Here is a 53,590-nt window from a genome sequence, read left to right as displayed (position 1 = left end):
TCATCGAGAAGCTGCGGAAGACGGTCTTCGACACGCTCGAGGAGCTGGGCCCCGAGGACGGCTACCGCACGAAGATCGACTACGCGCAGCGCCTCACCTGGGGCGGCGAGTTCATCCACGCCGCCCCCTGGTCGGAGGGGCAGCAGGGCACCGTCAACGTCTCCCACGGCTGCGTGAACGTCTCGATGGCCAACGGCGCGTGGCTCTTCGCCAACACGCGGATCGGCGACCCGATCACGGTCAAGGGCACCGAGCGCCGGCTCCAGAACGGCAACGGCTGGACCGACTGGAACATGAGCTGGGAGGAGTACGTCAAGGGCAGTGCCCTGCCGTACGAGCCGCCGGCGGCCGAGGGCGCCGACCCGGACGTCACCCCGACTCCCTGAGCCAACGGCGAAGGCCCCCTCCGTGTGGAGGGGGCCTTCGTCATACCGGGTGACTGATGGGAATTGAACCCGAATAGCCCTCAAGGTCACAGGCCCGGCAGGCCGCTGACCAGCAGGTGACGGGGGTCGTCGGGTATCAACGGGTACGGCAGGGCACGCCAATTCCCCTAGATTTTCCCTAGAAATGATCTCGGGCTCGCCGCCGGGCGGGAAGGCGCTGCACAGTGCCTGAGTCGAATGGGCCACAATGACGGAATGGGGAGCGACTGGCCGTCAATCAAGGCTCGGGCAATGCTGAGCCTTCTACAGAGCCAGCTCGGTTACCGCGTTGTCAGGCAGTCCGGTTCTCACCGGCGCCTCGTGTGCGACGGGCGGCCACCGTTGACGTTCGCCTTCCATGACGGCGACACCGTCTCGCCGCGACTGGTGCGGGTCATACTGGTACAGCAGGTCGGGTTGTCCATGGACGAGGCGAGGGAGGTGCTGAGGAATGCCTAGCGATGAGGATCAGGTAATCGATCTGATCGTCCTGAGCTCCGGCGAGGAGGATCAGGGCGTGGGCCTGTACAGCCCGCAGGTGCCCGACCTGTCGGCCGGCAGAGCCACCCTCGCCCAGCTTCAGCGGGACCTGCCGGACATCCTGCGCTTCGCCGAGGTGCCGGCGTCTACCCGGGTGCGTCTGCATGTCGAGTACGCCCGCGAGCTGGCCGGCGTCCCGGTCGCGGTTCGCGTGCGAATGGACCAGCACGTCATCGCCCGCAACGAGGTCGCCAACCGCGTCGCGAACATGGTTTTGACGAGGCCGGATGAGCGCCAGCGGCTGGAGTCCGCCCACCGCACCCGCACTGGCGACCTCCTCCTGATCTGCACTGTCGCGAGCGACCGAATCAACGATCTCGGCGCGCAGCTGCACCCGTCCGGGGAGGCCGCCGTCGTGGTCTGCGCCGTCGACGAGACGCTGATCTGGACCACGGAGATCGCCAACAGCGGCGACCTCAACGAGGCGGCCCGGCCCCTGGACGAGTGGGGCGACTCCGAGAGCATCACCATCGGTGAGCTCATGGAGCGGGACGTGTCCCGACAGGTGGCAAGACCGGCCCTCCTACTGGCGGCCTGACCCCAGAGGCGGACTGCCGCGACGGCGGGTCACCAAGCGAGGCGTAGCTACCGTCCGGCCTCGCCGAAAGCCAGTAGGCCCCTGGGGGCTCACTCGGTTGCCGGTGGTTGCTTCTTGCCCTTGCGCCAGCCGTGCCCTGGGCCGGCTCTTCTCCCAGGCCTCGATGACCGCGAGCTGGCTTCAGGGCCGCTCGGGAGCGCGCGCACCTCTCGCGGCCGTTGGCTATGTGCCGCCAGATCAAAAGGTGGCTAGGCGCCGAATCAGGCCTTCCGCGAGGGCCATGTCGGCCTCGTCGAGTTCGTCGAGCGCTTGGGCGAGTTGCAGCGCCCGCGGTGAGACGTTGACGTCGGGCTGCACGCCGTACCAGTCGGCGGCGATCATCTCCCGCACCTGGTCCTCGGTGACGCGGAAGAGCTTGGCGATGCCCGGGATGGCCTCTGGGCTCGGTGGCGCCGTGCGGCCCGAGTGCCCAGCCCATGGCCCGTGCTCGACCAGGTTGCGCCACCACCCGTGCGAACGTGCGGAGTCGCTGGCGACCTGCATCCTGATGTAGTCGTTGTTGAGCCGCCTGTAGGCCCGCTGGGCGGCTTCCCTGAAGGGCTGATCAGCCATGTTTCCATGATAACAGAAATGTCGTACGCCATAGAATGTGTACGACATCGGCGCGTGCTCACTCCAACAGCTCAGTGAGTAGGCCCCGGAAGTTAGGGCGGTTCGACCGTTGTCACCGGTCGGAGTGGATGCCGAGCGCGGCCAGGGTGTTGATGAACGCTTGGTCGGCTCGGCGGCGTGCCTCGGCCTGGACGGCCCGGGTGACGGCGTCGGGTTCCTGCATCGGCATCGCCCGGCGGTTGCGCATCCGGTCTCGGGCTCGGCTGGCGTGCTCGGTGGCCACCGTGATGACCCGCGCCGCGATGTCGTCGCTGTCGACAGTGACGGCGGCGTCAACGTTCACCCTCAGGTCCTCGGCGAGCTTCACCCAGGGCAGCCTCTCGTAGAGTCGGACGCCCCGGGCGGTGTGCGTCTCGGCCAGGTGTGACAGGTGGTCAGGGCCGGCGGCCGCGGTGTCGTCGGCGTCGGCGGTGAGGGCGAGCGCCTCGACGAGTGCCTGGTGAGCCTTGTCGATGACGGCTTGCGCGGTTTCCCGCGGGGTGGTTGCGGCCACGGTGCTCCTTCCACTGTCCAGCGCTGACCTGTTCGACGACCCGGCGGATCGCCTGAGCGGTGTGTGGGTCGGAGAGGTCCCCACGGCAGAGGCGGACGGACACGCCGTGTTTCTCCATCAGCCGGCGAAGGGCTGCGAGATCGTCGGTCACCGGATCACTCGTCATCGGTGAGCTCGGCTTCGATGGCGGCCTCCAGTTCGTCCGCCGTCAGGTACACCTCGTCGCCGGCGTCCGCGGTGTCGTCGCCGGCGGCGGCGTCGGTGAGGGCCAGGTCGACGCTGTCGTCGATGTCGAGCAGGGCCGGGTCGATGTGGGTGAGGGCGGCCTCGAGCACGGCGAGGATGCCCTCTTCGACCTCGGGCAGCAGGTGGCCGTAGAGGCCGTCGGTGACGGCGATGGAGGCGTGGCCGAGGCGACGGGAGATCGCGGACAGCGGCTTGTTGGCGGAGATCAGCCAGGCGGCCTGGGTGTGGCGCAGGTCGTGGATGCGCAGGCCGGGCAGGCCGGCCTTCTCGGTCCACTTGACCCAGCCGCGGCGGAAGTTGCGGGTGCGGACCGGCCCGCCGTTGGGGGCGGTGAAGACGACGTCGTCGCGGTGCTTGTCGACGACCAGGCCGGCGAGGGCGGCGCCGACGGTCTTGGCGGGGAAGGTGACGGTGCGGCGGCCGCGGTGGGTCTTCGGGGTGCCGAACACCAGTTCGCCGGTGGCGAGTTCGGACATGGAGCGGACGACGGTGAGCCGGCCGGTGAGCACGTCGAGGTTCTTCACCGCCAGGCCGATCGCCTCGCCCCACCGCAAACCGGTCATGATCAGCAGCAGCACCAGGGGCCGCCAGTGCTTCGGGACGGCGGCGACCAGGCGGCCGGCCTCGGGTTCGGTGAGGAACCGCATCTCGCGCGGGACCAGCTTGGGTAGCTGCACCCCGTCGCAGGGGTTCGCGCGGAGTCGGCGCTGCTGCACCGCCGCGGCGAGGATCTTGTGGAGCAGGCCGTGGCAGTTGCGGACGGTCTTGACGGCGATCGGCCGATGCTTCCACTTGTCCGGCCGGTCCGGGTCCTTCTCCCCGGTGAGCATCGCGGCGACCCAGGTCTGCAGGACCAGCGTGTCCAGCTCGTCGAGGGCGAGGTGCCCGAGCCGCGGCAGGATGTGCGTGCGGATCCGCGAGCCCTCCGACTGCACCGTGTTCGGCTTGAGGCTGGCCTTGTAGACCGGCCACCAGGTGGCGATCCAGTCCCCCAGCAGCAGCTTCCCCGCCCGCGGGTCCACCCAGTCACCGCGCAGCTGCTCGGCCTTGAGGACGATCAGCCGTTCCTTCGCGGCGGTCTTGTTCGGCCAGCCGGTCTCGATGGTGACCTTCTTGCCGTGGACCAGGTCCCGGATCCGGTAGACGGGCCCGTTCTTCTCGACCCACATGATCAGGCCGACAACCGACGTCGGAACATGTCGATCATGCGGCGGGTCTCCTCCATGGACGCCGCCCGGTCCCGTTGACGCCGCTCGTAGATCAACTCGATGATCTCCATCTTCATCTCGTTGTCCAAGCTGTCGTCGGCCAGCACGATCTCGACCTCCTCGTCCCGAGGAGCAGGCGGCGCGGCGGTCACAGCCTCGCGCTGCCCCAGATCCGCCTCGGCGTCAGCGTCCGCGTCGGTCGGCTCGCCGCCAGCAAGAATCGCCACGATGCTGCCCGGTGCCCAGGCCATCGCTCGCTCGATACCAGCGAATCGGTGATCAGCCGTACGCCTGGTTCCGTCCTCGACACCAGCCCATGTGTTGCGCGATACCCCTGCCCGCTGTGCTGCCTGGCGCTCGCTCAAGCCCAGTGCGAGCCTTCGGCGCCGAATCAGTTCGGCCAAGCGTTCTCGCGCATCACTCGACATGGTTGAGCATCATTCCAGCTCAACGCAGCTCAATCCACTACGCCAAGCTGATCACTCACGTAACGGACCCAGACGGACCAACTTTGCGTCGCGTGGACGTTGCTTCGTCTGGCTCAAACTAGTACCGTCCTAGCTCATGAGGCAGACAACCCGGTCGGCCCACCCGTCCCCGAACATCGAGGTGGACGGAGCGGCCATCCGCGAACTTCGCAAGGACCTCGGCGAAACGATCTCGTCATTCGCCCCGAAGGTGCCCATGTCGGTCGGCTACCTCGCCCAAATCGAGCGCGGCGACCGCCCGCGCGTCTCACCGCCGAACTTCCGTCGGCTGGCTCTGGCGTTGGGCGTTAGGCCCGAGAAGATCAAGAAGCGCGCGGCGGCCTGACATGGCTCAATCCGGCGTCGGCGAGTTCGAGGACGTCCTAGACATGCACGGCCTCGCCGCGCTGCTCAAGGTGTCCCACGAGTGGGTGCGGGTCCGGGTGAAGCGCCGGGAGATCCCGTTCACCCGACTGCCCGGCACTCGCCTCGTGCGGTTCACCACCGAGCACGTGCGGGCGATCCTCGCCGCCGGCGACCAGCCGGCCCTCAACGGGCCCCTCGCCACGCCGCCGCCCCGGCCGCAGACCGTCCCCGACGCTGCGCCAATGCCGCCGGTCGACATCCGTCGCCGCCGCGGCGGCACCTCCCCTACTCGTTCCGGCGGTCCGGTCGACGTCCGTCGCCGGTCCCCCGCCGCCTGATCCGGCCCGGGCCGCCGGCGGAGGTGTCCCGGCGGCCCGGCGCCACCCCCATTTCGTCCCCCGCTCTTCTCCTGGAGGCAGGTCGTGACGTTCGACGTTCACACCGACAGCGCCGGCGACGCCGGCACTCCTGATGACGTCCCGGCGGGCCGGGACCACGAGCCGTGTAGCGATCGAGCTGCGACGGTTTCTGCCCCGGTCGCTACGACCGGCCCGCCGGGCACCGCCCCCACCGACCCCGCCACCGAGGTGACGCACCCGGTGTGGTGTGACCGGCAGGCGTGCACCGCACAGTCCACTCCGACGATGGAGCAGTACGCGGGTGCCGTCCACGGCCAGCACAAGTCGGCCAAGGTGGGCGCCGGTGCCGAGAAGCTGCGTCTGGTCCAGGCCGTGGCGCCCTGGTCCACGTCGGTGGTCCTGAAGGTGGTCGACGACCACGTGCTGCCGTTGGCCAGCTTCGACCTGTCGACGCTGGGCCACTACCTCGCCGAACTGCGGGCGGTGCCGTCCGGGCCGCTGACCGAGCAGGAGATGGCCGACGCCCGCGAGCGTGCGGTGCGGGTGCTGTTCCCGCCGGTGTACGGGGCGGAGGACCCGCCCCGCTACCTGGTCAACATGGTGCGGGAGCTGCTCCTCGCGGACCAGGTGGATCCGCTGCGGGCGGTCGCGCGGCTGCGGGAGGCCTTCGCCGTCTACACCGTCCTGGAGTCGCGGCGATGACCGACTCCGACTGGTACCGGCGGTACGAGGCGAACCAGAAGGTGCCGTACCTGCCGGGTGACGACTACGACTTCGACCGAGCGATGTCGGAGCTGCGCACCCTGGTCGCCGAGATCCACCCGGACGCGGCCGGCGCGATCTCCTCCGTCCTGCGGATCCTGCGCCACCGCCGGGGCCTGGCCGCGCAGGTCCTCGACAAGGCCGAGCCGACCTGCCTGAGCTGCGGCGCCGACAAGAAGTGCCTGGGCTGCGACGACGTCCGCCCCGAGGCGGAGAAGCTGGACCAGGGCTGGCGGATCATATCGCCGCTGGACCGGTGGGAGACCGTCGAGCGCGTCGAGCAGGCCAACGAGTACGCGCCGGTGCGGGTGTGGACCGACAAGACCGGCCCGGACTACTCCTGGTTGATCCCGCGCTGGCGCAAGCTGCACGCGGTCGCCCCGCCGGTGCGCTGGCAGGGCACCCCGGAGATCCGGGTCGTCGAGTACGAGTACGCGCGTGACGCGCCGATGTTCGCGGTCACCACCCTCGACACCGTCTACCGTCCCGAGCTCGAGGACCAGCTGGTGGAGGCCCGCTACAGCCGCGAGAGCGGATGGCGCGTGGTCCACCGGCCCGACGGCGGCGGCGCCCCGGTGGTCATCGACTGCGGCCGCAGCAAGGCGAAGGCGCGCACCGCGCTGCGCGCCGCCGCCCGGCAGCACGCGAAGGCCCTCGGGGTGCAGGTCACGGTCCAGCCCAAGGAACGGGGGCGGCCGTGACGGTGGTGATCCCGCGGCAGCGGCGCGCCGCGGCGGGCCTGGCGGCGGTGCTCGCCGGCGGGCGTCCCGCCCGGCTGCCGGTCGATGACGACCCGTTGGGGTTGCTGCACTCGCGCACCGACGGCGACGAGGACGGCCCGCCGATGGTGGAGGCGCCGCCGGCCGGGGTCCACATGTATCCGGTGGGGTCGCGGCCCCGGGTCGCCGTCGCCGTGGCGGCCGCGGCCGCACAGGAGTCGCCGGCTGCACCGACGGGGAGGGCTGCGGTGAAGCGGTGGGATCGGTTGTCCGGGCTGGCCCGGCGGCTGCGCGCGGTGCTCGTCGCGCTCGGCGCCGCCGCGGTGGCCGGCTCGGTGACGGTGCTGGTGGTCGTGGCGTACGTGGATGCCGAGTCGGCGTACCTGGATGTCAGGTGGGATCCGGGTGAGGCCCTCGTGATGGCCCTCGCGGCGGTGTGGCTGACCCAGGGCCTGCTGGCGCTGCGCCGGCGCACCCGCCGCCCGCCGGCCCGGCCGGGCCGGCACTCCCACGCCCCGCGTCATGCCCGCCCACGGAAGAGGTGGTTCCGGTGACCGACTTCCCGCCGCCGTCTGGTCCGCCGCGTGATGTGGACCTGTGGTTCGCCGCCGGGTTCCGGACCGCGTCGGCGGCGCAGCGCCGCCGGGGCTGGCTGTACGGGCGCACCGCCCTCGACGCCGCGGCGGCGGGCCTGGTGGGCCTGTACAAGGTGGGCCGCCGCTACGGGTGGACCCTGGAGCAGCTGGGCCGGGTCGACCACGCCGACTCGTGCCTGGACGCGGTGGCGCTGCGCATGCGCGACATGCTGCCCACCGACGTGCTGTACCCCGGCTGGCGGGACGGGCTGCTCGACGCGCTGGACATGCGGCTGCAGCGACTCGCCGTGCCCACCCAGCGCCGCCCGGGCGCTCTGGTGGTGCCGCCGGCTGGCCGGCACGGGCAGCGGCTCATCGAGGGCAGCAGCGCCCCCCTGGAGGTGGCGTTCGGCGCGGTGCACAGCTGGGAGTTCCACGCCGGCGGGCACCGGCTGGCGTTCGTGGTGGCCGACGTCGACCAGGTCGGCGTGGACGAGGTCGCCGGCCTGGCCCTGGACGTGTGGCGCGGCCGCCGCCGACTGGACCCGCGGCCGCCACAGCAACGCACCCCGTACGAGACGAGAGGAGCCCGCGGCTGATGGGCAGCAAGCGTCGCAGCGTCGTCGACCGGTTCGCCGCCGGCGCGCCGGTCGACCTGGAAGACCGGCAGGCGTTCGAGGCGCCGATCCGGTTCGACATCATCGAGGCGAACCTGCACCTGCGTACCCGGGACGGCCGGTGGTCGCTGCACCGCCGCCGCACCGGCAACGGCCCGATCGGGCAGGCGTCCTGCTGGGACCTGGTCGACAACGCCGACGCCCGGCCGACCCCGCACGCGCTCGGCACCAGCGAGGTCGCCCTCGCGATCGCCCGGGCCCGCGCCCACATCCGGCGGCGGTCGTGATGCGCCCACCGCCGGGGCGGCGGGCGCTGCGCGCGCTGCCGTCCGGGCCGGCCGCTCGCGACGACGTCGTCGACGCGCAGATCGTCGAGCCGACCGACCTCGCGGCGTCCCGGGTGCCCGACCGGCTGGCTGCCTGGGCGGCCGGCGCCCGCAGCCCGGCCGCGTGGGGGCGGGGGACACGCGAGCCGACCCTCGCCGCGGCCGTGGAAGCGATGCTCGCCTCCCTCGGCGCCGACCGGCACCACGTCGCGCAGACCCTGTCCGCGGCGGGGGTGCGCGGCTGGCCGGGGAACCCGGACATGGACCCGCTGTGCCGGTGGCTGCACCGCGAGATCCCCGACGCCGGCGTGTGGCTCGCCGACGGCTGGCTGCGGGTGTGGCGACACCACCCGGACGGCCGCCGCGACCAGACTGACGTGTCGCTGCCCCGGCCCGTGGCCGACTACGCCAACGCCGCCCGGGCGGGCGCCTACCCGCACCTGCGGCTGCCCTACGCCCCGCCGATGGTGCCCGTGCCGCACGTCGACCTCGGCGCCGGCACACCCGAACCGCCCTGGTGGGACCACACAGACGTTGCCCCGGGCCCGACGGCCGACCCGACACCCCCTGCCGGGGGCGCGGCCGCCGGCCCCACCCCCGCCCCGCCCACCGTCGGAGGGGTGCGGTCGGCGGGGCGGGAGCCGCCTCCGGTCGCCGGCGATCCGGCCGCCGGCGACCGGAGGCTGGCCCACGAGGCCTACGGCGACGCCGTCGCCGTCGCCCTGGACCTGCGCGGCGTGCCCGTGCTCGAGCACAGCGCCTGGCCGGCCGCGTTCGCCGGCAGCCCGGCGCTGCGCGAGGAAGGCCGCCGGATCACCATCACCCTCGACCCCGAACCGTGGGCGCAGGTCCTGCCCGACGCTGCCGCCGTGTACCTGCACTGGTCGGAGCGGCACGGCTGGTCCCTCGTCTCCGTCAAGCCCGACGGGCACGCCGACCCGGACGCGACGCTGTCCTGGTGGGACTGGTCCGCGCCGCACGCGGTGCTGCCGGCACCTCCGAGGCTGGCGAGCTGGGTCATCGCCGCCGCCGACGTCGGAGACGTCAGCGGCCGCCTGCCCGGCGCAGGCCTCGCCGTCGGCGAGCGGCCATTCTGGCGCGACGCCAGCGACACCGACCCCGCCTTCGAGGGCCTCCTCGACCGGTACCGCACCTCCACCGGGCACCGCATGGCCGCCCGGGACCGCCACGACGACGCCCGCGCCGACACGGTCGTCCTGACCGCCGTCCGCGCCGGCGACCAGGAGCCGCCGGTGGCCTGACCCGCCGCCGCGCATCGCGGCCCGCCGCCGACCGGCCCGACCCCGCAGGTCGCGCTGCCGGTCGAGCACGCCCTCACACCAGTCCGCGACCCACCCGCCGGTGGCGCCGCCAGTCCCGCACACCCCGAGGAGAGGAGGCACCGTGGCCCGACGTCGTCCGTACCCGCCGTCGCTGGTCGCCGCGGTGACCGCGGCGATGAGCCCGCACGCGCAGACCTGCACCATCGCGGGCTGCCCGCACTGCCAACGGTGGCGCACCCGCGCCGAGCGGGCCCTGGACGCCATCGTCGCCGCCGGCTGCCTGACCGACGCCGGCGTGATCCGGGCCGCCGAGCGACGCCGCATCAGCACCGCGGAACGACGACGGATCGCCGCGGTGCTGCGCGGGCCGGCCGCCGCGGCCGACGCCACCGAGGTCGCCGCCCGCCTCACCACGGGCCTCGGCCCGGGCGCGCGGCGGCTGCTGGGCGAGGCCCTGCTGGAGCTGACCCGCCACCTGGCCGACGCGATCGACCCGGCGGTCGGCCGATGACACCCGGACGGCGCGCGGTGAGAGCCACGACCGCCCGCGGCCCGCCCCGCGCGGCCCGGCCCCCACCGCCACACCGGAGCTGCCCGGTGCCAACTCGCAGCAGTAGCGGCCTGCCGGAGGACCACCCAGGCCCGGTACCTCCGGCCAGGCCACCACCGCACCGCGCTGGCGATGTCGGCCGACCTTAACGCCGGCTGATCATCGACGGCCACCAGAGAGGGGCTCGCCATGCCAGAAACACCACGAGGGGAGGGCACATGAGCGACACCGCCATGCGGTGGGCCCGCCATCAACGCGCCGGTGGCGCCACACCGAACGCCCTGCTGCACTGGCTGGCCCGCCGGGTCGATCCCGGCCACCACTCCCGCTACTGCTCGGTGCGGGAGATCGCCGAGGACCTGGAGGTATCCGAACGGACCGTCTACAACGCGGTCGCCCGGCTGGTCAACCGCCAGCTGCTGCGGGTGCTGCGCCGCGGCCACCCGAGCGGCGGCCGCGGCTCCAACCGGCTGCAACTGCTCGTCGACGGCCCCGACACCCCGCTGCCCCCGCATCAGGACTGGACCGGCGTGTACGACCCGGCCGAGGAGGCGAGCAAGGCCCAGGCCCGCAAGGCCGCCCGCGACCAGCAACAGCCGACCGAGGAGCAGAGCAAACCTGCAAATGTTGCAGGTTTGGTCGAGACCGCGCCGGAGGTCCACCCAGGGGGCCAAACCTGCAGGATCTGCAGGCACGAACCTGCAACGGTTGCAGGTTCAAACCTGCACGATTTGCAGGTTTCATCTAATAAGGAAAAGAACCCCCACAGAAACCCCCTCCCTCCTCCTCCAGCACCTCCCGGACCACCGGGGCGCCCCGCCGCGGTCACGGCCGACGAGGACGAGGAGGAGCGACATTCCGATGCAACCCCGGTCGCGAACCTCGACGAGGCCCGCCAGGTCCTGGAGCGGCTGCAGGCCGACCTGACCGCCCGGCTCGCCGGCTGGCAGCAGCGCCGCCTGCTGCCGCTGCTCGCCGCCGCCCTGACCGCCGGGTGGCCACCCGGCGGCCTGTACCGGGAGATCCACCGCGGCGGCGACCCCGGCCTCGCCGACAACCCGTACGGCGCGCTGCGCTGGCGCATCCGCCAACTCGGCCCGCCCCCGGTCGTCGTCGTCCCCGACCCCCCGCCGGCCGTCACGGCCGGCTGCCCGGACGGGCGGTGCGACGGCTCCGGCTGGATCACCACCGACATCGACCATCCCGCCGTCTGCAGCGCCTGCCGCCCCCAGTGGCGACAACCCGCAGCCGCCGGCTGACACCCCTCGATCTCGCGCGGCGCCCGCCGCCCGGGCCACCCACATCGGAAGGACATCACCGTGCACCCGACTACCGCGCTCGCCCTGCCGGCGAACGCCCTGCAGGCCCGGCCGGTCCCGGCTGGCCTGGAGCTGACCGTGATGGTCGCCTGCTTCAAGGGCGGCACCGGCAAGACCACCACCTGCTGGTTCCTCCTCAACGAGCTCGCCAACCGCGGCTACCGGCCGCTCGGCGTCGACGCCGACAAGACCTCCCAGTCGCTGCACCAGCACTACCGCAAGGCCCTCGACCGCGGCGAGCAGGTGCCGTTCCAGGTGATCTCCTGGCCCGAGCCCACCGGCATGATCCCGGGCATCACCCAGGCCGTCACCGACTACCGGGCCAACGCCCTGGTCGTCGACATCGGCGGCGCCTCCGTGACCAACTTCCACCGCGCCGGGCAGCTCTGCGACGAGCTGCTCATCCCGCTCGCACCCACCGAGCTGGACATGGACCGCCTGCCCGCCACCATGGCCGAGGCCGCCGCCGTCGACGAGCTGTACCCGCTCAACGTGTCCGTGCTGCTGGTCAAGACCAAGGCCGCCGCCAACGACGCCCGCATCGCCCGCCGCGACCTCGCCGCCCTCGAGCTGCCAGTGCTCGACACCGAGATCCCCGACGGCGTTTTCTACGGGCGCGGCCCCGGCTACGTCTGGGACGACACCGGCCGCTACGCCGACGTCGTCGGCGAGGTCTACCCCGCCGCCCGGAAGGCCGCGGCATGAGCACCGACAGCAAACCCCGACGCCCCCAGGCCCGCCGCGCCGGCGGCTTCGCCGCCTCCTTCGCCCAGCCCACCCCCACCGAGGCACCGCCGCCCACCGCGGCGGACCCGGCCGAGCCGGCGGCCACCATGAGCGGCGCGGACCAGTCCCCGCCGCCCGCTATGTCCGATTCACCTAGGGACCTAGCTAGGTTCCTAGGTGAACAGGGCGAATCGGACAGCGGCGGTGCCGGGTTCTTCCGGCGCATGCTCGCCGGGCCACCGCCGGACCCGATGCTCGACCTGGTCCAGCTCGGCGCGAGCGTGCCCCGCCACTACAAGGAGGCGCTGCGCTTGTTGGCCTTCGCGCAGCGCCGCCACCAGCAGGCCCTCGTCATCGACGCGCTGGCCGCCTACATCGGCCCCCAGCTGCTCGACGAGGCCCTCGCCGCGGTGCAGGAGCACCAGCGCCGCTAACGCCCCCTGCCGGGCCGGCGGCGTTCGCACCTCGCCGCCGGCCCGCCCCCTCCGGCTCGCCACCTTATCCACAGAGAGACGCCCACCCTGTGTACAAGCTGATCACGATCCTCGGACCGGTCGTGTACGCCGTCCTGCTCATCGGCAGCGCCATCGTCGTGGGCAGCGGGCGGCGCGGCACGGTCGAGCGCCGTCACCGCCAGTTCCTGGCCCTGCAGGCCGGCTGCGCCGCTCTCGCCTGGCTACTCGCGCTCACCCTGGCTGTCGGCGGCGAGGGGTATGCCGCCGCCCTCTACGCCACGGTCTTCGTCGTGGTGGTTGTCGGCGCGGCCTATGCGCACCGCCGATACCTCACGGCCCAGCACCGTTGGGAGACCCGCATGCGCGCACCCACCTCCCTGGAGGCCTTCCTCACCCGCTACGAAGCCAACGCCTCGGTCACCTGGGGCGGTGCCGGCGACCAGGTGCGCACCGTCCACGTGCCGTGCCCGTTCTGCGCCGCCGCCGAGTTCGCCGTCTACCAGGTGAGCCCCGGTGACGACGCCACCGCCACGATGCTCGCCGCGCTGAGCACCGAGCACCACTGCGTCGAGTGCCACCGGGGCGGCGTCTACCACCTCACCCGCGACGAGGGCCGGCTGTGGGTCACCGTCGCCCACACCGCCGGCGTCGACCCGCCGCCCTGGCTGCCCCCGTACCTGTCCCTCACCGATGCCGAGAGCCGGAGGACCCGATGATGACCGACGAGGAACGCACCCGGCAGACCCTGCGAGTCCTCGAGCTGCTCGACGAGAGCATCCAGGCCTACCGCCGCGGCGACAAGGTGGGCTCCGACCTGGCAGCCAAGGCGGCGTGCCGGCTCGACGTCCACGTCGTGTCGGCCGTCCAGGGCGGCATCCTGATCGGCGAGATACCGAACCCCGAACGGGACCCCCTGGCTTGGGCCGACTACCTGCAGGCCATACGCGAACGCCTCCCGCACGCCGACGACCGGCCCGACCAGGCCCCGGGAGCGACGGCGTGACCGCCCCGGCCACCCCAGACCGGCACCTGCACCTGCCGGCCCCCGCCCCGTACGAAGGGCCCGAGCGGTGCCGGGCCTGCGCCGGCGCCCGGATCACCGGCATGCAGGTGACCTGGCTGCCCGAGCAGCAGGCACCCCGCGTGCTGGTCGTCGACGTGCTCTGCCCGGTCTGCGACGGCTGCGGCCGCGCCACCCACGACGGCTGCCGCCCGGACGAGCACGCCGACCAGGACGCCTGGCGCGACAGCATGGACGACGGCGAGGACGACCACGACGAACCGCGCTGCTACTCCTGCCACGGCCTGCGCTGGCATCCGGTGCTGGCCTGGGCGAACGGCGGCGCCGACATGTTCACCCTGCGGATGCCCTGCGGCTGCGCCACCGACCTGCTCGAGGAGGTGCCGGCACCGTGAAGATCCGCCTCATGGGCCTGCAGGAGGAATGCGAAGCCGCCCTCCATGAGCTGCGCACCGCCCCACGGCTCGCCATCCTCGAGGTGTCCGGCCCGTACCCGAACCGCGGCGACAGCCGCCAGGTGCGTGTGTACGTCGAGGCGCAGCTCTACCAGCCGCCGGCCTCTGCCGCGCCCGATCCGTCCGGGGGCCGGCCGTGACGCTGCCCCACTACCAGATCCGGCCCCTGAACGGCGGCGGCTGGACCGGTCCGTCCACCGTCGGCCGGTGGTCGCACTACCGGTTCCGCGCCGCGTGGGGCGACACGCTGGATCTGCTGCTGCACGAGGCCGGGCTGCTCGGCGCCGACCTAGTGGTCATCCAGGTCGACATCACCGAGGCGGACCTACGCCGCGACGGCATGGTCCGTGCCCATGCCCAGCTGCGGCACCCGGGCGTGCGGGTGTCCTTCGACTCGGTCCATGGCCCGCTGACCTACGCGACCGACGCCTACGACCGCTGGCAGGCCAACGTCCGGGCGATCGCCCTGGCGCTGCAGGCGCTGCGCGCGGTCGACCGCTACGGCGTCACCCGCTCCGGCGAGCAGTACCGAGGCTGGACCGCGATCGCCGCCACCGCCGCCGAAACCACCCTCACCCCCGACGAGGCGGCCCGCGTGCTCGCCGACGCCGCCGGCGTGTCCGCCTCCACCCTGCTGCGCAGCGCCGACGCCATCGCGGCGGCCGGTGACGTGCACACGGTGACCGTGACGCAGAGCCGGCAGCTCATCCAGGCCGCGTTCCGGGCCGCCGCCCGCACCGCCCACCCCGACGCCGGCGGCAACGCCGACGTGTTCCGGCTGATCCGGCGTGCGCGAGACGTGCTGCTCGGGTGGAGCGGCGGTGGGTAGCCGCAGAGGGTGGGCTGGCTACGACCAGCCCACCCTCGCCTCCAGCGAGATCGAGCCCGCCACCTGGGAGGAACACCGCGTGCCGGGACGGCCGGTGCCGCTGACCGAAGAGGTGTCCACCGCCGCCGCGCTCGTGCGCGCTCACGGCTGCTCCCCGCAGTGCCTCATCTCGGCTGGCGTGCCGGTCAAGGACTGCGACTGCCAGTGCCGCGGCGCCTACCACGGCGTGCTCTCCGACGCCGACATCCCCTCCGCCCTGCGCCGACGAGAGGCCACCAGCCGTGCGTAACCTCACCATCGCCCCCGACGTCGCCGAGGTCATCGGCGCTCAGCGCGCCGCCGAACTCGCCGCGGGCCCCTACCTGGCCGAGTACCGGTGCACCTACTGCCGCCGACGCGGGCGGGTCGACGCCGGCGAGCCGCTGCACGCCGGCGTCGACGTCGGCCCCGGCTACGCCCGCCTGTGGATCGCCCACGTGCACTGCGGGCCCGCCGGCGTCCGCCTGCTCCCCACCGCGGCCCTGCCGTCGCTGGACGAGACCGAGGCCACCGGGTTCGCCTACGCCGGCCGCGCCGCCGGCGGCCAGGTGGTGGCGTGCATCGTCGTGGAGATCGCCATGTCCGCCGAGGTGCTCGACGAGCGCGGCGTCGCCGACGTCGGCGAGCGCCGCGACCTGGTCCTCACCGGTGCGCTCGCGGGCGGCATGCAGCCGGCCGCCGACCCGCTGTGCCCGCCGACACCGGAGGGGCCGCTGTGCTGGCGGGTGCAGCTGCCCAGCGGCGGCCGCGGCGGCGGCGTGTACGGCCGGCGGCGCCTGCAGCTGCTGGCGCCGCTGCCGCCGATACCGCCGGGCTGGCTGGACGTGGTCGCCGCCCGCGGCGGGCGCTGCGGCCTGTTTCTGGTCGCCCGCGCCGGACTCACCGCGACCTGGACCGGGGACCTCCTCGCGACCCTGACCGAGGCGGCCCGCGACGGCCGGCTCGTCGGCACCACCGCGGCGGTCGTCCCGTGAGGACCTGGCGGTGCTGGAGCTGCGGCCGGTGGTGGCCGCTGCCGTGGGCGTGCGGCCGGTGCCGGCGCACCCGCCGCGGCTGGCGGCGCGACTACCTGCGGCAGGCGGCGCCGCAGGACGCCCTGCGCGACATGACCCGGCCCGACGAGCCGTCCGACTCGTGACGGCCGACCTTGGGTCAGGCCGTCTTGGGTGGCCGGCCCGACCGGCGTTCCCAGCCGCGGTCGAACGCCTCGATCGACGCCCGGGTCCACACCGGTCCCATCTTGAGCGTGGCCACCGGCGCCGGGAACGCCGGGTTGGTGCGGGCGAGCTCGCCGGCGCGCTGGGTGCTCACGCCGAGCATCTGCGCGACCTCGGCGGTGCCGACCAGGTCCAGCGCCGGCGGGTACGCGAGTTCCCGCTCGTGGTCGGCGGCGGTGAGCACCCGCAGCCCGGTGATGGTGACCGGTCCGCCGACCACCTGGGCGTGAGCGGCGCGCAGCGCCCGCACCGCGGCGTCACAGGCCAGCCGCGCGCTCGGGGCGTCGACGTCCATCTCCGCGCGCATCCGGTCGGTGCCGTTGTCGTGCAGGATGCCGTAGCCGGGCAGCGCCTGGGTGAGGGCGGCGAGCTGCTCGTCGTCGAGGTTGCCGGGGTGCATGAAGGTGACGCGGGCGCGCCACCGCTGGCTTCGCATTGTCATACTGGACTCCTCATCCCTTGTTCCTGTCAGGACCCGGATGGGGCCGGGGGCCGCGCCGGTACGCGGCCCCCGGCGCGGTCACCGCCGCCGGTAGACGGGGAACCGCAAACCAGCGCCGCGCAGCGCGCTCAGCATCTCCATCCACTCCTTGGGGGAGTGTGGAGTGTGCGTGAACACCAGCGTCGAGATCCCCTTAGCGAAGATCCACGCGCCGGTGCGGGTCTGGCGGACCGAGAAGCCCTGCCGTACCGCCGCTGCCACGATCTGGTCCATCCGGCTGCTCATCTAAATCTCACCTCCTTCCCTTGTTCCTGTCAAGGAAAAGCCTAACAGAAACCCATGATAGAGACAAGGGTTTAAGGTGGGGTGAGAACAAGAATCCGCGCGGTCTCGCCCTCGAGAAGCGACCGGCGGGTAGGCCCGATCGGCTGAGTGAACCCGGTGCACCCGGCATGGCAGGGTGTCGATGACCTGTCACCCCATCGGGAGGCCTACAGCCCGCATGTTCCGCGTACCGGTCGACCCTGACCGACCCAGCTACGACCACACCTTCACCGTCACGTTCCGGCAGTGGCTCACCAGCCGTAGACCCGAGCGCATGGAGTGGGTGCGCCGCCGCAAGATCGCCTGGAAGGCCCAGCAACAGCCCGCCGCCGGCCAGGCGCCGCCGATGCCGCCGACGCAGCCGCTGCCACCCGGCCACTACCGCACGGCACCCCCGCCAGCGGCCGCGCCGTACCCGGCCCGGCAGCCGCAGGGCCCAGCGCACTACCCGCCGCTCCCACCGCCGTACGTGCCGCCGGGCATCCCCGGTGGACGCGCCGTGCGGCGGCTGGCCAGGCTCAACGACTGGCTCCAGCTGATCGGTCTCAGCGTCCAGCTGCTGGTGTGGGTCGTGTTCATGCTGGCGATCGTGGCCTGCTGCGGATGGGCCGCCTGGACGTCCGTGACGTGACCCGGACACCCGGTGCTTGACACACCTGTTCGGACCGGGGCATCCTATTGTCCGTTCACCCGCCAGTAGGTGAGCTGTACCCGAAGCCCGTCTAGCGTCCGCCCCCGGCGCTGGCGGGCTTTTCGCGTCCCCGGGCGTCGTCAACCCTCACCGCCAGGTACCCCGGACCCCGACGCGACAACGAGGCAGGGACGCCCCCGCGTCCCTGACCCCGCCGTCCCCTACCGCAGCGCAGTGCAGGGCATCACCGGCCTCTGACAGTACCTGCGACAGCCCGGGAGGCGGCGCATGACGTACCACCCGCACCAGTTGCACGCCGCCGCCGCTCTCGCCTCGCTGCGCCGCGCCGTGTCCTACCTGGACGTCGTCCGCGACGCCCTGCTCATCACGAACCCGCAGCCCGCCGACGCGCCCGCCCGGCATCGTTCGGCGGCCGCGCTCGCCGCGTACGACGAGCTGCTGCGCGCGGAGAAGGCGGACCGCCTCGTCAACCAGCGGGCCGGCATCAAGCCGGCCGGCGCGACACCAGCGCCGGTCAACCCGGCGTTGCTGGACGTCGAGGCCGACCTCGGGCCCACCGTGCACCACGCGGTCATGCTCGTCGCGAGCGAGCTGCGCACCCACCCCCTGCTCTGCTGGAGCAGCCTGTGGGTCGACATCGCCGACAGTAAGTGGGACGGCCGCTGCGACTACCTCGCCGCCGCCCTGCCCGCCGTCAGCCCCGCGCTCGCCCGCGAGGTTCACGGCGACCTGGACGTCCTGGACCGCCGGCTGCGCGGCGTCGTCGGCCTCGACGCCGACCGCTGGTCGCTGCCCGGCGGCCCCCGCTGTCCCGCCTGCGGACAGCGGCGCCTGCAGGCGCAGATCTCCTCGCCGTACACCGCCGCGTGGACGGTGGTCTGCGACAACGACGCCTGCCGCTGCCGCGGCCCGTTGTGCGCCTGCGCCATGGCCACCCGGCCGATCCGGGTGCGCCACATCTGGCCGGCCGACTCGCCCCTGGTGAGGGTGCTGCTCGCTGGCCTGCACACCGCACCATCGGAGCAAACCGCCGCCTGACCACCGGCGGGGAAGGGAGCACCCGTTGCCCAGCCTCGCCGAGCAGGTCACCGCCGTCGCCCCCCTCGGGCGCGCGATCGACGGCACCACCGCTCCGAAAACCACTCGCCCCCGCCGGCGTCGCCGCCCCCGGCCCGCCCCGGCTGACAGACCACCCACCACCGGCAGCACCCGGTGACCGGCATCCTCACCATCGGCGGCCGCCGTTACGGCACCGCCGAGGCGATCGTCGTGCACCTGCGGTGCCCCGACGTGACCGTCGACCTCATCCGCTCCTGGGCCCGCCGCGGCCGCATCCAGCGCTTCAATCGGCCCGGACGCGGCCGCGGCACCACCTGGTATCTGCTCGACGAAGTCACCGCCGCCGAGGCGGCCACCGACGCCTCCGGCCGCGGCCGGAAACGCGCCAACGCCCCCGCCCCGGCACCGGCCCTGTTCGGCCTGGCGGCCTGACGGCGACACCGGCCCGACCGGAATCGCCACATGCTCTCCTGGACCCTGCACCACGGCGACGCGCTCGCCATCCTGCCCACCCTGACGCCCGGCCAGGTCGACCTGGTCCTCGCCGACCCGCCCTACAACAGCGGCGGGCGCACCCAGTCAGACCGGGTCAGCACCACCGCCCGCGACAAGTACGTCTCCGGCGACGCGCAGCACGGCCTCGCCGACTTCGCCGGCGACAACCGCGACCAGCGCTCGTACACCGCCTGGCTCGGCCTGCTCCTCGCCCACTGCCTCGCCGCCAGCCGGCCCGGCGCCAGCCTCCTGGTGTTCACCGACTGGCGGCAGCTCGCCGCCACCAGCGACGCGCTGCAGATCGGAGGCTGGCTCTGGCGCGGCGTCATCCCCTGGCACAAGCCCATCCACCGGCCCCGCCGCGGCGGCTTCGCCGCCAGCTGCGAATACATCCTCTGGGGCAGCAACGGGCCCGTCGACGCCACCCGCAACCCCGTCTGCCTGCCCGGCCTCTACTCCGCCAGCCAACCCCGCGGCGCCAACCGCCGGCACATCACCCAGAAGCCCGTCGAACTGCTCACCGACCTGATCAAGGTGTGCCCGCCCGGCGGCACGGTGCTCGACCCGTTCGCCGGGTCCGGATCCACCGGCGTCGCCGCCCTGGCCAGCGGCCGCCCATTCGTGGGCGTCGAGTACACCGCCCACTACGCCGCCATCGCCCGCGAGCGACTCACCGCCGCCGAGGAGGCCAACCGTGCCGGCTGACCCGCGCCGCGACAGAGAAGGGCCACCGTGAACCGCTACACCGCCGCCGGCGTACTGGCGGACATGCGCGACGGCCGCCGCGTCGTCGTGCTGGCCGAAACGCCGCATCTCGCCCGCCTCGCGTTCGCCGAGGTGGCCGCGCACGCCCTGCCCGGCGAGCGGATCCGGCGTGCCAGGGGAGGCGAGCGCATCACCGCCATCGGCGGCCGCGGCTGCGTGGCGTTCGGCGTCAGCGGCAGCGACCGGTTCCGCGGGCTCACCGCCGACGTGGTGGTCTTCGACGCGCACGCGCCGAGCCCGGACGCTCTGGCGGCCGCCGTTCCGATGGTCGCCACCGGCGGCGACGTCATCCGGCCATAACGAACGGTTCGTACTCGCCGGCACGAGTCGGCGAGAAGCTCGATCTGAGGGGGACGGCTCCGATGGGTCACACAACGCCGCCGGCGATGAAGGTCGCGGCCTCGATCCTGGTGATCCTGGCGCTGCTGCTGATGGCGGTCGGCGTCGTGGCCGCGGTCGTCGCCGGGCCCGCCTGCGCGGCGCCGTCACCGCCGCGGCCGCCCGCCGTGCAGGCACCCGCCGCGCCGAAGGCCCCCGCGTACCGGGCGCCGAGCCGACCGCGGCAACCGGTGAGCCGGCCGACCGTCTACAAGACCCGCTACCAGGACGGCCGGCCGATCGTCTACCCGGTGATCGTTCCGGTCGACGACGACGTCGACTGCGACTGAGCGGCCGGGGCTGCGATGAGCAAGGCGATCGGCCGACCAGCCGGCAAGCCCGCCGGCCGCCCGGACCCGCTCGAGGCGCTGCGCCGCTTCGCCGCCGAGCTCGAGATGGCGACGGCGTACGGGGACAGGCAGCTGCGCCTGGCCGCCCTCGCCGTTCGTGGCGTGCGGGCGCCGTGCTGCCCGCCGCGGCTGCACCCGCCAGCAGCGCGCGGCTACTGCGGCGGGCTGGCGGTCGTCGACGAGGTGGCCTCGTTCACCACGGCGCTGGCCCACCAGCCGGGCGCGTAGACCGCCAGGGTCTTGCCGCCCTGCAGCACCAGCAGGTGATGGTCCATGACCTCGACCCCGGTCGCGTTCGGGTGCGCGGCGGTGTCGGCCTTCTCGTCGCGCTGGTCGTAGGTGGTCACCGTGATGCCCTTGGCCGCGTCGGTCATGGCCGCACCTTACAGGCGTCGGATCTCGGCGGCCATGACGTGCGCCTGGACCGCAGAGGCGATCACCGCGCAGGCCAGCTGCATCGCCTGGTCCTCGGTGAATCCGGCCTGCACGTAGGCACTGTGCAGCTCATGCAGGCTGATCGCGTCGGACTGCAGGGCGCTGATCGGGCTGGTCGGCAGATCGGGCTGCTCAGGCTGGCCCTGGGCCATCGGGTGCCTCCTGTAAGGGCTGCTGCAAGGGAGTCTACGGATGGCCCCCCGCAGCAGGCACCGTGTAGGACGCCCCTACCGCAGGGCCAGGGACAGCATGTTCCTGATCTACGGGCACGTGTGCCACCTGTGTGGACACCCTGGTGCTACTGACGCGGACCACCTGATACCGATCAGCGTGGACAGCACGCAGCCCATCGACCCACACGCCATGCGCCCAGCCCACGGAGTGACGGGCTGCCCCGAGTGTGGTCGCAAGTGCAACCAGTCGCGAGGAAACAAGCAGGCCCTGCCGACCTTGGTGACCAGTGAGGACTGGTGACGCAGGGTAGGGGGGCCTGGAAAGTTGACGGGCCGGCCTGGGTGACCCCACGCTCCAGGCTCCCATCTCTCCCCCGTCACGTGACAGATTCTCGGGAGGGCGGCGCGGATGGCCCTCACAGCCGCGCAGAGGCAGCGCCGCTCCCGCGCCCACAAGGACGATGACCACCGGTTTTGCGACCCGCAGCGGTGCCCTGACGCCCTGGCCGCGGCCGTGACAGAGACCGTGACATCCCCGGGTGTGACAGCCGTGACCGACCCGGCCGTGACACCCGCCGCGGCCGTGACGGCACCGGTCACGCCGTCACCGCCCGTGTTGGAGGCGCGGGGCCGGCGGCTGTGGCGGCAGGTCCTCGACCAGGGCCCGCTGACCGCGACCGAGCTGGTGCTCCTCGAGGAGGCGTGCCGGCTGGCCGACCGGTGCGACCGCCTGGACGCGTTCCTGCGCGGCGAGAGCCGCGAGTGGGCGCGGTTCGTCCCGCTCGTCGGAGACGGCGGAGACAGCGTGGTCGTGATCATCGACAAGGCGCTGACCGAGTCCCGGCAGCAGGCCCTCGCGCTGCGCCAGGTCCTCGGCGATCTCGCCCGGGCGCGTGCCGGCGCGACCGGCCGCCCCGCTGCGTCGGCCGCGGCACCGCGCAGTGAGCCGCCGCCGCCGGCGGCCGCGGTGGTGGCCACCGGCGACGGGCAGGCCTCGCCGGCCGCGGCCGCGGCGGGTGGTCCAGGTGGAGGCAGCGTTGCAGACCTCACCGCTCGGATTGCCCGTAAGAGGCGCTCGCCACCCGCGGGTTAACACCCACCCCCCGTACGTCGACTCGTACGGGCCCGAGGCGATCGAGCTCGCGCAGATCGCCGGGCTGTTCCTCGACCCGTGGCAGCAGGACTCGCTGACGCTGATGCTCGCCATCGGCGAGGACGGCAAGTTCACGTGCCTGGAGTGCGCGGAGATCCTGGGCCGGCAGAACGGCAAGTCGGCAATCCTCGAGGCCCGGGTCCTCGCCGGCATGATCCTGCTCGGCGAGAAGCTGATCATCTGGACGGCGCACGAGGTCAAGACCGCGCTGGAGCTCTTCGGACGGCTCGGGCAGCTCTTCGAGGCGCTGGAGAAGGCCGGCGTCCTCGAGCCAGGCGACATCAAGGTCAGCAGCGGCAACGGCTACCACGGCTTCCTGCGCAGGTCCACCGGCCAGCGGATCAAGTTCATCGCCCGCAGCAAAGGCAGCGGCCGCGGCTTCTCCGGCGACGTGGTCATCGTCGACGAGGCCTACGCCTATACCCGGGCGCAGCAGGACGCGCTGATGCCGACCATGTCGGCCCGGACGGTGACCGGCAACCCGCAGATCATCTACGCCAGCTCGCCGCCGCTGGACGGCGAGTCCGGCGAGGTGCTCTACGCGCTGCGCGAGCGCGGCGAGTCCGGCACCGACCCGTCGCTGCTGTGGCGGGACTGGGGCCTGGCCGGGGACCTGGACAACCTCGACAAGATCGACCTCGGGTCGCCGGCGAACTGGGCCGCCACCAACCCCGCACTCGGCATCCGGATCACCGTCAAGTGGATCCAGGACACCGAGTACCGCGCCATGTCGCCGGCCGGGTTCGCCCGCGAGCGCCTCTGCATCTGGCCGGTGCAGATCAAGGCCGAGGGCGGGCCGATCTCCCCGGAGCTGTGGCGGGACCTGGCCGACAAGGACTCCCGGCGGGTCGGAGACGTCGCGTTCGGCGTGGCGATCGCCAAGAACCGCCGGTATGCGGCGATCGCGGTGTGCGGCCGCCGCGCGGACGGGCTGCTGCACTGGGAGATCATCGCCCACGCCCCGGGCACACACTGGCTGGTCAAGCGGCTGGTCAAGCTCCGCAAGAAGCACGACCCGGTCGCCATCGCGATCGACGCCCGCGGCCCCGCCGCATCGGTGATCGCCGCACTCAACAAGGTCGGCATCCGCGAACCGGAGGACCCGGACCAGCCGCAGCGCGGCGACCTGGCGGTCACCTCCGGGGCGGACATGGGCGCGGCGTTCGGGCTGTTCGTCGACGCCGCCGTCCAGCTCGCAGCAAGGCACCGCGACCAGCTGCAGCTGAGCAACGCCCTGGCCGGTGCGACGGTCCGCGAGATCGGCGACGGCGCGCAGGCGTGGGGCCGCAAGGGCTCGGCGGAGATCTCCTGCCTCGAGGCCGTGACGCTCGCCACCTGGGCGCTGGACACCCGCGCGCACCTCCTGGTCGAGGACGGACCACCCAACCTCTGGTGACGAAAGGCCCCCTGTGATGGACGACGAGCTGATGACCGCCAGCGAGGTGCCGGCCCGCGTCGCCGAGGCCCCGCCACGACCCAGGGGCGCCCGGCTGAACAACGCGATGGAGCTCGCCGGCTACCTGTGCCTGGTCGCCTTCGGGTACGCGGTGTGGCCGCCGGCGGCGCTGCTGGTCGCCGGCGTGGTCCTGGTCGTGACCTCCAACGCCCGCGCGGCGGCTGCCAAGCCCAAGCGCCGCCCGACCGTGCACTGGACCGAGCGGCTCGCCCGGGCCCTGGCCGCGTACCGGGCCGGGAGTCGCACGTGACCGCCCTGCAGGGGCTGTTCCGGCGCAACATCCAGGACCCGTCGACACCGCTGACCGCCGACACGCTGCTGGAGTACCTCGGCGGCGACACCACGGACGCCGGGATCAGCGTCACGCCGGCGTCCGGGCTGCGGATGTCGGCGGTGTACCGGTGCATCGCGGTCACCTCCGGCGTGGCGGCCGCGCTGCCGCTGCACACCTACCAGCCGGACACCCGGGTCAAGGTGCCCGAGCCGCTGCTGCGCAACCCGCACCCCGAGCTGACCCGCCTCGAGCTGTGGCGGCTTACCTACGCCCACCGCCTCGGCTGGGGCAACGCGGCCATCCAGAAGGTCCGCAACCGCGCCGGCACCGTCAAGGAGCTGTGGCCGATCAGCCCCGACCGGTACAAGGTCGGCAAGGTCAAGCCCACCGCCCTCAACCCCGGCGGGAAGATCTTCGAGGTCACCGACGACTGGGGCACCAAGCGGGTTCTCACCTCGCGGGACATCCTGCACATCCCCGGCCTGAACTACGACGGCGTCACCGGCCTGTCCCCGATCCGGCTCGCCGCCAGCGCGATCGCGCTGGCGCAGGCCGCGGAGAAGTCCGGGGCCAAGTTCTTCGCCCGCGGCGCCCAACTGTCGGGCGTGCTGCAGGTCGAGCAGCGCCTCAAGGATTCCCAGGCCCTGGCCCTGCAGCGGCGCTGGGAAGCCCGCATGTCCGGCACGGACAACGCCCACAAGATCGCCGTGCTCGACAGCAAGGCGAAGTTCGCGCCGATCACCATGCCGCTGCGTGACGCGCAGTTCCTGGAGACCCGGCAGTTCGCCGTCCCGGAGGTCGCCCGGTTCTTCGGCACGCCGCTGTTCCTGCTGTTCGAGACGGCCAAGTCGACCAGCTGGGGGACGGGGCTGGAGCAGCAGGCGCAGGGGTGGATCACCTTCGATTTGCACCCGACGTGGTTGGCGCCGACCGAGCAGCGCATCGAGAAGGAACTGTTCGCCGACGTCGGCCGCGACCGCGACGTGCGCTACAACGTCAACGGCCTGCTGCGCGCCGACGCCCAGGCCCGCGCCGCCTTCTACAGGGTGCTGCGCGAGGTCGGCGGCCTGAACGCCGACGAGATCCGCGCCTACGAGGACCTGCCGCCGATCCCCGACGGCAAGGGCCAGGGCTACCTGCAGCCGGCCAACATGACCCCCCTCGGCGAGGAGCCGGAGCCGACCCCCGCGCCGGCGCCGGCGCCCGACGACGAGGACGAGGAGTCCGACGATGAGGACTGAGCGCCGCACCGGACAGCCCGGCGGCGAGCTGATCGAGCTGCGCACCCTCGCCATGGACCAGGCGGGCGTGCAGCTGCGCGCCGCCGACGACGGCGGCAGCCGTTTCGGCGGCCTGGCCGCCGTGTACGGGGTGCGCGCTGCAATCGGCAACCCGCGTACCTGGGGCTTTTTCGAGGAGTTCGCCTCGGGTGCGGCGGCGCGGACCCTGGCCGAGTTCGACCAGCGGATGCTGATCGACCACGACACCTACTACCTGGTGTCCCGGGTCTCGGCCGGCGATCTGGTCCTGACCGAGACCGACCGGGGTATCGAGGTCGACTCCGGGCTGGACGAGGAGCTGTCCTACGTCCGGGACCTGCGCCGCAACGTCGAGAAGCGGCGCATCACCGGCATGTCGATCGGGTTCTGGGTCGCCCCGGGCGGCTCGGAGTGGACCGAGATCGAGGTCGAGGAGCCCCGCGCCGACGGCAAGGTCGAGGTCTACACCGCCGACCTGCGGATCATCCGCGACATCGACCTCATCGAGGTCAGCGCGGTCACATTCCCGGCCTACGCCGACACCGAGGCCGCCCTGCGCCAGGTGGTGCCGGCGCTGCTGTCCCGCGGCGACTACGACGCCATCGAGCGCCGCGCCGCTCACCGCGAAGAGCTGCGCGAGCTGCTCAAGCAGGTCGAGCGGCCCGCCGATCAGCCGGCGCAGCGCCGGCACACCGAGCACGTCGACCGCGTCATGCGCGGCTACGCCAAGCGCTACCCGCGCCTGGCCCACCCCGCCCGCTGAACAGGGCAGACAAGGAGAACCACGTGAGCGCAACCCTTCTGCGGCGGGCGGTCGAGCGGCAGAACCGCACCTGGGCGCAGATGCAGGAGATCCGCCGCCGGGCCGACGAGGAGAACCGCGACCTGACCGCCGAGGAGCGGCAGGCCTGGGACGCCGCCGAGACCGACCTCGACGAGGCCAGCTCGGACATCGAGCGGTTCGAGCGGGCCGCCCGCCTCGACGAGGTCGACCGGGACGACGTCGTCTCCGCCCGCGGCAACGGCGGCGGCGAGGACAGCGACCAGGCCGAGGCCGACCGGCGCTACGCCGCGGCGTTCCGCCGCTACCTCACCCAGGGCATCTCCCGCCTGTCCAACGAGGACCGGGACCTGCTCATGGGCGCCCACGTCGAGCTGGAGAGTCGAGCCCAGACCTCCGGTGCCGACACCGCCGGCGGCTTCCTCGTGCCGGACTCGTTCCGCAACAAGTTCGTCGACGTGATGAAGGCCTTCGGCGGCATCGCCCAGTACGCCGAGACCCTCACCACCGACACCGGTGCGGACCTGCCGTGGATCGGCATGGACGACACCGGCAACGAGGGCGAGTTCCTCGGCGAGAACGACGAGGTCACCGAGCAGGACGTCAAGTTCACCGGCCGCAAGCTGAAGGCCCACATCGTCTCCAGCAAGATGGTGAAGTTCCCGTTCGCGCTGTTGCAGGACTCCGCCGTCGACGTCGACGGGCTGATGTCCCGCAAGCTCGGCGAGCGCATCGGCCGCCGGTCGGCCCGGGCGTGGATCACCGGCACCGGCGTCGACCAGCCCGAGGGCATCCTGTCCAACGCCGTGGTCGGCAAGACCGGCGCGAACGGGCAGACCACCTCGGTCACCTACGACGACCTGGTCGACCTGGAGCACGCCGTCGACCCGGCCTACCGCAACAGCAACAGCCGGTACGTGTTCCACGACCAGACGCTGAAGGTGTTGCGCAAGCTGAAGGACGCCGACCAGCGGCCGCTGTGGATCCCGGTCCCGGCCGCGGGCATGCCCGCCACCATCAACGGCCGCGCCTACGCGATCGACAACTCGATGCCGGTCCCGGCCGCCAACGCGGCGTCGATCATCTTCGGCGACATCCGTTCGGCGTACGTGATCCGCCTCGTGCGCGGCGTCACCCTGATGCGCCTCAACGAGCGGTACGCCGAGCGGATGCAGGCCGCGTTCCTGTCCTTCGCCCGCCTCGACGGCTCGGTGCAGGACCGCAACGCCTACCGGGTCTACCAGCACTCGGCCGCCTGACCGGCAGCCCGGCCTGTCCGATTCACCTAGGGACCTAGCTACCTAGGGACCTAGGTGAATCGGACATCTCACCCCCTGATCTGGCCGGGGCGGTGCACCCCTCCCACCGCCCCGGCCACCCCCTGACCTGCCCTTGTCCCCGCGCGGAAGGCACCCAGCATGACCACCAAGGACCCGTACAACAGCCTGCTCACGGTGCAGTCGCTGCCGCCGGCGACCCGCAACGCCACCGCGCAGGGCAGCACCGTCGACCGCGTCGGCGGCGGCGCGATGTTCCAGGCCGCGATGATCGTCGTCGCCTGCGGCGTGATCACCGACGGCACGCACACCATCGTCGTGCAGGACTCTGACGACGGCGCCGCCTGGGCCGACGTCGCCGACGACAAGCTGCAGGGCGTCGAGCCGGGCATCGTCGCCGCCGACGACAACAAGGTCTTCGAGATCGGCTACCTCGGCCGCCGGCGGTTCCTGCGGGTCAACGTGACCGTCGCCCCGGGTGCGACCGGCGGCGTCTACGGTGCCGCGGTGGTCCTGGCCGACCCGCGCGTCGCCCCCACGGTGCACGCCTGATGGTCGCCGTCAGGATCCTCACCAGCATCAGCGGCCTCGAGTTCTCGTGGCATCCGGGCGAGGAGATCGACCTGCCCGAGGACGAGGCCGCGAAGTGGTGCGACAACGTGCGCGCCTGCTACGTCGACCGCCCGGGCGGCCCGGTCGAGACCACCGACCGGCCCGGCCCGCAGCGCACCGACAAGCCGGCCCGGGAGACCACCGAGCGGCCGGCGCCGCCGCCGCGCTCCGGCCCGGGCTCCGGCGACCGGGCCTGGCGCACCTACGCGGCCGCCGTCGACGTGGTGGTGCCCGCGGAGGCCAAGCGGGAGCAGGTGTGGCAGCTCCTGCAGGACGCGGGCGTGCCGGTCGACGCGGACCCGGAAAGCCCGGACGAGTAAGGGGCGCACAGCATGGCCGGCCTGTACACGACCTTGCCGCTGCTGCGCCACCAGCTGAAGATCACCGGCGTCGACCCGGTGCAGGACGAGGCGCTGACTCAGGTGATCGAGGCGTCCAGCCGCGGCATCGACGATCACCCGCCGGGCCGGCCGCCCGGGGCGTTCCTCCCCCCGACCGGCGTCACCACCCGGGAGCTGTACACCCGGGGGCGGCTGGTCCGGGAGGGCTGCGATCACCTGCTGCTGCTCGGCTCGATGCACGAGATCGCCACCGCCGGCGACCTGCTCGTCGAGATCCGCTCCGGCGAGACGTGGCGGACCTTCACCGGGTGGGAGATCGAGCCCCCCGACCCGGGGGACCCGATCACGGTGCTGCGCGCCCGGGTGTGGCCGCGGGACGCGCTGCTGCGGATCACCGCCCGCTACGGGTGGCCCGCCCTGCCCGGCAAGATCGCGCAGGCCGCGCTGATCCAGTCGATGCGCCTGGCCAAGCGCCCCGACACCCCCGAGGGCGTGGCCGGCTCCGCCGAGTGGGGCGGGGTGATCCGGATGGCCCGCCTGGACCCCGACGTCGCCGCTCTCGTCGAGTCCGTCACCGGGCCCGGCTTCGCCTGACAGGAGGACCCGTGGCACTCGACGCGGTCGTGGTGGTCGACCACGACACCTACTTCGCGCACCGCGAGGCCCTCGAGGCGTGGGTGCGCGACCACGGCATCAACGGCCGGCTCATCCCGATCCCCTCGGTCATCGACGTCAGCGACGGGCGGGTGACCGTCGAGCAGTACCGGCGCAACGCCGACGGCGCGCTGATCCTCGGCGACGACGGCAGGCCGGTGCGCGGCACCCTCACCGTGCCGCTGCGCCGCCCACTGCCCCTGCCCGACGAGCCGCAGGACCCGATCGAGCCGGAGCCGGTGCGCTCGACGTCGGGGTGCATCTCGCAGTGCAGTGGCGTGCGCGAGCACTACTGCCGCGAATGCATGGACCTGACCTGCGCGTGCCGCCCCTGCTCCTGCCCGGAGGCCCCATGACCACCACCGAGGAGATCCTCGCCGCCCTGACCGTCGAGCGGGAGGCGCACGCCGCCGCCGGCGACGCCGCCGAAGTGGCGCGGGCCGAGCAGCAGATCAGCGCCCACCACGCCCTCGCGGCGCTGCGCACCGAGCAGGCCGCGCTGCGCGCCGCCGGCGACGCCGGTGCAGCCGACGCGCTCGACGTGCTCATCCGGTTCTGGCGGCGGCAGGTCGACGTCGAACCGGCGGCCGCCGGCGAGCCCGGCGGCGAGCCGGCCGCCACGCCGGCACTGCCATCGCGGCGGAGGCGGTAGCCGTGGACGTGGACCTGGTGTGCGAGCGGCTCGCCACCGCGGCGGCCGCCGTACCCGGCATCGTGTCGTCCCGGCCGATCGTGCCCGACTCCGTCGTGGTGCCGTGCTTCTACCCGGGCGAGATCACCGAGAGCTTCGACGAGACCTTCGGCGGCATGGTCGTGGTGGAGATCATCTGCCGGGTGTACGTCACCAACAGCGAGGGCGGCCAGCGTCAGCTGCGCCGTTTCATGCGACGGCGCGGGTCGACCAGCGTCAAGCAGTACCTGGAGGCGGACCCGACGCTGGGCGGGGCGTGCGACGACCTGCACGTGCGCCGCATCCAGGGCCACCGCATCTTCCGCGTTGGCGAGGTCCCCTACCCCGGCGCCGAGTGGCTCGTGCGCGTCATCGGCACCGACAGCCAGGAGGTCTGAGTCGTGGCGGAGATCCTCAAGAACGTCCGGCTCTACGCCGGCGGCGCCGACCTGACGGGCGCGTCCAACAAGATCGACGCCGGGGCCGAGGTCGAGGAGAAGGACGTCACGACCTGGAAGTCCTACGACGCGGCCAGCGACAAGGTGTGGAAGGAAGTCCAGGGCGGCACCGCCTCGGCGAAGATCACCGGCAGCGGGTTCTGGCCGGCCGGCGACCCCCTCGCAGTCGACGACGCGCTGTTCGCCTCGCTGGGCGGGCTGTCGTCCTGGTCGGCCCTGCCGAAGGGCAGCGCGTTCGGTGACCTCGCCTGGCTGACCAACGCGATGGAAGGCCAGTACCAGTTCCTGGGGGCACAGGGCGACATCGCTCCCTGGACCGGCTCCTGGTCCTCGTCGGCGCCGCTGGCGCGGGGGATCGTCGCGCACCCGCCCGGCGCCGCCCGGGTGGCCACCGGCTCCGGCACCGCCGTGCAGCACGTGGCCGTGCCCGCCGGCGGCGAGCTGCTGGTCGCGCTGCACGTGCTGTCCATCGCCGGCACCGCCGCCCCGACCCTGACCGTGTCGGTGGAGTCCGACGACGCGCAGGCAATGCCCAGCCCCACCACCCGCGCCACGTTCACCCCGGCCACCGCCCTCGGCGGGCAGTTCCGGCGGGTGGCCGGCCCGATCACGGACACCTGGTACCGGGTCACCTGGACGATCTCCGGCACCAACCCGAGCTTTTTGTTCCTGGTCACCCTCGGCGTCGTCCCCGCCTGACCTACCCCCCACCCCGTCACCACCCGGCAGCCTGCGCGCGCGTCGGGCAGCCCGTCACGCCCGAGGAGGGCTCCCCTCATGCCATTCATGGTGCTCAAGGCGTCGTTCCTGTCCCTGGACGGCGTCGACCGCAGCGCGAACTGCTCCAAGATCGAGGTCACCGCCGAGGTTGAGGAGAAGGATGTCACCACCTTCGCCTCGGCCGGGTGGAAGGAAGTCCTCGGCGGCATCGCGTCCGGCAGCCTCGCGCCGACGATCAAGAACGACTTCGCCGGCATCGACGCTGCGCTGTGGCCCAAGTTCGGGCTGCTCATCCCGTTCGAGGTCCGCGCCAGCAACGCGGTCGTCTCGGCGGCGAACCCGAAGTTCACCGGCAGCGTGCTCGTCAAGAGCCTCACCCCGATCAGCGGCTCGCCGGGCGACGTCAACGAGGCCTCCTACACCTGGCCGACGTCGGGGCCGATCGTCCGCGCCATCGCCTGAGTATGGACCACGTGGTGGTCGAGCCGGACCACCGCAACTTCGCCCAGGTGGCCCGCGCCCTGCAGGACGAGGCCGACGGCACGCAGTGGCGCGCCGAACTCACCGCGGACCTGCACGAGGCCCTCGAGCCTGGCGTGACCGCCGCCCGCGGGGCGATCCTCGGCATGCCCAGCGCGGGCCTGCCCCACGGCGGGGAGCCGCTGCGCGTCGCGGTGGCCAACCAGGTCGTCTCCGAGGTCAGCCTCGGCCGCAACCCCGGGGCGCGGATCCGGGTCCGCAAGCGGGGCATGCCCCGCGGGTTCCGCAACGCCGGCAAACGCCTCAACGCCCGCCGCGGCTGGCGGCACCCGGTGTTCAGCCCGGACGTCTGGACCCACCAGCTCGGCGAGCCGGGCTGGTTCGACGACACCATGCGCCGCCTGCACCCCAAGTTGCGGCAGGCCGCGCTTCGCGCCCTCGACCGCAGGGCGCGCCGCATCACCAGGAGGGGATAAGAGAATGATTCTCGTTTACACGCCGGAGGGGCAGCCGGAGCAGCGCTGGGACATCCAGCTCGGCCGGCTGCGCTGCCAGGAGACCGAGGCGATCGAGCGCCGCACCGGCATGCCCTACGGCAGCGAGTACAAGCAGCAGCTGCTGCAGGGCCAGGTCCTCGCGCGGCGGGCACTGCTGTGGACGCTGCTGCGCCGCACCCACCACACCCTGCGCTTCGAGGACGTCGACTTCGCCGACGAGGAGCTCGAGCTGCAGTTCGACCGCGGCGAGTGGCAGCGCATCCACGACGAGGTGCGCGACAACCCGGCCCTCGACGACGAGGACCGCGCCGCCCGGCTGGCCCTCATCCGCGCCGAGATCGACAAGCTCGACGCCGAGGCCGCCGAGGCCCCCGCGCCGGCGGAGGAGCCGGACCCGGCGTACGCCGACCTGGCGGGAAAAGCCCCGGACAGCGCCTGCGCGACCACAACTGGATAGCCCTCGCCGAGGTGCTGCACATCCCGCCGTGGCAGACCGATCAGCTGACCCATGACCAGCTGACCCAGGCCATCCGCTACATCGAGCAGCTCCGCAAGGAGTCGCAGAAGACCAGCTGACCTGGGAGGTGTCGTGTCGGACACCTCCCTGGTCTTCAACGTCACCGGCCGCGACCGCGGCGTCAACGCCCTCCTGGCCAAAACGGCGGCGAACGTCCGCGCCTCCAACGTCGCCGGCGCTGCCTCCACCGTCGCGCTCGGAGCGGCGATGGCCTCGGCCGGCGCGCACGCCGTGGCGCTCGGCTCGTCGGTGATGGGCGCGGTCGGCGCGATCGGTTTGCTGCCCGGCATGGTCGCCGCGACGGCCGCCACGGTGGTCGGCGCCAAGGCCGTCACGATGGGCCTCGGCGAGGCCTGGAAGGCCACCGGCGTCGCGGCCGCCGGTGGGGGCGGGCGGGCGATCAACACCGCCAAGGCCGTCGCCGCCGCCCAGCGGGAGGTCCGCGCCGCCACCCAGGCCCTCGCCGACGCGCAGCGCGACGCGCTGACCGCGCAGCAGGCCGTCACCCGCGCCCGCGCCGACGAGACCGAACGCCTCGAAGACCTGGCCCGGTCCGTCGAGGAGGCCCGCCTCGACGAGGAGGAGGCCGTCGCGGCGGTCACCCAGGCCGAGCGGGACCTGGCCGACGCCCGCGCCACCGGCAACCCCGACAACATCGCCGCGGCGGACCGGGCCTACCGGCGGGCCCAGCAGACCCTCGACGGGATCCGCGACCGGGTCGAGGACCTGTCCGCCGAGCAGGCCGACGGCGCCCGCAAGGGCGTCGAGGGCAGCGACGCGGTGCAGGCGGCGCTGCGTCGGCAGGAGGATGCGCAGCGGCAGGTGGAGCAGGCCGCGCAGCGCCTCGCCGACGCCCAGGACGCCGTGCGCGAGGCCTCCGTGTCCGCTGCCACCGGCGGGATCGACCCGGCCGCGCAGGCCCTCGCGAAGCTGTCGCCGAACGGGCGGGCGGTCATCCTCACCCTGCGCGCCCTCGCCCCGGCCTGGCAGGCCGCCGCGAGGGCGGGCCAGCAGGCCACCTTCCGGGGCGTCGCCGGGGACCTGCGCGGCCTGTCCTCGACGTACCTGCCCATGGCTACCCGCTGGCTCGTGCGGATGGGCGGGTCGTTCAACCTGGCCATCCGCCAGTCCGCAGGCCTCGCCCAGACCAAGCAGTTCGTCGACGACGTCGGCCTCGTCACCGGCAACACGTCGACCGCGGTCGACCGGCTTGCCCGCGCGGTCCGGCCGGTGATCAACGGGCTGATGCAGTTCGCCGCCGTCGGCAGCGGGTTCCTGCCCGGCATGGCCGGCGAGGTCCTCAGCATCGCGCAGCGCTTCGAGCGGTGGGCGATCGCCGCCCGCGAGTCCGGGCGGATGCAGCAGTGGATGGCCACGGGCATCGCCGTGCTCAAGGACCTCGGCGCGATCGCCGGCAACGTCGTCGGCTCCATCCGGGCCGTGTTCGCCGCCGGCGACGACGGCGGGGCCACCCTCGACGCCCTGGTGCGCGGCACCGCCGCCATGCGCGCCTGGCTGGAGTCCGCCGAGGGCCAGGAGCGAGTCGGGCAGGTGCTGTCCACGCTGCGCGACATCCTCGGCGGGCTGGCATCCGGATTCACCAGCACCGACGCGCCGGCCGGAGCGTTCTGGGACACGCTCAGCGTCGGCGGGACGGTCGTGTCATTCCTCGCCGACAACACCGATCTGCTCGCCAAGGCGCTGCCGTACCTCGCGGCCGGGTTCCTCCTCAGCCGCGCCGCGCAGACTGGCGCGAACATCGCCGCCATCGTGTCCCTGCCGCTGAAGGCGGCCGAGGTCGCCGCGACCTGGGGCATGCGCTCGGCGATCCGCGCGCAGACCGCCGCGCTGATCCAGAACACGGCGGTCGCCAGAGGCGCTGCCGCGGCCAGCCGGGCCAACACCGCCGCCACCGTCGCCGGTGACGCCGCCACCAAGCGGTCCGTCGCCGGGATGATCGCGCAGCGGGTCGCGCTCATGGCCAGCCGGGCGGCCACGGCGCTGGCCACCGTCGCGCAGTGGGCCTACAACATCGCGCAGATGGCCAGCCCCACCACGTGGATCATCCTGGCCATCGTCGCGCTGATCGGCGTGATCATCCTGATCGCCGCCAAGACCGACTGGTTCCAGAAGGCGTGGAACTGGGCGTGGGGCGGGGTCAAGGCCGCCGCCGCCGCCGTCGGCGACTGGTTCATGAACACGCTGTGGCGCCGGTTGATCCTCGGCACCTACAACAACATCGTCAACGGCGGAACACGGTTCCTCGGCTGGTACCTCGGCCTGCCCGGCCGCCTGGCCAAGGGCCTGGCCCGGGTCGGGTCGATCATCCTCTCCCCGTTCAAGTGGGGCTTCAACCAGATCGCCCGGTTCTGGAACAACACCGTCGGCCGGCTGTCCTTCACCGCGCCGAGCTGGATCCCCATGTTCGGCGGCATGGGCTGGAGCATGCCGAAGCTGCCGATGCTCGCCAAGGGCGGCACGTTCACCGCCGACGGCGGCGCCGCGATCGTCGGTGAGGACGGCCCCGAGGTGATCACCGGGGTGCGCGGCGCGTCGGTGGTGCCGCTACCCAAGAGCGGCGGCGACAGCGGCGCCGGCGGCGGCCGCCGCGGCCGCAGCCGGCTCGTCATCGTCGCCGGGGACCGGGAGGCGGTCGCCGAGCTGCGCAGGTTGCAGGAGCAGTACGGATTCTGACTCGGGGGTGCCGTCGTGGGTGTGTACCCCCAGTCCGGGCTGCCCGCCGTGGTGGAGATCGCCCCCGGCGCCGACCTGTCCGCCGACCCGGGCACGTGGCCGTGGGAGGACGTCACCGCCGACTGGCGGCTGCGCGACGGCATCACCATCAGCGAGGGCCGCGGCGACTGGGGCGAGCACGTCGACGCCGGCTCCATCGGCCTGGTCTTCGACGACCGGTCCGGCGACTACGGCCAGTACAACCCGGCCGGGAAGTGGTACGGGCTGCTCGGCCGGGACACGCCGCTGCGGGTGCGGATCCGCCGCGGCTCCGACGCGTTCGGCCGTACCAGCGTGGACAGCTGGGGCATCAGCGACAGCGGCCAGCAGTGGACCAACGTTGGCGGCGCCAACGCCGACTACCAGGTGGTGCCCGGCGCCGCCCGGCACATCATCCCCGCGGCCGCCGGCGCCGCGCACGTCTCGGCGCTGGCCGTCGACCTAGTCGACGTCACCGTCGAGTTCACCGTCACCGTCCCCGTGCTGGCCACCGGCGCCCAGATCACCACCGGCGCGGTCGCCCGATGGCGCAACGGCGGCGCCGATCACTACGTGTGCGAGGTGCACGCCTTCCCCGACAACACCGTCCAGCTGCAGCTGGCCCGGGTGGTCGGCGGCACCTTCACCACCATCCGCGCGTCCCAGGCCGTACCGGGCCTGACGCACGCCGCCGGCAAGACCTACCGGGGCGAGTTCCGGGTCGTCGGCGAGCAGCTGCAGGCGCGCGTGTGGGACGCCGCCGCCGTCAGGCCGGCCGTGTGGCACGCCGACATCACCGACGACGTCATCACCGGCCCCGGCACCGCCGGCCCGCGGTCACGCCGCGCGTTCGGCAACACCAACGGCACCGTCACCCTCTCCTACTCGGCGTTCGCGGTGCTGGTCGACCTGGCCGGCGGCTACGTGCCCGCGTGGGTGCCCCGCCGTGACCTGTCCGGCAAGGACCGCGTCGTGGCGGTCACCGCCCACGGCAGCCTGTACCGGCTGCAGGCCAGCTCGGGCAAGCCGCCGCAGCGGTCGGTGATGCGCCGCGCCTACGCCGCCTCCGGGGCGCTCGGCTACTGGCCGTGCGAGGACGGCGGCGCGGCCGGTCAGGTCGCCTCCGCGATCCCCGGCGTGCCGGCCGCGACCGTCAGCGGGCCGGCGGTGGAGTTCGCCGACATCGTCGCTTTGGTCGGCCGCAACTGGACGCTGAACTACGGCACCCACCGCGCGGTCAACCTGGCCAAGGGCGCCACCATCACCGCGATCGTGCCGGCGCCGGCGAACCCCGGTGCGTGGACGATCGCCGTGCACGCCCGCATCGACCCCGACGCCATGTCCGGTGACACCGTGCTGGCGTCCTGGCAGACCCCGGGCGGCACCTACGAGCGGTGGGAGATCCGCTTCACCAAGAGCCCGGACTATCGCGAGCGGTTGATCGGCTACTCAGCGGCGGACGTGCCGACCGTGCTGGTGGAGTCCTTCGGCATCACCAGCGCGTTCTCCTCTTTCTACGCCAGCGCGCGGCAGTCCGGCGGCAACATCATCGTCGAGTACAACGGCAACCCGAGCGTCAGCGTGGCCGGCACGCTGTCTCCGATCACCACGGCGACGCTCAACGCGTCGAGGACGACCAGCACCACGACGATGCCGTTCGGGCACCTCGTCGTGTGGGACGCCTCGCCTCCGCCGATCGCCTTCAACGGTACCGACGATGCGTTCCCGCCGCTGCTGTCCTACGAGCACGAGCCGGCCACTGACCGGCTGGCCCGGCTCGTCGGTGAGGACGGCTTCGCCTTCGCCGCCCCCGCCGCCGCCGCCGGCGGCGCCGGCGGCGCCCAGCCCATGGGGTGGCAGCCGCGCGAGGCGCCGCTGCCGCTGTACCGGCAGGCCGAGGACGTCGACGGCGGCGTCCTATACGAACGCCCGTTCGCACTGGCGTACCAGCCGCGCACCGCCCGGTACAACCAGCCGGTCGCGCTCGCGCTCGACTCGGCCGCCGGCGACCTCGCCGAGCCGCCCGAGCCGGACCCGGCGGGGCAGGGCTACCGCAACCGGTGGACCGTCAGCCGGCCCGACGGATCCTCGGTCGTCGCCGAGACGCCGGAGGCAGCCAGCGGCGAGGCCATCGTCTACGACGACACCGCCGACCTGGTCGTGCAGAGCGACGCGCAGCTGGCGGACCAGGCCGGGTGGCGGCTGCACCTGACCAGCCGGGACACCCTGCGCTGGCCCCGCCTCGAGCTCGACCTGGCCGCGACGCCGCACCTGATCGACGCGTGGCTCAACTGCCGCATCGGCTCCCGTATCCAGGTGGCCAACCCGCCGGCCGACCTCGCCGGGCAGGACATCGACGTCCTGCTCGAGGGGCACACGACGAAGCTCGGGTACAAGGACTGGGACGTCACGCTCACCTGCTCGCCGGCCGGGCCGTGGGACGTCGCGACCGTCGACGGCCCGCAGCGGGTGCCCGCCCTTGGTTCCACTCTCGCCGGCGAGCTGGCCGTGGCCGGTACGTCGCTGCTGCTGGCGTCGACCGAAATCAACGGCCTGTGGGGCCAGGACCCGGCCGACCATCCGGTGGACATACGCGTCGGCGGCGAGCGGGTCACCGCGTCGTCGACCGGCCCGATGGTCTCCGACCCATTCACCCGCAGCGGCACCGGGTGGGGCGTCGAACCGGTCAGCGGACTGGCCTGGCTGCTGCTGGGTGCGTCGAGCGGCTACAGCACGAACGGCACCCGCGGGACGCACGTATACGCCGCGGCCGGGCAGACCCGGGAAGCGACCCTAGCTGTGGGCGTCGCGGACGTCGACGTGACGGTGATCTTCGGCGTCAGCGTGGCGGCGGCCGGCGCCAACCAGGAACAGCGGGTCGTGCTGCGCCGCACCGGGGCGGCCACGTTCCTGGACGTACGTGTGTTCCGGCTGACCTCGGGCACGCCTACGCTCGCGATCCGGCAGTTGCTTGCCGGAGCGGAGACCTTCATCGGTTTCCCGCCGATCCTGGGCGCGACGGCCGCCGGTGACATCACCGTGAAGGCGTCTGCCCGCGGAGGCAAGCTGCGCGCGAAGGCCTGGCCGACCGGGACTGCGGAACCGGGCCCGTGGACGTTGGAACTCGATGTCACCCACCTGGCTGCGGGCGATTTCTGCATCTGGTCGAACGTGCCCGGCGGGAGCACGAACGCGTTTCCGCTGTCGCACTCCTTCGATGACGTCACGATCACGCACCCGCAGCGGGTGACGCTGTCCGCCCGCGGTGTCGGCGGCGTGCAGCGCACCTGGCCAGCCGGAACGCCGGTGGACGTGTGGGCGCCCGCCGTAACGCCGCTGTGAAAGTGAGGCCGCCGGATGACCAGCCCCACACCGTTCCAGTCGGGCCAGTACCTGTTCCCGCACCGCCTCAACCGACCCTGGACGACGTACACGCCGTCCTGGACGTCGACCGGCACCTGGCCGACCCTCGGCAACGGCGTGCTTCTCGGCAAGTGGCGCTACCTCGACGAGGAGCGGGTGCACATCCGGATCGCGCTGCGACCCGGATCCACCACCACTTTCGGCACCGGCCAGTACCAGTTCTGGCTACCGCCCGGCATCCCCGCCGCCGCCGGCGCCCCGGACCCGACGCTGGACGCCGTCGCCCTGATGGGCGGCGCGCTGTACAAGTTCCTCGGCTGGGCCAACACCGCGACCGCCAGCGCGGACCGGCTCAACATGTACAGGCCCAACATCAACACCCAGGAGAACCTGGCGTCCTGGACGAACACGTTGCCGGTCGCGTTCGCCAACGGCCATTCCTTCTCGATGTCCGGCTACTACTACTACGCGTAAGGGGTGGCCGGCCATGGCTCGTCTGCTCTGGCTGCCGGCGGTGCTGCGCGCCGCCGGTCTTACCGTGCACGAGGTCGACGGCTGGGAAGGTCGCGGCGCCGGCACGTTCGGGCCGGTCGTCGGTGTGCAGTGCCACGAGACCCGCGGCTCTCGCACCTCCACCGACGCTGGCGAGATCCGCGTGCTGGTGCACGGCCGGCCGGGCCTCTCCGGTCCGATCGCGCAGCTGTACCTGTCCCGCAGCGGGCACTGGTGGGTCGTGGCGTCCGGCACCGCCCACCACAACAAGGTGGGCTGGGCTGGACCCAACCGCGGCCACGGTAACGACTCCCTGATCGGTGTCGAGGCGCAGCACGCCCTCGGCGAGCCGTGGACCGACCGGCAGTACGACTCCTACGTGCGCGGCGTCGCGGCGATCATCCGCCACCTGGACATCCCGGTCGGGCGGGTCAGCGGCCACAAGGAGCACCAGCCCGGCGAGAAGAGCGATCCGGGCTTCGACATGGGCCAGTTCCGGCGCGACGTCGCGCTGGCCGGGAAGGACGACGACATGCCGTACAGCGAGTCCCAGCTCAAGGCCCTCCCGTGGCAGTACAACGGGCGCGGCATGCCCGGTGTGCCCACCGGCCGCAGCACCCTGTGGGTGCTCGGCACCATCTACAAGATGGTCGAGCTGATCGCCAAGCAGGTCAACATCGACCCGCAGGAACTCGCGCAGATCAAGGCCGCCGCCGAGCAGGGCGCGGCGGCCGCCGCCGACGACCTGATCGCCGCGGTGCTGACGCGGCTGCCCGAGGACATCGGCGGCATGACCCACGAGCAGTTGGTAGGCGTCGTGGCCACCGGCGTGCGGGAGGCGTTCGAGGGCGGTCTGGCCCCCGACACCGCGCAGGGGTGACCGTGGAGCCGCTGCTCACCATCGCCGGGGCCGTCGTGGCCATCGGCGGCGCGACCGTCCTGCTCGGCAAGGCCGGCCGGTGGCTGTGGCGGCGCAGCCGCCAGCTCGGTCACCTCCTCGACGATGTGCTCGGCGAGCCCGAGCGCAACGGCCAGCCGGCTCGGCCGTCGCTGATGGCCCGCGTCGCCGGTATCGAGGACCGGGTCGCGGTCATCGAGAAGCGCTCGGCCGTGATCGAACACGAGGTCAAGCCCAACGGCGGCAACAGCCTCAAGGACCAGGTGACCCGCATCGACCGGGCCCTCGAACCCGACCCGCCTTTCTGACAGGAGCCCCACCGTGCCCGTCTCCGACCGGATCGCCGCGCGCGTCCGCACCGCCTGGCCAATGCTGCTGGGCTACCTCGCCGCCCGCCTGCTCGACGTCGGCGCCCCGGTCGCCGACTGGCTCACCGTCACCCTCGGCGTCACCGTCACCGAGGCGCAGGTCGCCGCCGTGCTGGGCCTGGTGCTCGGCTACGGCGTCTACGAGGCCGGCCGATGGCTGGAGCAGCGCACCGGCGTGGGCAGGCCCGCCCGCCTTGCTCGCCTGCTCGGCCGGGCCCTGCTGTCCCTCGGCCTGCACACCGGCCAGCCCACGTACCTACGCCGCGGCGGTGTCATCCGGTCCGACTACACTCCCCGTTGGGCTCAGCGACCCTGACCACACCCGTACGACGAACGCCCCCTCACCTGGCCTACGGGCCGGGTGAGGGGGCGCTTTCGTCGTTACATCGTGGGTCGGCCGGATCCGGGACACGTGCCCCGGCTGCCCATCGCCTGGTGCGGCGGGCAGGACGATCCGGGGGCTACGCCGACACGGGCTCCGCAGTGGGAGCACTGACTCTGTGGTGCCATTCGCGGACTCCTTGGGGGATCTGGTAGTCCGGGTAGGGGTCGGTCTCGGGCTCGGCCTCATCGCCCGACGCGGCCGTGCCGCGCAGGTAGACCACCGACCGGTCACGGCAGGTGATCCGCAGCGCGGACGGCGGCGGGTCGCCGCCGGTCCAGTCGCCGACGCCCGGGGTGGCGCACAACTCCCACGAGGCGAACGGCTCCGGTCGGGCGACGTCGAGCAGCTGGTGGGCGAGCACGAGGATCCGCCGGGCGCGCAGCCGCGGGGGCGGCATCTCGCCGAGCGGCATGGGCCGGGCGTCCCGCGGCGGGACCTCGGCCCAGAGCATGGCGTACGACCCGTTCTCGTGCTTCGCCTTGACTCCCGGCGGCGACTGGCCACCCGGCTGGGTGTCCGCGCCGTAGCGGGCGACCTCGACGATGTCGGGGTGCTCGGCCGCCCGCAAGAGGGCCTCCATCACGTCCAGGGCCTGGGATACCTGCACGGCGCTCTCCTGATCGGTCGGGGATCGTGGCAGCTCACGGGGCCGGGTCAGTCTACCGGCGGCACCCGGCGGCGCTCGGCTCCAGCGCACCGTCCGCGTCACCTGACGCCGGGCATATGCGGCAGCTCGACCCACCCGACCAGGGCTGTGGGCAGGTCCTGCGCGTCGACCGTGAGCCACACACGGCCCTGCGGCGTCCCGTCACGTCGCAGCTGCGCCCCGGCCACCTCGACCCTGTCGCCGTACTTCAACGCCGCATAGTCGACGCGCACGAGGATCGGCCAGCCACCGTGCACCAGCTGCAGGACTGCTGCTCTCACCGCTGGCCACCAGTGCGGGCACGCTGCCCGGGCGTGAGCAGCGGCGCGTTCGGCCAGCGCGACGCCGCGCGCCGGCGCGGATCCCCGGCGGACGCGTCGAAGAACGCGCCGCACCGGTGCGGACAAACCGTCGCGACGCCGATCGCCGTCGCCGGACGGTTACGCCGCCGATACCACCGTCGCAGCAACGTCAACGGCCACATCATGTTCGCCTCCCGGGTCCGGGGGCGCGACGACGGTGCCGCTCTCCTGGGTTGGCACCGCCGCCGCCACCCGGGGCGCGGACACCCAACGCTCGCCACGTCGAGTCACGCCGCGCCCGGCTGATCGGGTTGACTGGCCGCGCAGCGGGCCGTAGTCACTCCCTCACCCGATGTTCGATCCAGCGCGGGCGGCGAGCCAGGTACAGCGTGTGCGACAAACCCCGGACGGGCGTACTGCTGGTACGGGACGTACCAGTCAGACGGGCTGACACCCCACCAGCGACGCGAGGTCGGCCAGCTCGGCGCTCATCGCCCGCCGCCGGCCCTCCGCGATCGTCTGCACGATGTCCCGGGCGTAGCGCTGATGGCGCAGCCACGCCGGCGCGGTCTCCCTCAGCTCCAACAGCACACCGGTGGCCTCGCCGTACTGTCGGCGGGCGGCGTGCGCCCACGCCACGTCCAAGCGGTGCCGCTGCCAGCTCGACGCGACCGCGGTCGGCCCGGGCGGCACCGCCTCGGCGAGTTGCAGCACCCGGCCGGGATCGCCGACCACCGCGGCGGTCTCCACCCGCTGCATCAACACCCGGGCCGTGTCGAACCCGCCGACCATCATCAGATGACCCGGCTCCGGTACGCGCTCGCCGATGCGCACCGCGGCCGCCTCGGCCGCGTCGACCAGCTCGGCCGCCTCGTCCGGCCGGTTGTCCCGTGCGTACGCCGCGGCGGCGCCCATGAGCAGCCACCCCCAGGCGGCCAGCTCCGCCGGCCGGGCCCGAGAGAAGCGAGGCTCGATCCGGTCGGCGGTGGACACCGCCAGGTCCGCAGCCTCGGCGAGACGCCCCTGCCGCAGCAGCAGCCAGCACATGCCCTGCATGACCGTGGCGCCCACCACCTGGTCGCCACACTGCCGCGCCGCCTCCAGCGCACCGGCGAGCGCGGTCTGCGCCAGGTCCCCGGCGCGCAGCTGGATCAGCAGGTTACCCGTCAGGTGCTGGGTGCGGGCCAGCAGCGCATACGCGGCCTCGCGCTGCTCGTCGTCGACCAGCCCCGCCGCGGCCCGCACCTCGAGCAGCAACGGCGGCATCTCCGCCAACGCCCGCGCGTAGTCGTTCGACTGGTACGCCCGGTCGACGGCGCGCAGCCGCGACCGCAGCACGTCCAGTCCCGGCGGCTCGACCGACGGCGGCGCGATCGGCGCGCCGGCCAGATCGTGCACGGGCGCGACAGCGCGCCGGATCTCAGCCAGCGACAGCGGCCGGTGGTCTGGCTCGGCTCGGGCCGCGGCCTGCGAGGCATCGCCCAGCAGCGCCGTGGTCGGCACACCGAGAGCCCGGGCGAGCGCGTGCAAGGTGTCGAGGCGGGCGCTGCTGCGCGTGCCCTGCTCCAGCTTGCGGATGATCTCGACACTCACCCCCGCGCGTTCCGCGAGCTGCTCCTGCGTCAGCGTGGACTGGCGACGGATGCGGGCGAGATTCTCGCCGGTCGTAGGCGTCATCGTGTCCCCCAGGTAGCGGTCTGGGCGGCGGGCTGCCGACCGCTACAACCGACAGCCCCGCCACTTCGGACGGTACACCCGTCGCGACACCCCCGCTGGCCGCGACAGCCTGCGGTCACTCGACCGATCGGAGGTGCCTGCCGGGCCGCCCACCGGCGAGCCGCGTACGCAAGCGCTGCAGCCTGTTGACGTACCGGTCGGCGAAGGCCCGCCGGCGGCGGATGGCGACTAGCACCGCAAGGATTAACACCAGATGCGCGACACCGATGGCGACGCCGACCATCGCCGCGATGCTGCTGGCGGGACGCCCGTCGCCCTTTGTCGCCCCGCCGTGTGCTTGCGCGGAGGAGCGGACGCCACTTGGTTCCGGTAGCACGGCCGCGGCAGGGGACGCCGAGGACGCCGGTGGCGTCGATGCGCGGAGCGTCGGCCGTACGGCGACTGACGTCCGGCTGGTAGGCGTGGGGCGCGTCGACGTGCTTGGGGGGAGCGACTTTCGGGGAGACGCTGACGGGGTCGCGCTGGTTGCTGTCGGCGCGGGCGGACCCACACCGTCGAGGAGTTCGCTCAGATCGCCGCCGTCGGCGGGACGAGGGTTAGGTGGCGTGACGAGCACGGCGGTCAGGATGAATGCGACGACGATCCGCAAGACCGATGGCCTCCTGAACGTACGTTTGTGATCAACGGAAGACACACCGTAGTCACAATTGGCCGCGCTCGGTCAAGACTTTTCAACGATGAAGATTCGCGACGTCAACCAGGCGAAGCGTCCCGCTCCTGAGCCATTCCCCTACCGGGCCCCTAGAAACGGTCAGGCCCCCTCCGAGGAGGGGGCCTGACCTGCGCGGGAACTGACCCGAACGCCGGGTGACTGATGGGAATTGAACCCACGACAACCGGGACCACAACCCGGTGCTCTGCCAACTGAGCTACAGCCACCATGCCGCCGCGCCGGTCGCCCGGGCGGTGCGGACCAATAATAGCCCCACCCCGGCCCGCTCCGTCCAGCGGGTTCGGCCGGACCGACCTGCCGCGCCTAGAGCTGCGCCGCGACCGCCTTCGCGCTCTCCACGTCCGGCCCCGGCAGGGGTACGAAGATCGTCCGCCGGTAGTACTCCAGCTCCCGGATGCTCTCCCGGATGTCGGCCAGCGCCCGGTGCGCGAGACCCTTCTGCGGCTGCCCGAAGTACACGCGGGGGTACCAGCGCCGGCAGAGCTCCTTGATCGACGAGACGTCGATCATGCGGTAGTGCAGGTGGGTGTCGAGCCGGGGCATGTCCCGGGTGATGAAGCCCCGGTCGGTGGCGATGGAGTTGCCGCAGAGCGGGGCGGTGCGCGGATCCTTCACGTGGCTGGTGACGTAGTCGAGGACCATCTGCTCCGCCTCAGCCAGCGTCACCGTCGACCGCCGCACCTCGTCGGTCAGCCCGGACTTGGCGTGCATCGTCGCGACGATCTCGGGCATCGCGTCCAGCGCCGCGTCGTCGGCGTGGATCACCACGTCGACCCCCTCGCCGAGCACGTTGAGATCCGGGTCGGTGACGAGCGCGGCGACCTCGATCAGCTTGTCCTTGCCGAGGTCCAAGCCGGTCATCTCACAGTCGATCCAGACGAGAAGATCTGCCACCGGCACAGCCTACGCGCAGCGCAGCGGCCCGCGCGCCGCGCACCGCACCGTGGGGCGACCGTTAGGGTTTCCCCGTGCCAGCCGAATCCGTCGCACCGCCCACCGTCACCGACGACGACCCCGGCGGCCGTACGGTCCGTCGCATCGTCGCCGTGCTGGCGCTGGCCGCGGTGCTGCCGGCGCTCTACCTGCCCGGGCTGGTGCACGACTTCTTCGACCTGAAGATCTACATGCGGGCGATGGACTGGTGGGCGGCCGGGAACCCGCTCTACGACTACGTCCAGCCGGACCGGGTGCAGGGCGTCCTCTACTTCACCTATCCCCCGTTCAGCGCCCTGCTGCTCTGGCCGTTCTCGCTGGTCAAGCTGGGTACGGCGGTGGCCGCGTTCACCGTGCTCACGCTGGTGGGCGTCGTGGTCACCACCCGCTGGCTGGTCGACCCGGTGATCACCCGGCACCACCTGCCCCGCGCGTTCACGCTCACGGTCGCCGTGCTGCTGGTGCTGGCCGTGGAGAGCACCCGGGAAACCATCACCTTCGGGCAGATCAACATGCTGCTGGTGGTGCTGATCCTGGCCGACCTGCTGTTCGTCGTACCCCGCAACGGGCGCTGGGCCGGTGTGGGCGTCGGCCTCGCGACGGCGCTGAAGCTCTTCCCGGGCATCTTCATCGTCTACCTGCTGGTCTGCCGGCGGTGGCGGGCGGCGGCCGTGGCGAGCGCGACGGCGGCCGCCGCGACCCTGGTCGCGGCGGCGGTGGCACCCCGCGACTCCTGGCGGTTCTGGACGCACGAACTGTGGGACACCGAGCGGGTCGGCCGCACCGACTACACCGGCAACCAGTCGCTGTTCGGGTTGCTGAGCCGCCTCACCGCGCCACAGGAGCCGGAGCGCCTGATCTGGCTGGCCCTCGTCGTCCTGGTGACCGGGTACGGGCTGTGGCGGGCGGCGCGGGCCGCCCGCGCCGGGGACGCGCTCACCGGCCTCACCCTCACCGGGCTGGTCGGCGCCCTGGTCAGCCCGATCACGTGGACGCACCACATCTACTGGTTCGTCCCGGCGGTGGTGGTGCTGGTGGACGCGGCCCTCGCCGCGTCCGGGGGCGAGCGCCGCCGGCTGCTGACGGCCGCCGTCGGCACGACCGCCGTCATCGTGTACGGGGTGGTGTCGTTCCAGGACTGGGGTACCGCCCAGGTGCCCACCGACTCGGTGGGCGAGTTCCTCGTCCGCAACGCGTACGTGCTGATCAGCCTGCTGCTGCTGGTGGGGCTGCCGGTGCGGACGGGGATGGACCGCACGGTCCAAACGGACAGACTTCCCGAGTAGCCCTCTTCAGCGCTAATCTGGTCTCAACTACCACAGACGACGCTGCGGTAGCACCGAATCCCCCGGTGAGGACGGCCCTCCGTGTCGGCAGCACGGAGGGCCGTCCGCGTCCACCGTCCCGCCCGGGCCGGTCCGCTGTCGCTCAGGAGGTCGGATCGGCCGGGACGGCCGGGCGCACCAGCGCCGGGGACGGCTCCTGCCGCGCGGCGCGTTCGGGCCGTGACCCGGCTTCGGGACGCGACGGCGACTCCGGCCGCAGGGCCCGCTCGCCCGGCGCGACCCGCCCGGCCGGCCGGACCGGCTCCGTCCGCGACGTGGGTGCCGGCGGGGCGACATCCGCGCGCCTGGTGGGTGGCCAGGCGAGGGACAGGTCCACCTCGGACGGCCGCAGCGGCGCGACGCAGCGCGTGCCGTCCCGGCCCGCCCGGCCGCGCCGGCCGTCGCTCCACGACCCCTCGCCGGACCCGTCCGGCCCGCACCCGTCCGGTCGCCCCACGAGGTCGGCCAGCGTCGTCGGGCGGCCGGCCGGCACCGGCCCGGTCGCGGGACGGCTCGTCGGCACCGGTCCCAGCGCCGGCCGGGGCCGGTCGAGAGGCGCGCCGACGGACGCCAGTTGGCGGGCCGGCGCGACCGCGCGCTCGCCGTCCCGGGCCGGCTGGGCGCCGAGCCCGCTCAGCGACGTCACCCCGAGCCGGCCGGCCAGCACGGGCACCTGGTCCGGCTCGACGACGAAGACGACCTCGCGGGGGCGTACCGGCCGCAGCAGCAGGAGCAGGGCCGACGCCACGAACAGCACCCCACCGGCCAGCAGGCCGGTGGTGACCGGGGCGGTCCAGCCCGCGCGCAGCTCGGCGCGCAGGTCCAGGGTCAGATCCGCCCCGAGCACGGCGCCGGCGAGCAGCGCCGGAATCCCGACGGTCAGCAGCAGCACCCCGGTGAACACCCGCACGATCCGCATTGGCCTCGTCCCCCTCCGTAGCCGGACACCCGGCCGACCTTACCGACACGGGCCGGGCGATCAGGGGATATCCACGGCACTGGTCCCGGAAAGGCGCCGGCCCGCCGGTGGTGTCCGACGGGCCGGCGTTGCGGTGCGTACGGTCACGCCTTCGGCGCGGTCTCCCGCCGGGTCCGGGCGAACGCCAGCCCGCCGAGCGCCAGGCCGGCCAGGCCGGCGACCAGGCCGGCGGCGCCGAGGCCGGTGGCGAGCCCGGTGCCCTCGGCCTCGTCGTCGTCCGCCTCGACCGCGCTCTCCGGGGCGGTGTTCGCCGCCGGCGCGGCGGACGGGGAGGCCGCCGTGAGCTTCAGCACCGGCGCCGGGCTCTCCGGCTCCTCGCCGCCGGCGGTCGGCTCCTCGATCCAGCGCACGACGCTGCCGTCCGAGTACGTCTGGAGCGACTTGAAGACCATCTGGTCGACCTTGGGGAGCGGGCCCATCGAGACCGGGAACTCCTGGAAGGTGCCGGGCTTGATCACGGCGTCCGGGGCGGCGGTCCAGGTCAGCTTCGACACCGCCTCGGTGAGCTGGCTGCCGTGCACCTCCACCGGCTGGTCGAGCTTGCGCTTCTCCACCGCCACCGTCCAGCCGGGGACCGGCATCGTCGAGACCGAACCGACCGGCGCGTTCTCCGGCAGCACCACCTCGACCTTCGTGGTCGACGCGGTGTCGCTCTCGTTCGGCACCCGGAACGCGAGCCGGGCGTAGCCGCCCTGGGTCGCCTCCTTCGGGTTGACCGTGACGTGCGCCGACGCGGGAGCGGCGAAGCCGAACACGGCGGCGGCGACGGCACCGAGGGCGAGCGTGACGGCGGCGGTTGCGGTACGCCGGAGACGGATCATGGAATGGGAACCTCTCTCTACCGGACGGGCACGGTGGCGGTCACCGTGGCCTGGTCGATGTCGGACGTACGGACCGTGACGCGCAGCTGCCACTCCCCCGACGCCGGCAGGTTGATCTCGCCGGTCACGTGGTTGTCGGTCAGTGGCAGCAGCGGCACCTCGATCGGCTCGATTCCCGCGGACGGCAGGGCGGCGGTGGCCCGCCACTCCACGACCGGCTGGGGCCGGTTGTCCGGGGTGTACGCGTAGAAGTGGACGCTGTTGTTGCCCCGCTCGGCCGGGTCCACCTCGACCTGGACGGAGCCCAGCGAGCTGGACAGCGTGGTCGAGAAGTAGCCGCCGGCGCTGCCGGCGGTGTCGGCGGCGGCGGTGCGGGCCGGCGTGGTCTGCACCAGCGTGGCCGTGACGCCGAGCACCACGGCGGTGATCGCCAGCTCGGCCCAGAGCGCCCGTCGCACCAGCGTGGGCCGGCCGGCGGCGGTCCGCCGGCGCACCAGCGCCCGGGAGTACGCCGCCACGGCGATCACCAGCACGAACAGCCCGATCTTGCCGAGCAGCAGCCGCCCGTACGTGGTGCCGACCAGGGCGCTCGGGGTGGCGACCTCGATCAGCGCCTGCACGACGCCGGCGAGCAGCAGCGCGGACACGGACAGCGCGGCCCAGCGGGACCAGATCGGCAGGATGGCCCCCAGCTCCCGCTCGTCGGCCTGCCGCAGCAGGAAGACGGCGAGCATGACCAGCCCACCGAGCCAGACCGCCATGCTGCCCAGGTGTACGGCGTCCACCACGACGGAGACCGCCGGTGCGGGTGACGCGGCCGGGTGCCCCGCCAGCGGCCAGGTCAGCAGTGCCGCCCCGCCGAGGATGCCGAGGATCACCAGGTCGGTGCGGCCGACCGGCCCGGCCAGCAGCGGCCGGAGCAGGAACGCGGCGGCCGCCAGCAGGCCCAACCGGACCAGGTGGGCCGCGCCGAACATGCTGCCCAGCACCCCGCTGAACCCCTCGCCGGTGACGTCGAACACGCCGCCGCCGGCGGTGTAGGGCACCTGGAGCCAGAGCGTCGCGAGGGTGGACGCCACCACCAGGCCCAGGCCGGTCCACGCCAGGCGGGTGGGGCCCCGGCGGGACAACCGGCGCGGCCAGAGCGCGGCGAGGACCAGCGCCGGGCCGACCAGGAGCAGCAGGCCCGCGTATCCGACGTACTTGGCGACCTTGACCGCCGTGCCCACCACCGGGTCCGCCCGGTTGTCGTCGCCGGTGTCGACCGGCGGCGGCGAGGGGGCACCGACGGAGTACGTGAACGCCCCGGAGACCGGGTGGCTGTCGGCCGAGATCACCCGGTAGCTGACCAGGTAGGTGCCCCGGTCGCCGGCCGGGTCGACCGGAATCGTGACGACACCGCCGTCGAAGCTGGGCTCGCCGCGGTCGGCGCGCGAGCCGTCCGGCGCAATGACGCGGATCTTGCCGGGCACCTTCCGGACGGACTCGCTGAACGTCAGGACGACCTCGGCCGGCGCGTTCGGCACCACGGCCGACGCGACCGGGCTGCTGCTCACCAGCACCGCGTGGGCACTGGCGGGACCGGCCGGGGCGACCAGCAGGGCGACGAGGACGAACAGGAGACCGGTAGCGGCGCTGAGCCGGCCGAACCAGCGGCGGAGGGCGGCAGTCATGTCGGTCATGCTCGCCCAGAACGCCCCGCCGCGCCCAGCCCGGGTGGCGACGGCACCAAACCGGCCGCGCTCACCCGCGCCCCGCCGCGACCGCCGGCGCGAACGGCCGGTCCGGCTCGCCACTCACCCGGCCCAGCGCCCACAGAAGCCCCGCCTGCACCACGGCCGCCAGGTGGCCGACCTCGTGCACCAGAGCGGTGGTGGAGTTGACGATGTCGACCGCGCTCGTGCCGGCCAGGCAGACCGCGAGCACCAGCGCCACCGGGACGAACGCGCGGGCCCGCTCGGGCCGCCACGCCGCCAGGGCGAACCCGACGGCGAGGGCGACGTCGAAGGACGCCATCTCGCGGCTGGTGTGCGGATCCTGCGCCACGCCGAGCCCGGCCAGCAGGACCGGCAGTGCGATCGACAACTGCGCGACCGCCGCGACCGCGACCGCCCCCCGCAGCACCTGGCGTCGGGCCCGTCGCGCGGCCGCCGGGGCGGTACGCGCCACGTCGGCGGCGACCGCCGCGAGAATCGGAGCGGTCAGGTCCGGCACGGCCACCGGCTGGACCCGGACCAGCCGGGTCACGTGCTCGGCGCGGGCCAGCCACGCGCGGCACGCCGGGCAGCCCTCGGTGTGGGCGTCGAGCACCGACGGCGCCGCCTGCGGGTCCTCCCCGTCCAGCCGCGCCGACAGCGCAACGCGTACGTCGTCGCAGTTCATGAGGAGGTAGTCGGGCGGCGCACCGGAAAAGTTCCCGACGTGGCGCAGGCCATGGAAGGGCCGAAGGGCCCTCCCGGCGCAGGGCGCTCCGCGTAACCTGGACTGTCGTGATCCCCGCCCAGCGCGACACCGCCGCCGCCGGTCCGGCCGAGGCCGCGGACGGGCCTGCGCGGGCCACCGAGTGGGCGCTCGCCGCCCGCGACGGGGATCCCGTCGCCCAGGCCGCGTTCGTCCGGCTCACCCAGGCCGAGGTGTGGCGGTTCGTCGCCGCGCTCATCGACCCGGACAGCGCGGACGACCTCACCCAGGAGACGTACCTGCGCGCGTTCCGGGCGCTGCCCGCCTTCGAGGGGCGCTCCTCGGCGCGGACGTGGCTGCTCGGCATCGCCCGCCGCGCCTGCGCCGACCACCTGCGCACGGTCGTCCGGCGACGCCGGCTCGACGCCCGGCTCGCCGCCGACGCGTGGACCGACCGGCCGCACCCCGACCCCGCCGGCCAGCTCGGTGCCGCCGACCTGCTCCGCCGGCTGCCCGCCGAGCGGCGGGGCGCCTTCGTGCTCACCCAGCTGCTCGGCCTGTCCTACGCCGAGGCCGCCGCCGTGGAGGGGGTGCCCGTCGGCACCATCCGGTCCCGGGTGGCCCGGGCGCGCGCCGATTTGGTCGAGGCGGTCGACGACGCGCTGGCCGGGTAGGGCCGGTGTCGACGTCACCTGCCCCCGGCCGGGAACTCCCGCCGGACGAGGAACGACCAATGACCGTGACCGCACCGAACACCGGCCGCTGGGCCGCCGTACGCCCTTGGGTCGGCATCGCCGCCCGGCTCGGCCTGGCCGCGGTCTGGCTCGTCGCCGGCGGCTCCAAGGTCGGTGACCTGGCCGCCTCCGGCCGGGCGGTCAACGCGTACCAGATCTTCCCGTACGACGTGGCGACCGTGATCGGCGCAGCGCTGCCGTTCGTCGAGCTGGCGCTCGGCGTACTCCTGCTGCTGGGGCTCGCCACGCGACTCGCCGCCGGGGTGTCCGCGGCGCTGCTGGTGGTCTTCGTCGCCGGGATCGCCTCGGCCTGGTCGCGCGGCCTCGCCATCGACTGCGGCTGCTTCGGCAGTGGCGGCCAGCTCGCCGAGGGGCAGGCCCCGAGCTACCTCCCGGAGATCCTCCGGGACCTGGGATTCCTGGCCCTCGCCGGGTTCCTGCTGATCTGGCCCCGCACGCCGTTGTCGGTGGACGGCTGGCTGACGGGCGAACCCGCCGTGGAGGACGAGGATGAGTAGTGGCAAGACGCGCCGGGACGCGGCCCGCGTCGTCCGGGAACAGATGGCCCGGGAACGCCGGCGCAAGCGGACGCTGTGGGTGTCCGTGGCCGCCGTCGCCGTGCTGGTGATCGCCGGCCTGATCGGGTGGAGCGTCTACTCCAGCCAGCGCGCCGACGAGTTCACCCCGCCTCCGGGCGCCAACGACGCCGGGACGGGCGTCGTGTTCGGCTCCGGGCCGGTCACCATCGACCTGTACGAGGACTACCTCTGCCCCGCCTGCAAGCAGTTCCAGCAGGTCAGCGGCGAGGCCATCGACCAGCTCGCCGACGAGGGCAAGACCCGCGTGGTCTTCCACCCGGTCGCCTACCTCAACCGCTTCTCCACCACCGAATACTCGACCCGGTCCTCGGCCGCCTCCGGCTGCGCCGCGGCCGGCGGGAAGTTCCGCGAGTTCACCGAGGCGCTGTTCGAACGGCAACCGCCCGAGGGCGGCGCCGGGCTGAGCGACGACCAGCTGATCGACATCGGGGCGGAGGTCGGGCTCAACCGGGACTCGTTCGGCTCCTGCGTCCGCGACGACACGTACGACGCGTGGACCGAGCACGTCACCGAGGAAGCCAGCAAGGCCGGCGTCACGGGCACCCCGACGATCCTGGTGAACGGGCAGCCGGTCGCCGACCGCTCGCCGGCGGGCATCCGGGCGGCGGTGGAGGCCGCCGGGTGATCCGTACCCTCGTCACCCGCGCCGGCCTGGTGCTCGCCGGCACCGTCGCCGCGACGCTCGCACTCGCCGCGCCGGCCGCGGCACACGGGGCGGACGCCCCGGACGGCACCGACTACCGCACCGAGGTCAGCGCCGTCACCCCGGCCCGGGCCGGGCTCAGCGTCCGTGCCGTGGAGGCCGGCGCGCGGCTGGAACTGACCAACACCGGGGACCGGCCGGTCGAGGTGATCGGCTACTCCGGCGAGCCGTACCTGCGGGTCGGCCCCGACGGGGTGTACGAGAACCGGCGCTCCCCCGCCACGTACCTGAACCGCACCCTCGCCGGGGACACCCGCATCCCGACGGAGGCGGACCCGGCCGCCCCGCCGGACTGGCGGCGGATCGACGGCTCGACGACGGTGCGCTGGCACGACCAGCGGGCACTGTGGCGGGAGTCCGCGCCGCCGCAGGTGCGAGCCGCCCCGGACCGGGAGCACCGGGTCCGCGACTGGGTGGTGCCGCTGCGCGCGGGCGGGGAACCCCTGGAGATCCGCGGCACGCTCGACTGGGTGCCGCCGCCGGACGCGTACACCTGGTGGGTGGCCGCCACGCTCGGCCTGCTCGCGGTGGGTGCGCTGGGGCTGCTCCCGGCCGGGTCGGTGCCGGGTGGGCGGGCCCTCGCGGTGCTGGGCGGGCTGCTGGTCGCCGGCGGGGTCGCCGGCGTGACCTACAGCGTCGGCCGGGAACTGGACGCCGGGGCGGACGGGATCGGCCCGCTGCTGCTGGGGCTGCTCGGCGGTCAGGTGTGGCCGCTGCTCACCGGGCTCGGCGCGATCGCCGCCGGGGCCTACGCGCTGGCCCGCCGCCCCGCGGCGGACTTCGCGGTCGCGCTGGCCGGCGCCTGCCTCGCCCTGTTCGCCGGTGTGGCGAACGCGGCGGTGTTCGCCCGCGCGGTCGCCCCGGTCCCGTGGTCGCCGACGACCGCGCGGCTGCTGGTCGCCGCAGCCCTGATCACCGGCACCGGCGCGCTGGCGGCCGGCGCCCTACGCCTCCACTCCACCTCCCGCACCCCCCACCCCCCCCCCCCCACCCCCCCCCCCCCCCCCCCCCCCCCCCGAACCCCCGCCCCCCCGCCCCCCACGACCCCGCAGAACACCCCCCCCCCCACCGCCGGGCAGGGTAACCGCCCC

General features: G+C 73.4%; 72 protein-coding genes, 1 tRNA gene and 1 pseudogene (1 of these 74 cut by a window edge). 56 read left to right on the top strand and 18 right to left on the bottom strand.

All coding sequences use genetic code 11. From position 1 onward, the window contains the following. The 3 genes from HCJ94_RS17515 to HCJ94_RS17505 form a co-directional block, all read left to right on the top strand. Positions 1-386 carry the end of a L,D-transpeptidase gene (locus tag HCJ94_RS17515; RefSeq protein ID WP_168002102.1) on the top strand. 886 nt of this gene lie to the left of the window's left edge, so only the last 386 of its 1,272 coding nucleotides appear in the window; its start codon lies beyond the left edge, outside the window; the stop codon is at positions 384-386. 237 nt (positions 387-623) lie between these two features. Beyond that, positions 624-884, top strand: coding sequence for a type II toxin-antitoxin system HicA family toxin (locus tag HCJ94_RS31500; protein WP_373684329.1), 261 nt, complete (start codon positions 624-626; stop codon positions 882-884). Between the two features lie 58 nt (positions 885-942). Beyond that, positions 943-1,503 carry a hypothetical protein gene (locus tag HCJ94_RS17505; protein ID WP_168002100.1) on the top strand — a complete coding sequence of 187 codons (561 nt, stop codon included), beginning with the start codon at positions 943-945 and terminating at the stop codon, positions 1,501-1,503. Between the two features lie 237 nt (positions 1,504-1,740). Here the strand turns inward: HCJ94_RS17505 and HCJ94_RS17500 are convergent, their stop codons facing one another. From HCJ94_RS17500 to HCJ94_RS31675, 4 genes are all read right to left on the bottom strand, one after another. Next, complete coding sequence (locus HCJ94_RS17500) at positions 1,741-2,115, bottom strand: hypothetical protein (protein ID WP_168002099.1); 375 nt, start codon at positions 2,113-2,115, stop codon at positions 1,741-1,743. A gap of 112 nt (positions 2,116-2,227) precedes the next feature. Beyond that, positions 2,228-2,668, bottom strand: coding sequence for a hypothetical protein (locus tag HCJ94_RS17495; protein WP_168002098.1), 441 nt, complete (start codon positions 2,666-2,668; stop codon positions 2,228-2,230). A 155-nt stretch (positions 2,669-2,823) separates the two neighbouring features. Then, the gene (locus HCJ94_RS17490) at positions 2,824-4,083 is read right to left on the bottom strand and encodes a tyrosine-type recombinase/integrase (protein ID WP_168002097.1); all 1,260 of its coding nucleotides are present in this window, start codon (positions 4,081-4,083) and stop codon (positions 2,824-2,826) included. 2 nt (positions 4,084-4,085) lie between these two features. Next, the gene (locus HCJ94_RS31675; protein ID WP_168002096.1) at positions 4,086-4,550 is read right to left on the bottom strand and encodes a helix-turn-helix domain-containing protein; all 465 of its coding nucleotides are present in this window, start codon (positions 4,548-4,550) and stop codon (positions 4,086-4,088) included. A 136-nt stretch (positions 4,551-4,686) separates the two neighbouring features. Here HCJ94_RS31675 and HCJ94_RS17480 point away from each other — a divergent pair, with 136 nt between their 5' ends. From HCJ94_RS17480 to HCJ94_RS17385, 20 genes are all read left to right on the top strand, one after another. Continuing rightward, positions 4,687-4,935, top strand: coding sequence for a helix-turn-helix domain-containing protein (locus HCJ94_RS17480; protein WP_168002095.1), 249 nt, complete (start codon positions 4,687-4,689; stop codon positions 4,933-4,935). Position 4,936: 1 nt separating this feature from the next. After that, a complete protein-coding gene (locus tag HCJ94_RS17475; protein WP_168002094.1) occupies positions 4,937-5,293 on the top strand; it encodes a hypothetical protein in 357 nt (118 codons plus the stop codon). 306 nt (positions 5,294-5,599) lie between these two features. Further along, positions 5,600-6,016 (top strand): hypothetical protein, encoded by a 417-nt coding sequence (locus tag HCJ94_RS17470; RefSeq protein ID WP_168002093.1) that lies wholly within the window; start codon positions 5,600-5,602, stop codon positions 6,014-6,016. Then, positions 6,013-6,777 carry a hypothetical protein gene (locus HCJ94_RS17465; RefSeq protein ID WP_168002092.1) on the top strand — a complete coding sequence of 255 codons (765 nt, stop codon included), beginning with the start codon at positions 6,013-6,015 and terminating at the stop codon, positions 6,775-6,777. The genes HCJ94_RS17470 and HCJ94_RS17465 overlap by 4 nt, the downstream gene beginning before the upstream one ends. After that, entirely contained in the window at positions 6,774-7,349 is a 576-nt protein-coding gene (locus HCJ94_RS17460; RefSeq protein WP_168002091.1) for a hypothetical protein, read from the top strand. Before HCJ94_RS17465 ends, HCJ94_RS17460 begins: the two co-directional genes overlap by 4 nt. Then, complete coding sequence (locus HCJ94_RS17455; RefSeq protein WP_168002090.1) at positions 7,346-7,969, top strand: hypothetical protein; 624 nt, start codon at positions 7,346-7,348, stop codon at positions 7,967-7,969. The genes HCJ94_RS17460 and HCJ94_RS17455 overlap by 4 nt, the downstream gene beginning before the upstream one ends. After that, complete coding sequence (locus tag HCJ94_RS17450) at positions 7,969-8,274, top strand: hypothetical protein (RefSeq protein ID WP_168002089.1); 306 nt, start codon at positions 7,969-7,971, stop codon at positions 8,272-8,274. The genes HCJ94_RS17455 and HCJ94_RS17450 overlap by 1 nt, the downstream gene beginning before the upstream one ends. Then, on the top strand, positions 8,274-9,575 hold the full coding sequence (locus HCJ94_RS17445) for a DUF6292 family protein (protein WP_168002088.1): 1,302 nt from the start codon (positions 8,274-8,276) through the stop codon (positions 9,573-9,575). Before HCJ94_RS17450 ends, HCJ94_RS17445 begins: the two co-directional genes overlap by 1 nt. Before the next feature lie 142 nt (positions 9,576-9,717). Next, on the top strand, positions 9,718-10,107 hold the full coding sequence (locus HCJ94_RS17440; protein WP_168002087.1) for a hypothetical protein: 390 nt from the start codon (positions 9,718-9,720) through the stop codon (positions 10,105-10,107). Positions 10,108-10,364: 257 nt separating this feature from the next. Next, complete coding sequence (locus tag HCJ94_RS17435; RefSeq protein ID WP_168002086.1) at positions 10,365-11,405, top strand: helix-turn-helix domain-containing protein; 1,041 nt, start codon at positions 10,365-10,367, stop codon at positions 11,403-11,405. 60 nt (positions 11,406-11,465) lie between these two features. Continuing rightward, on the top strand, positions 11,466-12,170 hold the full coding sequence (locus HCJ94_RS17430) for a nucleotide-binding protein (RefSeq protein WP_168002085.1): 705 nt from the start codon (positions 11,466-11,468) through the stop codon (positions 12,168-12,170). Beyond that, positions 12,167-12,625: a hypothetical protein gene (locus HCJ94_RS17425; RefSeq protein WP_168002084.1), complete on the top strand. Its 459-nt coding sequence runs from the start codon at positions 12,167-12,169 to the stop codon at positions 12,623-12,625. The genes HCJ94_RS17430 and HCJ94_RS17425 overlap by 4 nt, the downstream gene beginning before the upstream one ends. A gap of 89 nt (positions 12,626-12,714) precedes the next feature. Further along, positions 12,715-13,362 (top strand): hypothetical protein, encoded by a 648-nt coding sequence (locus HCJ94_RS17420; protein WP_168002083.1) that lies wholly within the window; start codon positions 12,715-12,717, stop codon positions 13,360-13,362. Further along, positions 13,362-13,649, top strand: a complete 288-nt coding sequence (locus tag HCJ94_RS17415) for a hypothetical protein (RefSeq protein ID WP_168002082.1) — start codon at positions 13,362-13,364, stop codon at positions 13,647-13,649. The genes HCJ94_RS17420 and HCJ94_RS17415 overlap by 1 nt, the downstream gene beginning before the upstream one ends. Then, positions 13,646-14,062: a hypothetical protein gene (locus HCJ94_RS17410; RefSeq protein WP_168002081.1), complete on the top strand. Its 417-nt coding sequence runs from the start codon at positions 13,646-13,648 to the stop codon at positions 14,060-14,062. Before HCJ94_RS17415 ends, HCJ94_RS17410 begins: the two co-directional genes overlap by 4 nt. After that, positions 14,059-14,262 carry a hypothetical protein gene (locus HCJ94_RS17405; protein WP_168002080.1) on the top strand — a complete coding sequence of 68 codons (204 nt, stop codon included), beginning with the start codon at positions 14,059-14,061 and terminating at the stop codon, positions 14,260-14,262. The genes HCJ94_RS17410 and HCJ94_RS17405 overlap by 4 nt, the downstream gene beginning before the upstream one ends. Further along, positions 14,259-14,951: a molecular chaperone DnaJ gene (locus HCJ94_RS17400; protein WP_168002079.1), complete on the top strand. Its 693-nt coding sequence runs from the start codon at positions 14,259-14,261 to the stop codon at positions 14,949-14,951. The genes HCJ94_RS17405 and HCJ94_RS17400 overlap by 4 nt, the downstream gene beginning before the upstream one ends. Beyond that, a complete protein-coding gene (locus HCJ94_RS17395; RefSeq protein WP_168002078.1) occupies positions 14,944-15,240 on the top strand; it encodes a hypothetical protein in 297 nt (98 codons plus the stop codon). Before HCJ94_RS17400 ends, HCJ94_RS17395 begins: the two co-directional genes overlap by 8 nt. Next, complete coding sequence (locus tag HCJ94_RS17390) at positions 15,233-15,964, top strand: hypothetical protein (protein WP_168002077.1); 732 nt, start codon at positions 15,233-15,235, stop codon at positions 15,962-15,964. The genes HCJ94_RS17395 and HCJ94_RS17390 overlap by 8 nt, the downstream gene beginning before the upstream one ends. Continuing rightward, positions 15,961-16,128 carry a hypothetical protein gene (locus HCJ94_RS17385; protein WP_168002076.1) on the top strand — a complete coding sequence of 56 codons (168 nt, stop codon included), beginning with the start codon at positions 15,961-15,963 and terminating at the stop codon, positions 16,126-16,128. The genes HCJ94_RS17390 and HCJ94_RS17385 overlap by 4 nt, the downstream gene beginning before the upstream one ends. Before the next feature lie 14 nt (positions 16,129-16,142). Here HCJ94_RS17385 and HCJ94_RS17380 read toward each other — a convergent pair whose 3' ends face one another. Then, positions 16,143-16,649 carry a hypothetical protein gene (locus HCJ94_RS17380; protein WP_240944299.1) on the bottom strand — a complete coding sequence of 169 codons (507 nt, stop codon included), beginning with the start codon at positions 16,647-16,649 and terminating at the stop codon, positions 16,143-16,145. A gap of 78 nt (positions 16,650-16,727) precedes the next feature. After that, the gene (locus HCJ94_RS17375) at positions 16,728-16,934 is read right to left on the bottom strand and encodes a hypothetical protein (protein ID WP_168002075.1); all 207 of its coding nucleotides are present in this window, start codon (positions 16,932-16,934) and stop codon (positions 16,728-16,730) included. A gap of 217 nt (positions 16,935-17,151) precedes the next feature. On the opposite strand from HCJ94_RS17375, the gene HCJ94_RS17370 reads away from it, so the two are divergent. From HCJ94_RS17370 to HCJ94_RS17345, 6 genes are all read left to right on the top strand, one after another. Continuing rightward, the gene (locus tag HCJ94_RS17370) at positions 17,152-17,604 is read left to right on the top strand and encodes a hypothetical protein (protein WP_168002074.1); all 453 of its coding nucleotides are present in this window, start codon (positions 17,152-17,154) and stop codon (positions 17,602-17,604) included. 288 nt (positions 17,605-17,892) lie between these two features. Next, the gene (locus tag HCJ94_RS17365) at positions 17,893-18,663 is read left to right on the top strand and encodes a hypothetical protein (RefSeq protein WP_168002073.1); all 771 of its coding nucleotides are present in this window, start codon (positions 17,893-17,895) and stop codon (positions 18,661-18,663) included. 174 nt (positions 18,664-18,837) lie between these two features. Beyond that, complete coding sequence (locus tag HCJ94_RS17360) at positions 18,838-19,116, top strand: hypothetical protein (protein ID WP_168002072.1); 279 nt, start codon at positions 18,838-18,840, stop codon at positions 19,114-19,116. Between the two features lie 30 nt (positions 19,117-19,146). Further along, a complete protein-coding gene (locus HCJ94_RS17355) occupies positions 19,147-19,884 on the top strand; it encodes a DNA-methyltransferase (RefSeq protein ID WP_168002071.1) in 738 nt (245 codons plus the stop codon). A gap of 27 nt (positions 19,885-19,911) precedes the next feature. Beyond that, the gene (locus HCJ94_RS17350; RefSeq protein ID WP_168002070.1) at positions 19,912-20,244 is read left to right on the top strand and encodes a hypothetical protein; all 333 of its coding nucleotides are present in this window, start codon (positions 19,912-19,914) and stop codon (positions 20,242-20,244) included. A 62-nt stretch (positions 20,245-20,306) separates the two neighbouring features. Then, positions 20,307-20,612 carry a hypothetical protein gene (locus HCJ94_RS17345; protein ID WP_168002069.1) on the top strand — a complete coding sequence of 102 codons (306 nt, stop codon included), beginning with the start codon at positions 20,307-20,309 and terminating at the stop codon, positions 20,610-20,612. 212 nt (positions 20,613-20,824) lie between these two features. Here the strand turns inward: HCJ94_RS17345 and HCJ94_RS17340 are convergent, their stop codons facing one another. Together HCJ94_RS17340 and HCJ94_RS17335 are read right to left on the bottom strand one after the other, a co-directional pair. Next, positions 20,825-21,046, bottom strand: coding sequence for a hypothetical protein (locus tag HCJ94_RS17340; protein ID WP_168002068.1), 222 nt, complete (start codon positions 21,044-21,046; stop codon positions 20,825-20,827). A 9-nt stretch (positions 21,047-21,055) separates the two neighbouring features. Continuing rightward, complete coding sequence (locus HCJ94_RS17335) at positions 21,056-21,259, bottom strand: hypothetical protein (RefSeq protein ID WP_168002067.1); 204 nt, start codon at positions 21,257-21,259, stop codon at positions 21,056-21,058. A 571-nt stretch (positions 21,260-21,830) separates the two neighbouring features. On the opposite strand from HCJ94_RS17335, the gene HCJ94_RS17330 reads away from it, so the two are divergent. The 22 genes from HCJ94_RS17330 to HCJ94_RS17225 all read left to right on the top strand — a co-directional run bounded on the left by HCJ94_RS17330 (position 21,831) and on the right by HCJ94_RS17225 (position 40,578). After that, the gene (locus tag HCJ94_RS17330; RefSeq protein WP_168002066.1) at positions 21,831-22,373 is read left to right on the top strand and encodes a hypothetical protein; all 543 of its coding nucleotides are present in this window, start codon (positions 21,831-21,833) and stop codon (positions 22,371-22,373) included. Further along, positions 22,318-23,829, top strand: coding sequence for a terminase large subunit domain-containing protein (locus HCJ94_RS17325; protein ID WP_168002065.1), 1,512 nt, complete (start codon positions 22,318-22,320; stop codon positions 23,827-23,829). The genes HCJ94_RS17330 and HCJ94_RS17325 overlap by 56 nt, the downstream gene beginning before the upstream one ends. Before the next feature lie 16 nt (positions 23,830-23,845). After that, a complete protein-coding gene (locus HCJ94_RS17320) occupies positions 23,846-24,139 on the top strand; it encodes a hypothetical protein (RefSeq protein ID WP_168002064.1) in 294 nt (97 codons plus the stop codon). Further along, positions 24,136-25,404 (top strand): phage portal protein, encoded by a 1,269-nt coding sequence (locus HCJ94_RS17315; protein ID WP_168002063.1) that lies wholly within the window; start codon positions 24,136-24,138, stop codon positions 25,402-25,404. Before HCJ94_RS17320 ends, HCJ94_RS17315 begins: the two co-directional genes overlap by 4 nt. After that, positions 25,394-26,185: an HK97 family phage prohead protease gene (locus tag HCJ94_RS17310; RefSeq protein ID WP_205801449.1), complete on the top strand. Its 792-nt coding sequence runs from the start codon at positions 25,394-25,396 to the stop codon at positions 26,183-26,185. Before HCJ94_RS17315 ends, HCJ94_RS17310 begins: the two co-directional genes overlap by 11 nt. Before the next feature lie 23 nt (positions 26,186-26,208). Then, positions 26,209-27,462, top strand: coding sequence for a phage major capsid protein (locus HCJ94_RS17305; RefSeq protein WP_205801448.1), 1,254 nt, complete (start codon positions 26,209-26,211; stop codon positions 27,460-27,462). Between the two features lie 159 nt (positions 27,463-27,621). Continuing rightward, entirely contained in the window at positions 27,622-28,032 is a 411-nt protein-coding gene (locus HCJ94_RS17300; protein ID WP_168002062.1) for a hypothetical protein, read from the top strand. Then, positions 28,032-28,412 (top strand): hypothetical protein, encoded by a 381-nt coding sequence (locus tag HCJ94_RS17295; protein WP_168002061.1) that lies wholly within the window; start codon positions 28,032-28,034, stop codon positions 28,410-28,412. Before HCJ94_RS17300 ends, HCJ94_RS17295 begins: the two co-directional genes overlap by 1 nt. A gap of 12 nt (positions 28,413-28,424) precedes the next feature. Next, positions 28,425-29,027: a phage gp6-like head-tail connector protein gene (locus tag HCJ94_RS17290; protein ID WP_168002060.1), complete on the top strand. Its 603-nt coding sequence runs from the start codon at positions 28,425-28,427 to the stop codon at positions 29,025-29,027. Between the two features lie 11 nt (positions 29,028-29,038). After that, positions 29,039-29,443 carry a hypothetical protein gene (locus tag HCJ94_RS17285; RefSeq protein WP_168002059.1) on the top strand — a complete coding sequence of 135 codons (405 nt, stop codon included), beginning with the start codon at positions 29,039-29,041 and terminating at the stop codon, positions 29,441-29,443. Beyond that, a complete protein-coding gene (locus tag HCJ94_RS17280; protein ID WP_168002058.1) occupies positions 29,440-29,739 on the top strand; it encodes a hypothetical protein in 300 nt (99 codons plus the stop codon). The genes HCJ94_RS17285 and HCJ94_RS17280 overlap by 4 nt, the downstream gene beginning before the upstream one ends. A gap of 2 nt (positions 29,740-29,741) precedes the next feature. Then, the gene (locus HCJ94_RS17275; RefSeq protein ID WP_168002057.1) at positions 29,742-30,155 is read left to right on the top strand and encodes a hypothetical protein; all 414 of its coding nucleotides are present in this window, start codon (positions 29,742-29,744) and stop codon (positions 30,153-30,155) included. A gap of 3 nt (positions 30,156-30,158) precedes the next feature. Then, a complete protein-coding gene (locus tag HCJ94_RS17270) occupies positions 30,159-30,914 on the top strand; it encodes a hypothetical protein (RefSeq protein WP_168002056.1) in 756 nt (251 codons plus the stop codon). 78 nt (positions 30,915-30,992) lie between these two features. Next, complete coding sequence (locus HCJ94_RS17265; protein WP_168002055.1) at positions 30,993-31,397, top strand: hypothetical protein; 405 nt, start codon at positions 30,993-30,995, stop codon at positions 31,395-31,397. 2 nt (positions 31,398-31,399) lie between these two features. Further along, complete coding sequence (locus HCJ94_RS17260) at positions 31,400-31,891, top strand: hypothetical protein (protein ID WP_168002054.1); 492 nt, start codon at positions 31,400-31,402, stop codon at positions 31,889-31,891. A gap of 4 nt (positions 31,892-31,895) precedes the next feature. After that, the gene (locus HCJ94_RS17255) at positions 31,896-32,369 is read left to right on the top strand and encodes a hypothetical protein (RefSeq protein WP_168002053.1); all 474 of its coding nucleotides are present in this window, start codon (positions 31,896-31,898) and stop codon (positions 32,367-32,369) included. A gap of 132 nt (positions 32,370-32,501) precedes the next feature. After that, complete coding sequence (locus HCJ94_RS17250; RefSeq protein ID WP_168002052.1) at positions 32,502-35,123, top strand: hypothetical protein; 2,622 nt, start codon at positions 32,502-32,504, stop codon at positions 35,121-35,123. A gap of 15 nt (positions 35,124-35,138) precedes the next feature. After that, positions 35,139-38,483 (top strand): hypothetical protein, encoded by a 3,345-nt coding sequence (locus tag HCJ94_RS17245; RefSeq protein WP_168002036.1) that lies wholly within the window; start codon positions 35,139-35,141, stop codon positions 38,481-38,483. 15 nt (positions 38,484-38,498) lie between these two features. Beyond that, complete coding sequence (locus HCJ94_RS17240) at positions 38,499-38,978, top strand: hypothetical protein (RefSeq protein ID WP_168002051.1); 480 nt, start codon at positions 38,499-38,501, stop codon at positions 38,976-38,978. Between the two features lie 13 nt (positions 38,979-38,991). Then, entirely contained in the window at positions 38,992-39,876 is an 885-nt protein-coding gene (locus tag HCJ94_RS17235; RefSeq protein WP_168002050.1) for a peptidoglycan recognition protein family protein, read from the top strand. Then, on the top strand, positions 39,873-40,202 hold the full coding sequence (locus HCJ94_RS17230; protein ID WP_373684328.1) for a hypothetical protein: 330 nt from the start codon (positions 39,873-39,875) through the stop codon (positions 40,200-40,202). Before HCJ94_RS17235 ends, HCJ94_RS17230 begins: the two co-directional genes overlap by 4 nt. Before the next feature lie 13 nt (positions 40,203-40,215). Then, a complete protein-coding gene (locus HCJ94_RS17225; RefSeq protein WP_168002049.1) occupies positions 40,216-40,578 on the top strand; it encodes a hypothetical protein in 363 nt (120 codons plus the stop codon). Positions 40,579-40,723: 145 nt separating this feature from the next. On the opposite strand, the gene HCJ94_RS17220 is transcribed toward HCJ94_RS17225, so the two are convergent. The 6 genes from HCJ94_RS17220 to orn all read right to left on the bottom strand — a co-directional run bounded on the left by HCJ94_RS17220 (position 40,724) and on the right by orn (position 44,905). Then, complete coding sequence (locus HCJ94_RS17220) at positions 40,724-41,254, bottom strand: hypothetical protein (RefSeq protein WP_168002048.1); 531 nt, start codon at positions 41,252-41,254, stop codon at positions 40,724-40,726. 98 nt (positions 41,255-41,352) lie between these two features. Further along, positions 41,353-41,574: a hypothetical protein gene (locus tag HCJ94_RS17215; protein WP_168002047.1), complete on the bottom strand. Its 222-nt coding sequence runs from the start codon at positions 41,572-41,574 to the stop codon at positions 41,353-41,355. Positions 41,575-42,033: 459 nt separating this feature from the next. Beyond that, on the bottom strand, positions 42,034-43,272 hold the full coding sequence (locus HCJ94_RS17210) for a helix-turn-helix domain-containing protein (RefSeq protein WP_168002046.1): 1,239 nt from the start codon (positions 43,270-43,272) through the stop codon (positions 42,034-42,036). 115 nt (positions 43,273-43,387) lie between these two features. Beyond that, a complete protein-coding gene (locus HCJ94_RS17205; RefSeq protein WP_168002045.1) occupies positions 43,388-43,555 on the bottom strand; it encodes a hypothetical protein in 168 nt (55 codons plus the stop codon). A gap of 583 nt (positions 43,556-44,138) precedes the next feature. After that, a tRNA-His gene (locus HCJ94_RS17200) sits at positions 44,139-44,211 on the bottom strand. 97 nt (positions 44,212-44,308) lie between these two features. After that, a complete protein-coding gene (gene orn / locus HCJ94_RS17195; protein WP_168002044.1) occupies positions 44,309-44,905 on the bottom strand; it encodes an oligoribonuclease in 597 nt (198 codons plus the stop codon). A gap of 68 nt (positions 44,906-44,973) precedes the next feature. Between orn and HCJ94_RS17190 the strand changes: the two genes are divergently transcribed. Continuing rightward, positions 44,974-46,224 carry a glycosyltransferase family 87 protein gene (locus HCJ94_RS17190; RefSeq protein WP_168002043.1) on the top strand — a complete coding sequence of 417 codons (1,251 nt, stop codon included), beginning with the start codon at positions 44,974-44,976 and terminating at the stop codon, positions 46,222-46,224. A gap of 520 nt (positions 46,225-46,744) precedes the next feature. Here HCJ94_RS17190 and HCJ94_RS17185 read toward each other — a convergent pair. The 4 genes and pseudogenes from HCJ94_RS17185 to HCJ94_RS30930 all read right to left on the bottom strand — a co-directional run. Continuing rightward, positions 46,745-47,182 (bottom strand): annotated as a pseudogene (locus HCJ94_RS17185) (hypothetical protein); the annotation flags it as partial. A gap of 143 nt (positions 47,183-47,325) precedes the next feature. Beyond that, the gene (locus tag HCJ94_RS17180) at positions 47,326-48,063 is read right to left on the bottom strand and encodes a YcnI family copper-binding membrane protein (protein WP_168002042.1); all 738 of its coding nucleotides are present in this window, start codon (positions 48,061-48,063) and stop codon (positions 47,326-47,328) included. Between the two features lie 17 nt (positions 48,064-48,080). Then, complete coding sequence (locus HCJ94_RS17175) at positions 48,081-49,745, bottom strand: copper resistance CopC/CopD family protein (protein WP_168002041.1); 1,665 nt, start codon at positions 49,743-49,745, stop codon at positions 48,081-48,083. A gap of 61 nt (positions 49,746-49,806) precedes the next feature. Next, a complete protein-coding gene (locus HCJ94_RS30930) occupies positions 49,807-50,445 on the bottom strand; it encodes a zf-HC2 domain-containing protein (RefSeq protein WP_168002040.1) in 639 nt (212 codons plus the stop codon). Between the two features lie 107 nt (positions 50,446-50,552). Here HCJ94_RS30930 and HCJ94_RS17165 point away from each other — a divergent pair, with 107 nt between their 5' ends. The 4 genes from HCJ94_RS17165 to HCJ94_RS17150 all read left to right on the top strand — a co-directional run. Further along, positions 50,553-51,137 (top strand): sigma-70 family RNA polymerase sigma factor, encoded by a 585-nt coding sequence (locus tag HCJ94_RS17165; protein ID WP_168002039.1) that lies wholly within the window; start codon positions 50,553-50,555, stop codon positions 51,135-51,137. 59 nt (positions 51,138-51,196) lie between these two features. Further along, on the top strand, positions 51,197-51,715 hold the full coding sequence (locus HCJ94_RS17160; protein WP_168002038.1) for a MauE/DoxX family redox-associated membrane protein: 519 nt from the start codon (positions 51,197-51,199) through the stop codon (positions 51,713-51,715). After that, positions 51,708-52,421, top strand: coding sequence for a DsbA family protein (locus HCJ94_RS17155; protein WP_168002037.1), 714 nt, complete (start codon positions 51,708-51,710; stop codon positions 52,419-52,421). Before HCJ94_RS17160 ends, HCJ94_RS17155 begins: the two co-directional genes overlap by 8 nt. Then, positions 52,418-53,590: hypothetical protein (locus HCJ94_RS17150; protein ID WP_309227324.1), on the top strand; the 1,173-nt coding region annotated here is incomplete at its 3' end. The genes HCJ94_RS17155 and HCJ94_RS17150, both read left to right, overlap by 4 nt.

It is taken from the genome of Micromonospora thermarum, from assembly GCF_012034245.1.
Taxonomy (GTDB): Bacteria; Actinomycetota; Actinomycetes; order Mycobacteriales; family Micromonosporaceae; genus Micromonospora; species Micromonospora thermarum.
The sequence above is the reverse complement of the archived record's forward strand: the minus strand, read 5'-3'. Positions and strand labels throughout refer to the sequence as shown.

What these genes read in the sequence shown, in the direction of transcription:
- HCJ94_RS17175 (WP_168002041.1), bottom strand. Translation starts at nt 49,745, where the DNA reads ATGACCGACATGACTGCCGCCCTCCGCCGCTGGTTCGGCCGGCTCAGC.
- HCJ94_RS17425 (WP_168002084.1), top strand. Translation starts at nt 12,167, where the DNA reads ATGAGCACCGACAGCAAACCCCGACGCCCCCAGGCCCGCCGCGCCGGC.
- HCJ94_RS17205 (WP_168002045.1), bottom strand. Translation starts at nt 43,555, where the DNA reads ATGGTCGGCGTCGCCATCGGTGTCGCGCATCTGGTGTTAATCCTTGCG.
- HCJ94_RS17235 (WP_168002050.1), top strand. Translation starts at nt 38,992, where the DNA reads ATGGCTCGTCTGCTCTGGCTGCCGGCGGTGCTGCGCGCCGCCGGTCTT.
- HCJ94_RS30930 (WP_168002040.1), bottom strand. Translation starts at nt 50,445, where the DNA reads ATGAACTGCGACGACGTACGCGTTGCGCTGTCGGCGCGGCTGGACGGG.
- HCJ94_RS17370 (WP_168002074.1), top strand. Translation starts at nt 17,152, where the DNA reads ATGTTCCGCGTACCGGTCGACCCTGACCGACCCAGCTACGACCACACC.
- HCJ94_RS17210 (WP_168002046.1), bottom strand. Translation starts at nt 43,272, where the DNA reads ATGACGCCTACGACCGGCGAGAATCTCGCCCGCATCCGTCGCCAGTCC.
- HCJ94_RS17180 (WP_168002042.1), bottom strand. Translation starts at nt 48,063, where the DNA reads ATGATCCGTCTCCGGCGTACCGCAACCGCCGCCGTCACGCTCGCCCTC.
- HCJ94_RS17265 (WP_168002055.1), top strand. Translation starts at nt 30,993, where the DNA reads ATGCCATTCATGGTGCTCAAGGCGTCGTTCCTGTCCCTGGACGGCGTC.
- HCJ94_RS17380 (WP_240944299.1), bottom strand. Translation starts at nt 16,649, where the DNA reads ATGACAATGCGAAGCCAGCGGTGGCGCGCCCGCGTCACCTTCATGCAC.
- HCJ94_RS17160 (WP_168002038.1), top strand. Translation starts at nt 51,197, where the DNA reads ATGACCGTGACCGCACCGAACACCGGCCGCTGGGCCGCCGTACGCCCT.
- HCJ94_RS17300 (WP_168002062.1), top strand. Translation starts at nt 27,622, where the DNA reads ATGACCACCAAGGACCCGTACAACAGCCTGCTCACGGTGCAGTCGCTG.
- HCJ94_RS17365 (WP_168002073.1), top strand. Translation starts at nt 17,893, where the DNA reads ATGACGTACCACCCGCACCAGTTGCACGCCGCCGCCGCTCTCGCCTCG.
- HCJ94_RS17345 (WP_168002069.1), top strand. Translation starts at nt 20,307, where the DNA reads ATGGGTCACACAACGCCGCCGGCGATGAAGGTCGCGGCCTCGATCCTG.
- HCJ94_RS17155 (WP_168002037.1), top strand. Translation starts at nt 51,708, where the DNA reads ATGAGTAGTGGCAAGACGCGCCGGGACGCGGCCCGCGTCGTCCGGGAA.
- HCJ94_RS17335 (WP_168002067.1), bottom strand. Translation starts at nt 21,259, where the DNA reads ATGGCCCAGGGCCAGCCTGAGCAGCCCGATCTGCCGACCAGCCCGATC.
- HCJ94_RS17340 (WP_168002068.1), bottom strand. Translation starts at nt 21,046, where the DNA reads ATGACCGACGCGGCCAAGGGCATCACGGTGACCACCTACGACCAGCGC.
- HCJ94_RS31675 (WP_168002096.1), bottom strand. Translation starts at nt 4,550, where the DNA reads ATGTCGAGTGATGCGCGAGAACGCTTGGCCGAACTGATTCGGCGCCGA.
- HCJ94_RS17470 (WP_168002093.1), top strand. Translation starts at nt 5,600, where the DNA reads ATGGAGCAGTACGCGGGTGCCGTCCACGGCCAGCACAAGTCGGCCAAG.
- HCJ94_RS17240 (WP_168002051.1), top strand. Translation starts at nt 38,499, where the DNA reads ATGACCAGCCCCACACCGTTCCAGTCGGGCCAGTACCTGTTCCCGCAC.
- HCJ94_RS17415 (WP_168002082.1), top strand. Translation starts at nt 13,362, where the DNA reads ATGACCGACGAGGAACGCACCCGGCAGACCCTGCGAGTCCTCGAGCTG.
- HCJ94_RS17435 (WP_168002086.1), top strand. Translation starts at nt 10,365, where the DNA reads ATGAGCGACACCGCCATGCGGTGGGCCCGCCATCAACGCGCCGGTGGC.
- HCJ94_RS17320 (WP_168002064.1), top strand. Translation starts at nt 23,846, where the DNA reads ATGGACGACGAGCTGATGACCGCCAGCGAGGTGCCGGCCCGCGTCGCC.
- HCJ94_RS17480 (WP_168002095.1), top strand. Translation starts at nt 4,687, where the DNA reads ATGAGGCAGACAACCCGGTCGGCCCACCCGTCCCCGAACATCGAGGTG.
- HCJ94_RS17355 (WP_168002071.1), top strand. Translation starts at nt 19,147, where the DNA reads ATGCTCTCCTGGACCCTGCACCACGGCGACGCGCTCGCCATCCTGCCC.
- HCJ94_RS17445 (WP_168002088.1), top strand. Translation starts at nt 8,274, where the DNA reads ATGCGCCCACCGCCGGGGCGGCGGGCGCTGCGCGCGCTGCCGTCCGGG.
- HCJ94_RS17255 (WP_168002053.1), top strand. Translation starts at nt 31,896, where the DNA reads ATGATTCTCGTTTACACGCCGGAGGGGCAGCCGGAGCAGCGCTGGGAC.
- HCJ94_RS17280 (WP_168002058.1), top strand. Translation starts at nt 29,440, where the DNA reads ATGACCACCACCGAGGAGATCCTCGCCGCCCTGACCGTCGAGCGGGAG.
- HCJ94_RS31500 (WP_373684329.1), top strand. Translation starts at nt 624, where the DNA reads ATGGGCCACAATGACGGAATGGGGAGCGACTGGCCGTCAATCAAGGCT.
- HCJ94_RS17450 (WP_168002089.1), top strand. Translation starts at nt 7,969, where the DNA reads ATGGGCAGCAAGCGTCGCAGCGTCGTCGACCGGTTCGCCGCCGGCGCG.
- HCJ94_RS17490 (WP_168002097.1), bottom strand. Translation starts at nt 4,083, where the DNA reads ATGTGGGTCGAGAAGAACGGGCCCGTCTACCGGATCCGGGACCTGGTC.
- HCJ94_RS17500 (WP_168002099.1), bottom strand. Translation starts at nt 2,115, where the DNA reads ATGGCTGATCAGCCCTTCAGGGAAGCCGCCCAGCGGGCCTACAGGCGG.
- HCJ94_RS17310 (WP_205801449.1), top strand. Translation starts at nt 25,394, where the DNA reads ATGAGGACTGAGCGCCGCACCGGACAGCCCGGCGGCGAGCTGATCGAG.
- HCJ94_RS17465 (WP_168002092.1), top strand. Translation starts at nt 6,013, where the DNA reads ATGACCGACTCCGACTGGTACCGGCGGTACGAGGCGAACCAGAAGGTG.
- HCJ94_RS17375 (WP_168002075.1), bottom strand. Translation starts at nt 16,934, where the DNA reads ATGAGCAGCCGGATGGACCAGATCGTGGCAGCGGCGGTACGGCAGGGC.
- HCJ94_RS17290 (WP_168002060.1), top strand. Translation starts at nt 28,425, where the DNA reads ATGGCCGGCCTGTACACGACCTTGCCGCTGCTGCGCCACCAGCTGAAG.
- HCJ94_RS17260 (WP_168002054.1), top strand. Translation starts at nt 31,400, where the DNA reads ATGGACCACGTGGTGGTCGAGCCGGACCACCGCAACTTCGCCCAGGTG.
- HCJ94_RS17475 (WP_168002094.1), top strand. Translation starts at nt 4,937, where the DNA reads ATGGCTCAATCCGGCGTCGGCGAGTTCGAGGACGTCCTAGACATGCAC.
- HCJ94_RS17295 (WP_168002061.1), top strand. Translation starts at nt 28,032, where the DNA reads ATGGTCGCCGTCAGGATCCTCACCAGCATCAGCGGCCTCGAGTTCTCG.